The following is a 53835-nucleotide window of genomic DNA, read 5'->3' as shown; positions in this document are numbered from 1 at the left end:
ACGACCAGGCGCTGCTCGATCGGCCGGGTAACAAGGATATCCAGCTCGACCTGTTCTACGATTACCGTACCAACCTGCCGCTCTATCCGCAGTTCCGGGCCTTCTTCCGGGACCGGAAGCCGCCGACGTTGATCGTCTGGGGAAAGAACGACAAGATTTTCCCGGAAGAAGGTGCGCACCCTTATCTGCGTGATCTTCCCGAAGCAGAGTTCCATCTTCTTGATACAGGCCATTTTGCGCTTGAGGACAAGCTGGAGGAGATGGCTCCGCTGATCAGGAGGTTCCTGGATCGCAAGATTGCACAGTGAAAACAGAGAGAGGCTCCCGCACCGCCTGAAAACGGTTCAGGAAGCCTCCTCCACAAGCCTCTCTTCATGGGGCAGCCATTTGTTTCGATACGCCCGCCGCATCTCTCCTCCCGCGGCAGGTATTTTGGTTTGCCTTGAGATGGAAATATTGGTCATCATTACCGGCGGCTCTCGTTTGGCGATCGCAGGCACACGTCGGCGGTTCGAGTCCCTTCAACTGCAAAAAAGGCTGTGAGAGCTTTGCGCCGTCATTTCCGCCATTCGGTCACTGCGGTCAGATACCTGCAAGCAGCCGGTCCGCTTTTTGTTCTTGGACTTCTTACCGCAAGGCAAAACCGAGGGGCGGCGCCTCGATGATTTCCTCCGTGCCCAGCTCCCCCACATGGAACCAGACTTTCCTGTGGGATATTTATGCCGCGCTTCTACCGACCGACCCACCACCATCAACGAACAGGATTTGGCCAGTGATGAAGCCAGCATCCTCGGACAGAAGGAAGGCTATGGCGGCTGCGATTTCTTCCGGTCTGCCAAGGCGGCCCATTGGGATCATCGAGAGGAACCGTGCCTCGGCTGCGCTCCCGGCCGGGGTGTTGCGGCGGAACATTTCAGTTTCGGCCGGACCCGGCGCAACGGCATTAACGGTTATGCCGCTGCTGGCGAGCTCCATCGCCCATGTCCGTGTGAGGCTGTTTACCGCAGCCTTCGCTGCTGCATATCCGCTCCTGAGCGGTGTGCCGGTCGTCACCATGCTACTGACGTTCACGATCCGGCCCCAGCCTTTTGCCTTCATCACTGGTAAGAGAGCCTGGACGGTCTGGATCGTGGGGTGAAGGTTGACACGAAGCATGTCCTCCAGATCATGAAGATCGATTTCTCCGACTGCGTGGAGCCTTGCCAATCCGACATTGTTGACGACGCCGTCGAAGGAATAGAGTTGCGCCAATTCCCTGAGAGCTTCCTCCGAAGCCTGCGTATCGTTGAGATCGAGCGAGACCAAGGCGCCAGGGAACTCAGGATCCTTTCCACGGGCGATGCCGACCACCTGATGGCCTGCGGCGGCGAGGCGATGTGATAGTGCGCGACCGATGCCCTTGCTTGCACCAGTCACCAGGAAAGTTCGTTCAGTCATGTCCGTACCTGTCATTATAGAATCTCATGTTGTGGGCGAACCGCTCGAGGGACACGCCTGACGGTGCGCCTGTTGTATCGTCGCCGCAGATGGTTCATGCGGTGAGTGAGGAGGTTCCTGTCTGGCCGTTCTTCGAAGCGCCGGCGAGCGCCTGACGCGAGCCGCCCAGACGTCTGCCTCCCTCGGGATCCCGCAGATGTTCCGCGGGCGGGACGTCGCTGGTGCGCGCTGACGCTCTTGCCTGACACTCCGGGAAGATTTCAGTGTTCCCAGTGCGAGTGGCAGATGACCGAGCACATGTTCACCCGCTGGAACTGCGGATCCCTTGCGGCCAGGAAATCATCGTTGAAGGTTCCGAAGGTGGTTTCCGGTCTGTGCTTCATGCCTTGGTAGAACGCGTCGATGATCCCGTCCTTGAAATCGGCTTCACGAGGAAACGCAGCGACGACCGCGTTCCGGTCTGCCTCATCGTATTGCTCGAATCCTCGGCCGGCGACGTCCATCCCGGCTCCAGCCTGGAGCAGCGCAATTTCCGCACGCATGAACTCCGGTATGCCAGGCGTTGTGTGCAAGGCAACCGCGTTCCACACTGTTTCGAGGTCGCCTTCCGAGATGCCGCGCGCGCGCAGGAAGTCGCGCGCGGCATTTGCCCCATCCACTTCAAAGCGAAGGCGGCTGTCTGCGAACTGCGCCGTCAATCCGAGGTCATGGAACATGGAGGCGACGTAGAGCAGTTCGGGATCGTAGACGAGCCCCTTGTTTGTCCCGCCGATGGCTCCCCAGAAGTAGACGCGACACGAGTGGCGAAAGAGCAGCTCGCTTTCTGTGTCGCGTATGAGCTGGGTCACGTCCCTTGCGAGCTTGCTGTCGGGAATGCGTATGCCGGCTATCTCCAGCGGGATCATGGCATGCTCCATTGGTGTTGGTTGGGGTCGGCCTTAAGCCGATTTAGCGCACTGCCTGGGGCGTGTTGCGGAAGCTGATGGCCATGCGATTATAGCTGTTCATCAGGCTGATCGCGATAGTGAGGTCGACAAGCTGCTTCTCGTCGAAGACCTTCCGCGCCGCCTGATAGGCGCTGTCGGGCACGCCGGTCTGCGCAACCAGGGTCACGCTCTCCGCCCATGCCAGAGCCGCACGCTCGGTCTCGGAGAAGAGGTTGCCGCCTTCTTGCCAGGCCTGCAGGAGGGCCAGCTTCTCAGTTTTGACGCCCCGCTTGATAAGTTCGCGGGTGTGCATGTCGAGGCAGTAGGCGCAGTTGTTGATCTGCGATACGCGGAGATAGACGAGGTCGACGAGTTCTCCCGGCAGGCCGCTCTGGCTGACGTAGCCATACACCCCGCCAAGTGCCTTCGCGCCATTCGGAGCGACCTGGTTGTAATCAAGCCTCTGTGTCATGTCGGTTTTCCTTAGTTCTGCTTTACGGGGAAAGTGAGTTTCGTTTCGGAGGTATCGGTGACGAAGATAGCAAGCAGCCTGGCTGGCTCCGTCTGGCTCACGTTGCGGCTGATGGAATGGACAGCGCCAGGTGGCTCCGACCAGCCTTCTCCGGCCTTGTAGATACGAGCCGGGCCGTCGTTGACCTTCGATTCGACCCGGCCGGAAAGGACGTAGGCATAGATGAAGGCCGACTTGGCATGGGTATGCAGCTTGGAAGCCGCACCAGGCTCGTAGTCGACTTCGACTGCGACAAGCGACTTACCCGGTACGTTGGGGATGGCTTCCCGGAGCCTGGGGGTGACCGTCTCGGACCGCGGATCATGTGCCGATGCCTGCGACGCCATGATCCAGGAGATTGCCGCGACGGCGACGGGCAACAAGTTTTTTATCTTCATGAGTGTGCTCCTCTCGATGGCCTGAAGATGCCGCTGCCGTGGCATGAAAAAAAGAACCAAGAACATGCAGAAACAGTGTACCATGAACCCATGGGGACTAAGCTTAGCCTTTCCATCGACCGCTCCGCATCGACATCGCTCTCGGAACAGATTCACTCCGGAATCAGGAAGGCGATCGAGGACGGCGTCCTGGAACAGGGAGCGCGCTTGCCTTCCTGGCAGGATCTTTCGGCCGAGCTTGGGGTTGCGCGCGGAACCGTCCGGGCCGCCTATGACAGGCTTGCTGCAGCGCAGCTGATCGAGGCTTCAAGGGCGGCAGGCACCCGCGTGGCGCAGCGGCCAGGTGCCGTTGCGGATATGCAGACGCGGGTAGATCCAGGTGCGTTCATGCAAATGTATCTGGAAATGACGCAGGGACCCGCGTTCTTCCAAATGGGTGTCCCTGCGACCGACGTCTTTCCCGCAACATTGTTTGCCCGTCTGTATGGCCAGGCCGTGCGAGCCGGTGCGAGCGCGCCGCTGCTCTACCCGGATCCGCGTGGGGAGCTAGAGCTGAGACGCGAGATCGCCTCCTTTCTGGCCATAGCCCGTGGCATGAACTGTTCGCCGGACCAGGTGATAGTGACCAATGGATATGCTGCAGGTCTGGGGCTTGCACTCGGCGCCCTAAAGCTGGCCGGACATCCCGCTTGGCTGGAGGAGCCTAGCTTTCCCTGGTCGAGAAGAGGCGTCGAACTGGCCGGTCTCTCAGTCGCACCGATCCCGGTCGATGCGCAGGGCATCGACGTGGAACACGGTATGCGCTCATGCCCCGGCGCGAAGCTCGCGGTTGTCACGCCGGGACAGCAGGCACCTCTGGGCCATACCTTGTCCCTGGGACGCCGTCTGCTTCTGCTCGACTGGGCAGCGGCGAATGGTGCATGGATTGTGGAAGACGACTACCTGAGCGAACTGCAGCTGACAGGCAGGGCAGCCCCCGCTCTTGCCTCGCTGGATCGAGCAGGGCGTGTCATCCACATCGGCTCTTTCAGCAAGACCATTAGCCCGGCGCTCAGGCTCGGCTTCGTCATCGTACCCCATGCACTGGTGCCGTTGTTCGCGGAGACGGCCGCCTGTCTCATGCCGGCGCCTGGTCCCGCAGTGCAGATGGCTGTCGCAGAGTTCATCAGGGAGGGCCACTATCTGAGGCACATACGCCGCATGAAGCGTCTCTATGCCTCGCGACAGCAGGCCGTGCTTGCTGCCCTTCCAAGCTCCGATTGCGTCGTTGATGTTTCGACACCGGGTCTCGCGGTCCTGCTCAAGCTGCGGGACGACATTTCGGACGTCGCCGTGGTCAGCGAGGCTCTCCCATTCGGTCTGTTTCCAGCACCGCTTTCGACGTGGTTCGCGTCGTCAGCAAGCGCTCAGCCGGGGCTGCTTCTGGGCGTCGCGAGTGCTCCCCAGAGAAATCTCCGCGAGGCCTGCCGCCGGCTTCTGGAGCTGGCCGAACGGTCCCGGCTTTAGGTGTGGCCACCCAATCACCGCGTCTTCCGAAAGCTTGCGCGATACTGAGCTGGAGTGACCGCGAGCCGTTGCGTGAAGACGGCCCGCAGCCTGTCGGCCGTGCCAAATCCGCAGTCGTAGGCCACCGTCTTCAGCTGAAGATCGCTACCCTCGAGCAGGTTCCTCGCGGCATCTACTCTTGCCCGCTCCACGAACTCATGCGGGGTGCAGCCTGTGGCCTGCACGAAGTGTCGAGCAAGGCTGCGTGTGCTCATTCCGACAAGGTTTCCCAGAGACTCAAGCGTGTGGCGTTCGCGCAGATGACAATGCGGTGGCCGAGAGCTTCTTCAATCTTCTGAAGCGAGAGAGGATACGTCGCAGGGTCTACCGTTCACGCGATGAAGCTCGCCAGGATGTGTTCGACTACATCGAGATGTTCTACAACCCGAAACGCAAGCACGTCAGAAACGGAATGCTGTCGCCCGTCGAGTTCGAGAAGCAGTAGAAAATCTAACCCGAGGGTGTCTACGAAACTCGGGGCTATTCAGCCTGCGCTTGACGCAATGAAAACGGTCTACGTTAATTAAGCGCGCTTACCTAAGCTTGAGGCTTATTTAAATAAAGGGGCTCTTGCTTAAATAACGGACGGAATTCATATTAGGCTATGTCTGATTCCGAATCTAATTTGCGCCTGGGCCGTTTTGTCAAAACAACGGCAGCGAGCGAAACAGTGCGGGCGTTCGTGCCTCCGCCATTGCCGCCCGAGCCATCCATCGATGTCCTTTCGCTATTGGAGCGCCTCAGTCTGGCAGAGCGTGCGCTAGGTCGCCTGGATGGCATCACAATACTGCTCCCGCGCCAGGAGCTATTCCTCTATATGTATGTAAGAAAGGAGGCAGTTCTTTCCTCGCAGATTGAAGGCACACAGTCGACGCTTTCCGATCTTTTGCGGTTTGAGACCGAGGCTCAAGCGGGGCAACCGGTCGATGATATTCGTGAGGTTTCCAATTACGTTGATGCGATGATGTACGGTTTGGAGCGTTTGGAAACGCTGCCAATGTCATTGCGCCTGATCCGAGAGATGCACGCACGACTGCTGCAAAGCGGGCGGGGAGGCACTAAGGATCCAGGAGAGTTTCGGCGCTCGCAGAATTGGATTGGAGGCACGCGACCCGGCAACGCACTCTTCGTGCCACCACCCGTGACGGAATTGGGTGGCTGCCTAGACGCGTTCGAGCGCTTCATGCATGACGATCAATCACGGTTACCGGCTCTGATCAAAGCTGGCCTCCTGCATGTCCAGTTCGAAACGATCCATCCATTTCTCGATGGCAATGGCCGGATAGGTCGTCTGCTTGTCACTCTTTACCTGTGCGTGAACGGCGTTCTACGCAAACCATTGCTATACCTCAGTCTTTACCTCAAGGCCCATCGAAGCGAATATTATCGATTACTGCAAGAGGTCCGTGAACATGGAAACTGGGAAGCTTGGCTAGACTTCTTCCTGACAGGTGTAGCCGACACCGCCAACCAAGCATTTGAAGCTGCCACTCGGATTGTCGATCTTTTCAAGGAGGACAGGGAGAAAATCACAGTAGAGAGCGACCGAGCCGGATCGGCCCTTCGTATTCACGAACTCTTTCAGCAAAACCCCTTTCATACGGCAAATCAGGTCGTTCAAATGACAGGCCTTTCCGCGCCGACTGTCAATGCAGCGCTCGCTGACTTGGAGCGTTTGGGGATTGTCGACGAGGTGACAGGTCGCAAGCGTGGCCGTGTTTTCAGCTACCGTAGATATCTTGCAATCCTAAGCGAAGGCACTGATCCCCTGCCTGCTACGTGACTAAATCACGGATCGCAAGTTCGAATCGCATCAAGAGCCTGACCAATTCAACAAAGCAGCTTTCAATCCGAGGCGGACAATTGGCCGCTGGTCGGCTCGTGAGTCCAGCAGACAAAGCCCACGATGCGACGGTCGTTTGGTGATAACGCGGCAGCAAGGCGGGTGCTACTGCCTAATGTTGTCTGATCGCCCCAAGCCGGACTAACGCATATCCGACGCCACCAATCTGAATCAAAAGGTCTGCTCTCATTTCTCTATCAGTGACCACCTTAATTTTGGTCCATTTGTCTACCTTGGTATCGAGCGGGAGTGGCAATCCTTCTCGCAGCAGGAGGGTAAGCTCAGGTGCTCTTTCCGACTTATAGATACAAATCCTCATCGAACGGAACCCTAACTGCACAGGTTTGTGACAGCTATATTGCAGTGCGTTATTATTTATTGCAATGCCGCAAAGCCATTCTGTGCAGTGTGCCGAGGTTATGTTCCCGTACTCCTGTCCATCTACGTATCCATCCGGCGTAGGCCGCGGGGTTTATGATCTCGGCTCGTCTGCCATGATGCGTTCGATCCTTTCGGGATCACATTGCTCATCGACGAGGAATTGCCGGACACCCCCCTCCCAGGTGCGGATATCGGCGAGGAATTCCTTTAAGCTCTCGATGCCCCGGTCGGTGAAGGTCGTGATGCCCTCTTGGCTGCCGTCATGGGCATGGATCATCTCGCCGTAATCGATGTTGTCTGAGTTGCTGGCGATTTCCTGGAGGAGTTCGAGGTTCTCGCCGATCAGCGAAGCAACATAATCGATCGTGTAGACATGCGTCGGCCGCGCCATCAAGCTGCTCTCTGCCGGGCGCTGCCCACGGCGGACCAGTTCCAAGGCAACAGTTCCGGCAGCCGTGATACGGGCAGGTTGGGCATGCGGGCGAGGATATCGGCCAGCCAAGCCTGCGGATCGATATCACTCATTTTGGCTGTGACGATCAGGGAATACATGAAGGCAGCGCGCTCTCCGCCGCGCTGGGAACCGGCGAATAGCCAGGCCTTTCTTGCCAGAGCGATTCCGCGCAGGGCGCGCTCTGCCGCATTGTTCGAGATGCAAAGCTTGCCGTCATCGAGGAGCCGGATGAAGGCTTCCCAGCGGCCCTCTTTCTCGAACATGTAGTTGATCGCCTTGGCGACGGGATTGTGCTTCGACATCTGAGCGCGATGGGCCATGAGCCAGTCGTGCAGTTCTTCGACGAGCGGACGAGCATGCAACTGCCTCGCTGCCAGTCGCTCCTCGGCGGACGTCCCGTTTATACCGCGCTCAATGTCGAAGAGTGCGTCGATGCGGGCGACAGCCTCAAGCGCGACCGGCGATATCTCGTGAGCAGGTTTGCCCTTGCGCACGTTGCCGGCGATGTCAGCGAGTTCGAAGAACTTGCGCCGCGCATGGCTCCAGCAGAGCGCGCTGAGCACCGGCGCGGGGCTGCGGTCGGCACGATAGAGATCGTTGTAGCCGCCATAGGCATCGGCTTGCAGTGTGCCATGCCATCCGGCGAGATGTCGATTTGGATGGGTCTTCTCGCGATCGGGAGAGAAGTGGAAGAGTGCTGCGGGAGGCGCGCCACCTGCGAAGGGGCGGTCGTCGCGAACGTAGGTGCATAACCTGCCTGCTTTGTTGCGCCCCTGGCCAGGAGTGGAACGGTGGTGTCGTCGCCATGCAGCCGTTCGGCGGCCAGCACATGAGCACGGATCAGGTCATGGATCGGTTGCAACGCCGTCGCGCAGGCCCCGATCTGATCGGCCAGCGTGGAAAGACTGAGGTCGACACCTTCCCGGGCCCAGCGCTCGGCCTGGCGGTTCAACGGCTGATGCTGGCCGAACTTCTCGAACAGGATCGTCGCCAGCAGGTTCGGTCCTGCCCATCCGCGCGGTGTGGCATGGAAGGGAGCCGGCGGCTGGCTGATCCTCTCGCAGTCCCGGCAGGTGAACTTCTCCCGCACCGTCTGGATCACCTTCCACTGGCGCGGAACGATCTCCAGCGTCTCGGTGATGTCCTCGCCCATCTTCACAATCCGGGCCGAGCCGCAGCAGGGGCATTGCTCGGGAGCTTCAATGACCAGCCGCTCGCGCGGCAAGTGTTCGGGAAACGGCTTGCGGCCAGGCCGACGGCGTTCGAAGGCGGAAACATTCGTGATCTTGTCTGCCATGCGTTCCGCCGCGATCTCGTCCTCAGTGGCGTCGGCCTCGAGTTCTTCGAGCTGCAATTCCATCTGGTCGATCAGCCGGGCGCGCCGTTCTGAACTCTGGCCATACTGCTCGCGGCGCATCTTGGCGATCTCGAGCTTGAGGTGCCGGATCATCGCCTCGGAGGTTGTCACGACGGCGCGCACCTGCGCGAGATCGGCCTCGGCAGAGGCGGCACGCGCTTCCGATGCCGCAAGTGCGGCGCGCAGTCTGGCTATCTCCGAAGCAGCGTCATCCATGGCCGAAAGCTACCATGCCGCGTGCCGAAAGCCCAACAAAAACAGTATAATGAAAGCGATCAGCCTGCCTTCGAAGGCCGCTGCGTCCAGCGCGGGTTGCGCCAGTCGATCCCTTCCAGGAGATAGCCGAGCTGTGCTGCCGAAACCGCGACGGCCGACCCGCTCTGGCTGACCGGCCAGACGAACTTTCCAGCTTCCAGCCGCTTCAGGTAAAGCGACATGCCGATCCCGTCATGCCACAGGACCTTAATCAGATCACCTTTGCGCCCCCGGAAGCAGAAGACCTCACCGCCATGAGGATCGCGACCAAGGCCTTGTTGCACCTTCAGCGCCAGGCTGTTCATGCGACAGCGCATGTCCGTCACGCCGCCTGCAATCCATACCTTCACCCCAGCTGGAAAGGCGATCATGACGCATCCATAACCGGTAGCAGACGGGCGAGGATGGTGGGATCAAGCGAGGACGGGATCGTCAGGCGACGACCATTCGGCAGGCCGATCTCGATCATCTTGTCGCCGTCCGACCGGAGCGGAGCGGTCATCTCGGGGAACGCCGCCGGCGGCGGCGAAATCGAAAGCGGCACGAAGCTCGTCGATGCAGAAACGCTCAGAAGACCGCTTCGGTATTGACGACGCCAAGTCGTCAACAATGATCGAGACACTCCATAGCGCCGAGCCGTCGCCGAGCCCTGTCGAAACCCCTGCAGACTTTCCTCAACGATCCGGACCTTCTCTTCGTCCGACCAATCTCGCCGACGGCCAAGATCGTCGGCGGACAAGAGTTCAATCGGGGAAATCACCGTAGCGCATGACATAAGGCATGGACTTAAAGCCAATCAGCAAATCACGGCAGACGGCCTTTGCCGGAGGGATACCCGTCTACTACCGCTTCTTCCGGCTATGCGTATGAGAAAGCACTGCCTTGACATCCGCCGCGCTGCGCCTTGCGACCAGAAAAACGCGCCCTTAAGGTTGGTGCCGATGATCTTGTCCCAATTTGTTCATCGATCTCGAGCGAGGGAGATACCTGTTCGTACCCGGCATTATTGACAAGGATATCGACAGCGCCAGCGATGTTTTCGAACTTGCTTAGCGTTTCGTCGATGGACGAAATATTTGTCACATCCTGGGCGCCCGTGATACAGGTCCTGCCAAGGGCTTCGATACTCGCTTTGGTTTCGATTAGCGAATTTTGATCGCGCGCCATACGCAAATAACGGCACCCGCTTCGGCAAGCGCCAGCGCAATCTATTGGCCCATGCCGCGGCTCGCACCAGTCACAACTGCCACTCTTCCTGCCAGATCGAACATCGTATTGGCCATGATGATCCCCTTGTTTTTGCGGGATAGAACCACCGTTCAACAATAATGTCTATACATGTACTAACAAAAAAGGGACATTCCGATTAGTCGACATTATAATCAGAAATCCCGGTCGGCAGCATGTTCACGCCGTCTGGCCTAAGCATTGTCGTCACCTTTTGTTTGATAGCCTTGCTCCACGCAAGCAGGCCTAACGTTCTACGCCTAAAGCATCCTAACTGGACAGCGCTTGCCTGAAGGATTTATGATTGTGGCACCGATCAATGCGATGCTTCTAACATGAATATGGTCAAGCCGCCTTTGCCGTCCGAAAGCAACCGAGAGGACAAGGTCCAATCGAATCCGGTGCGGCTCGGTGCACGCCTCAAGCTTGCGCGGCAGACGCGCGGCTTGACGTTGAAGGCACTGGCGCTGGCTGCGGATTGTTCAGAAAGCCTGCTGTCCAAGATCGAAAACGGCAAAGCTTCGCCCTCGTTGCCCATGCTGCACCGGCTGGTGCAGGCACTGGATTCCAATATCGGCTGGATGTTCGAGGAGACGGATGCCGATGAGGGGGTGGTATTTCGCGCTGGCACGCGACCGCTGATCTCGCTCGATCCGCTGCGGCGCGGCGAGGGCATATCGCTGGAGCGCATCATTCCCTATTCACAGGGCCATCTGCTCCAGTGCAACATTCACCATATCGATGTGGGCGGCGAGAGCGCCGGGCCGATCCAGCATGTCGGGGAGGAAGTGGGCTACGTTCTTGTCGGCGAGATCGAACTGATGATCGGCGATAAGACCTTTCGCCTGGCCGCCGGAGACAGTTTCGTTTTCAATTCCGAACTGGCCCATTGGTATCGCAATGTCGGAAACCAGCGCGCCTCGATTTTCTGGGTAAATACCCCGGCAACATTCTGATTTAACTCAGGAAAAGTTGCGAGTTAACTTTTGTGATTGCTTGCATTCAAGTGACTTGACAATAATTCAAGTCACTTGAATAATGCCCCTGTAAATTCTGTTGCCGCCAGCGGCTTCTAACAAGGGGAACCTAAAATGGGTCGGACCAAATATCTTCTCGGCTGCGCTGCAGCTGCAGCCATGACGCTTTCCATGGGCGTTTCCAGCGCCTTTGCCGATACATTCGCGCTCGTCACCATCAACCAGCAGGCACTGTTCTTCAACCAGATCAATGACGGTGCCAACGCCGCAGCCAAGGCTGCAGGCGCCGATCTCGTGATCTTCAACGCCAACAATGTGCCCGCGGCGCAGAACGATGCGATCGAAACCTACATCACGCAGAAGGTCGACGGCATCATTCTGGTTGCCATCGATGTCAACGGCGTAAAGCCGGCCATCACTGCTGCTAAGAATGCCGGCATTCCGGTCATCGCCATCGATGCGCAGATTCCGGAAGGGGACAACATCGCCTTCGTCGGTGTCGACAACACCACAGCCGGCGCCGAGATCGGCAAGTTCTTCTCCGATTATGTGAAGAGCGACATGGGTGGTGCTGCAAAAGTCGGCGTCGTCGGCGCGCTCAACTCCTTCATCCAGAACCAGCGCCTTGATGGCTTCAAGGCAGCCGTGGGTAAGGGCGGCCAGAAGGTTGAGTTTTTGAATACCGTTGACGGCCAGAACGTGCAGGACGTTGCACTGTCTGCCGCTGAAAACCTGATGACCGCCAATCCCGACATGACGGCACTCTACGCGACCGGCGAGCCGGCGCTGCTCGGCGCGGTATCCGCCGTTGCCAGCCAGGGCCGCGGTGATAGCATCAAGGTCTTCGGCTGGGATCTGACGAAATCCGCCATCGATGGCATCGACCAGGGCTTCGTGACGGCTGTGATCCAACAGGATCCTGCCGGTGAGGGCAAGGCCGCGGTCGAGGCGCTCGTCAAGGTCAAGAAGGGTGAAAAGATCGAGCCGATCATCAACGTGCCGGTCACCATCGTCACCAAGGCGAACGTCGATCAGTATCGCGAAATGTTCAAGTAAGCCGAACTGCCGCCGCCGCCCGGCCTGACGATCAGGCTGGGCGGCCGGGTTTCCAGCAAGGGCGTTGAATATGACCGACACGCAAGTCAGCCGCGTCCGCATGACCGGCATTTCCAAGCGCTACGGCGCTCTACAATCGCTCGACAACGCCTCACTCGACCTGAAGCCCGGGGAAGTCCTCGGTCTGGTGGGTGACAACGGCGCGGGCAAGTCTACCATCAGCAAGGTTCTCTCCGGCGCGGTGATCCCCGATGCCGGCACCATCGAGATTGATGGCAGGGAGGTTGCCTTCACCTCGCCGGCGGATGCGCGCGCAGCTCGGATCGAGATGGTCTACCAGGACCTGGCGCTCTGCGACACGATCGATGTCGCCGGCAATCTCTTCCTTGGTCGCGAGCCGAAACGACGGATAGCCGGCGTGCCGATGCTCGACAAGAAACTGATGCACGAGCGGGCGCGCGACATGCTCTCCAACCTCGGTATCGTCATTCCCGATACGCGAATGAAGGTGGAAAACCTTTCGGGTGGCCAGCGCCAGTCCATCGCCATCGGCCGCGCCGCATCCTTCAATCCGTCCGTGCTCATCATGGACGAGCCGACCGCGGCACTCGCCGTCGCCGAGGTGGAGGCGGTGCTCGAACTCATCCGCACCGTCTCGCAACGCGGCGTGTCGGTCATCCTCATCACGCACCGCCTTCAGGACCTTTTCCTCGTCTGCGACCGCATTCAGGTGATGTACGAGGGGCGCAATGTCGCCGAGCGCCGGATCGAGGACACCAATATCGAGGACGTCGTCAATCTCATCGTCGGGCGAAAATTTGCCGCCCGGTCCGCAGGCCATAACCGGGAAAAGGGCGTCTCCGCATGAGTTCCGAACCCAACGCCTATGCCAGCCATCCGCCCCGCATGCGCGAGGCAACGATCCTCGACAAGGTCGTGGCCAATGGCGGCGTCATGTCGATCGCGCTGTTCTTCGTCGTCTGTTGCCTGTTCTTTGCGGTGACGACCGATGCGTTCCTGACCGCGCCAAACCTTCTCAACGTCATCCGGCAGTCCGCCCCGCTGCTCATCGTTGCAGCCGCCATGACCTTCGTGATCACGACGGGCGGCATCGATCTTTCGGTCGGCTCTGTTCTCGCCTTGACGGCCACGCTTTCGGCGGCAGCCCTTCAGGCTGGTGTTCCCTGGCCGCTGGCTATCCTGCTGATGCTGCTCCTCGGCGGCCTTGTGGGCGTTATTCAGGGCTACTTCATCGCCTATGAGCGTATCCCTGCCTTCATCGTCACGCTTTCCGGGCTTTCCGTGATCCGTGGTTTTGCGCTGCTCATCACCGGCGGTTATTCGATCCCGATCGAGCCGACCAGCCCCTTCGTGGCGCTTGGCCGCGCCTGGGTGTTCGGCATTCCCGCTCCGGCGCTGATCGCCATCGTCATCCTCGCCGTCGCCTACATCGCCTTCAACGAAACCCATTTCGGTCGTTACGTCACGGGAGTCGGCGCCAATGCCGAGGCGACACGGCGGGCAGGCGTCAACACGCGCTGTGTCATCCTCTGGGTCTATGTGCTCTCGGGTACGGCGGCGGCCGCCGCTGGCGTCATCCTCTCCGCCCGTCTCGGTTCTGGCTCGTCGAATGCGGGACAGGGCTTCGAGCTCGATGTCATCGCAGCCGTCGTGCTTGGCGGCACCAGCCTCTTCGGCGGACGCGGCTCTCTCGTGGGGACCGTGCTCGGTGCGCTCACGGTCGCAGTGCTCGCAAACGGCCTTATCCTCTCGCACCTTTCGCCCTTCTTCACACCGATCGTCACCGGCTTCATTATCCTCGTCGCGATCTGGCTGAATTTCCGCCTGTTCCGCGGCGGCGCAAAGGGGCGCTGAAAATGCTCGATGATCTCTTCAAGGACGCGCCGAAAGCGCGCCATCCCATCGGGGTGAATTCCGGCGCTGCCATGACCGTCACCGGCCCCGTGCCGGTTGAGGATCTCGGCGTGACGCTGATGCACGAGCACATCTTCCTTGATGGCGCGACCAGCTGGATCTGCCCCTGCCATCCGGACGAAAAGGCAATCGCCGAACAGAAGGTCTCTATCGAGATCATCGGCGAGTTGCGCATGAACCCCTATATGAACCGGGACAATGTCTCGCTCGACGACGGGGATCTGGCGCTTGGGGAGCTCAAGCGGTTCCAGGCGCTCGGCGGCTGTACCGTGGTCGAAACGACCAATTTCGGCATCGGCCGTGATGCGGCAGGACTTGCCCGCATCGCGCGCATGTCGGGGCTGCGGATCATCATGGGCACCGGCTTCTATCTGGAGCACACCCATCCCGACTGGCTGAAAGCCATGGACGTCGATGCGGTGACGCAGTTCATCGTCGATGATGTCGGTGGCGGCGAGACGCAGCCCGAGATCATGGCCGGCATTATCGGTGAGGTTGGCGTCAGCCGGAATTTCACCGCCGAGGAGGAGAAGTCGCTTCGTGCTTCGGCGCGGGCGTCGCGCATCACCGGCCTGCCGCTCTCCATCCATCTGCCGGGCTGGGAGCGCCTGGCGCATCGCGTGCTCGACATGGTGGAAGAAGAGGGCGCGGATCTGCGCCACACCGTCCTTTGTCACATGAACCCCAGCCATAATGATCTCGATTATCAGATGGCATTGGCCAAGCGCGGTGCTTTCCTGGAATATGACATGATCGGCATGGACTATTATTATGCCGATCAGGACGCCCAGTCGCCGTCCGACGAGGAGAATGCCCGTGCCATCGCCGCCCTCATCGACAAGGGTTTCGGCGACCGGCTGCTTCTGTCGCAGGATGTGTTCCTGAAGATCATGCTGACGCGCTACGGCGGCTTTGGCTACGGCTACATCCTCAAGCACTTCCTGCCGCGGCTGAAGCGCCATGGCGTCGATCAGGCGGCTATCGACCGCATGCTGATCGACAACCCGAAATCCGTCTTTTCCGCCGTCGCCTAAGCGCTGGCCCATCGTTCAAGGAGTTTCCATGACCAAGAAAAAAGTGCTGCTCGCCGGCGAATCCTGGGTGTCGACTGCCACCCACATCAAGGGTTTCGACCAGTTCCCGACCGTGACCTACCACACCGGCGCGGACGAATTGCTGAAGGCCCTGAAGGATAGCCCCTTCGACGTTACCTTCATGCCTGCGCACGAGGCGCAGAAGGAGTTTCCGAGCACGCTCGAAGGCCTTCAGGCCTATGACGCCATCGTGCTTTCGGATATCGGCGCCAACACGCTGCTTCTGCATCCCGATACCTGGATCCACTCGCGCCGGACGCCCAACCGCCTGAAATTGCTGCGCGACTACGTTGCCCAGGGCGGTGCGCTCCTGATGTTCGGTGGCTATTATTCGTTCCAGGGCATCAATGGCGGCGCGCGCTTCCGCAACACCGCGGTCGAAGAAGTGCTGCCGGTGGCCTGCCTTCCCGTCGATGATCGTGTCGAGGTGCCGGAGGGCTTTACGCCGGTTGTTTCGGGCGATGCTTCGCATCCGATCCTTTCGGGCATTTCCGGCGAGTTCCCTTATCTGCTTGGCTTCAACGAAGTGACGCTGAAGGAAGGGGCAAACCAGCTCATGACCGTTTCCTCGGAATATGGTTCGTTGCCGCTGCTCGTCACGGGAACCTACGGCGAAGGCCGTACGCTCGTCTGGACGTCGGACGTCGGCCCGCACTGGCTGCCGCCGGAATTCATTGCCTGGCCAGGCTACAAGACCCTGTTCGAGCAGATGCTCGCCTGGGCAACGGACTGAACGGAAGGTCTTGAGGCCATGACCATCCATGTCGTCGGCAATGTCTGCGTCGATGCGAGCTTTCGCCTGGAGCGGCTGCCGCAGCCGGGCGAAACGCTGAACGCAACGGCTGCCGGCGAAGGCCTCGGCGGCAAGGGGGCAAACCAGGCCGTCGCTGCCGCCCGGACAGGGGCGTCGGTCACGCTCTGGGCGCCTCTGGGACGGGACGCGGCCGGCGACGGGATGGAAAGCCTGCTTTCCGCGGAGATGTCCGACCTGCGCCTCTCGCGCCTGGACCTGCCCAGCGACCGCTCGGTGATCTTGATCGATCGCCACGGCGAGAACGTCATCGTCACCGCCGCCGCCTGCGCAGAGGGATTCGATCCGCTGACAATGACCCCGATCGTATCGACCTGGCGCGCCGGCGACATGCTGCTGATGCAAGGCAACCTCGGTGCCGATGTGACAGCGCAATGCCTGAAGGCGGCGCACGCAGCCGGACTGCTCACGGTTTTCAATCCGAGCCCGCTCTCTGCCGAAGCGCTGGATCTGGCGGCGGTATCGCTTCTGATCGTCAATCGCCCAGAGGCCGAGGCCTTGACCGGCGAGACCGCTCCCGAGCGCGCCGCCGACCGCTTGCGCGCGATGGGAGCCCCCACCGTCATCGTGACGCTCGGCTCAGAAGGTGCCTTCGTTCTGGATGCATCTTCCCGGCTCCAGATCCCGGCTAAAAAACGTCAGGCCGTGGATGCGAGCGGAGCCGGCGATTGTTTTGCCGGAACCTTGGCGGGGCTTCTCGCGCAGCGCGTCCCTGTTTCCGATGCCGCAAGACTTGCAACACGGGCGGCGGGTTTAGCTGTCGGCCGTGCCGGTACCCTCGCCTCTTTCCCCACCTCGGCAGAGCTAGCCGCCCTTACAAAGACATTGAAACTGGAAAACGTGTGATCGCCATGAGCAACCCTATCGGACGGCAGGACAAGGACACACTGAGGACGCTTTTCGGGCGCGACAAGCCGGTGATCGGTGTGGTGCATCTGATGCCATTGCCGGGGGCGCCACGCTATGACGACGAAGGCGTCGAGACGATCTACGAGCGCGGTCTTTCAGATGCACGGGCCTACCTTTCGGGCGGCTGCGACGCTGTCATCGTCGAGAACCACGGCGATGTTCCGTTTGCCAAGCCTGATGATATCGGCCCCGAGACATCAGCGTATATGGCCGTTGTCGCCGATCGGATCCGCCGCGAGCTCGGTCGCCCGATCGGCATCAATGTGCTCGCCAATGCGGCGATCCCGGCGCTTGCCATCGCGTCTGCCTCGTCAGCATCCTTCATTCGCGTCAACCAGTGGGCCAATGCCTATATTGCGAACGAGGGGTTTGTGGAGGGAGAATCGGCACGCGCCATGCGCTACCGTGCCCATCTTCGCGCCCGTGGCGTCCGCATCTTTGCCGATGCCCACGTCAAGCATGGGGCGCATGCCATCGTGGCGGATCGGCCGGTGGAAGAACAGGTCAAGGATCTCGTCTTCTTCGATGCCGATGTCGTCATCGCCACCGGCCAGCGCACCGGCCACGCCGCCGATCTCGGTCATATCAGCATGATCAAGGAGGCGGCGTCGCTACCTACACTGGTGGGCAGCGGCGTCACGCATGATAATGCCAACGATATTCTGTCCGTCGCGGACGGCGTGATCATTGCAAGCGCCCTTAAATACGATGGCGTCTGGTGGAATGCGGTTGAGCTCGAGCGGGTCAAGCGGTTCATTGCAGGCCTTGGCCGATGACCCGGAAGCCGGAGGTCAACGCCGCGCGCCTGCTCGCGTCTGTCGCCGATTTCGCAGCGATCGGCGCGACGCCTGCCGGTGGTGTCAACAGGCAGGCTTTGGGCATCGAAGACCGTGCGGCGCGCCGGCTGCTCGCGGAGCGAGCGCTTGCCCGCGGCTTCACCGTCTTCCAGGATGATATCGCCAATCTGTTCATTCGACGGGAGGGCCGGGATGCTTCCCTGCCACCGATCCTCATCGGCAGCCACCTCGACAGCCAGCCGACTGGTGGCCGTTTCGATGGCGCGCTCGGTACGCTCAGCGCTTTCGAGGTGCTCGAAGCGCTGAGCGACGCCGGCATCGAAACCGACCGTGCCGTCGAAGTCGTCGCCTTCACCAATGAGGAAGGTAGCCGCTATTCGCCGGGTTGCATGGGATCCATGGCCTTTGCGGGGGTAGGAACTATGGCGGACTGGGAGCCGATACATGCGACGGACGGCCCGCGGCTGGCCGATGAGCTGGCGGCAACGCTCGCAGCACTGCCTGAAGCTGCATTGCGACCAACAGGCCACGCTATTTCCGCCTTTGTCGAACTGCATATTGAACAGGGCCCGATCCTCGAGCAGGAGGACGTGCCCATCGGTGTCGTCACGGCGGTGCAGGGCACGAAATGGCTTGAAGTTGTCTTCTCCGGTGTGGCCGCGCATGCCGGCACGACGCCGCTTGAATTCCGCAAGGACCCCATGGGTGCGGCAGCCGCCGCAATCGCAAACCTTCAATCGGCGGTCATGCCTGCGGACCCCGAGGCACGGCTGACGGTCGGCCGCATTACTGCCGAGCCAGGTTCCATCAACGTCATCCCCGGTTCGGTTACCTTCACCGTCGATATCCGCCATCCGGACGCCGCTATCCTTGCTGCGATGGACCAGCATGTGCGAAAGGAATGCGAGGCCGCTGGCGCCCGCTGGGACTGTGACGTTAGCGTCAGCCAGCGCGTCAACATGGCGCCAGGCCGCTTTTCACCAGCTATTACAGGGGCAATTGAGAAGGCCTGCAAAGCTCTCGGTCTCAAGAGCCGCCAAATGGTTTCCGGTGCTTTTCACGATGCGCTGTTCATAAACCGCGTAGCTCCAACAGCCATGATCTTTGTTCCGTGTCGCCATGGCATCAGCCATAACGAGGCGGAGTTCGTAACTGACGCGCATATGATTTCAGGTGCCCGGGTGTTGCTCAACGTGGTCGAAGCGCTGGGCTAGCGCCTATCGTTGTTTCGTAGAGGGGGACCTTTGGATTGACTCGCCCAACGCTCCCCTAGAGTTAAGCTCAAACGCCTTTTGAGTGTGGAACGATTGGCAATGGGTCGGTGGACGTTTTAGTTCTTGCCCTCTTTGCGGGCGAGCACGCCGTCTCCCCTCGATGGCTCCGTGGCTGGCCGGAAACAGATTTTCGCGAACGGCCTGGAGATCGGAGGGCATCCCGTTTGCGCCGCCACGCTGTCAAGAAGAGGAGATGGTTTCTTCTGTAGGAAGCGGCTCGGCCATGCCGGCATGAGTAACGGGAGCGCGTTAGCTGACAATCGGTTTATCCACCAGCTTTTCGACCAATCGTCTGAGTTCCGATGGGGTCGTTTGCCCAGCCACCACCTCGTGGTACCCGACCCCGGCGCGTCGAAGCGCCTCCTTCTTGACCGCATCGCGCGCGGCCGCGGTGCCTCGATGGTGTCCTCCGCCCTGATATTCGATGACATGCCGCGGTTGGCAATTGCTGTCCACGAGCAGTAAGTCGACACGCTTGGAGTTGATGCAACTGTAGGCGTCCGCATCGGTGCTTCGCAGGATTTCGCCCAACGACACCTGCGCCATGACCTGCCAGGAGGAATTGCAACTGATTACGATGCTGTCGAGCTCGCGAAACACGCGGGCTTCGCTCTTGTTCAGCAATGGCTGAATGGTGAAATTCGAGCGCATGACGATACGCAGTTGATCCACGGGGTCGACGGGTTTCACTAACTCCGGAGCTGGCATCGGACGCCAGGGTCGCAACAGGATGCGCTCGTTGCTGCGCTTTTTCTCGGGGCGTGACCTGTTTCTCTCCTGCCGGGATTGTTTTCTCGTCGTTGGTAGGAGCTGCTCAACGGCCATGCCGATGACGAGGCCGACAAAAAGCGCGGCAATCAGCAGTTCTGGCTTGTCGAGATCCGCAACAGTTATACCGCCCGACGCGGCTACTGCGGCAATTCCGATGATCAGCCAAGGCGCCACGAACAGCACCGACCTTTGGCGATAGTGCATGCCCCTCTCCAGATTTCCCGCCAGCATAGTAGAGCGCATGCCTGACCCGCGAAAAGTTAGCCAAAAGCGTTAGGGTCGGAGGCGGTCGAGTCACACGCTATCGAATTCATGATATTAGGCGGGCGATAACCGTAGCGCCTTTGTTGACTCCTTCTTTCACCCAGTCGAAAAGTGACTTGGCTATAGAGGAGATGTCTGATGGCTGATGAGAATAATACGCGCCCCGCTGCCGGGGCCGCGGAAACGGATGCGCCGATAAAAGCGGACGTTAAGAAGAAGCGTTCGCCGCGTCGTCGAAAGCAAGCTGCCGAACCGGCTTCTGCGGCGACCGAGGCCGTGACCGAACCGGCGCCGGCGGCAGGTGAGGCAAAACCTGTTGGACGGGGCAGGGGAAGAAAGCCGAGGTCGAGCGAGGCCAAGCCTTCCGATACCAAGGGCACCCTCAAGGGCAGAGGAAGAAATAAGATCTCCAAGCCTGCCCCGCAAACGGCAAAGGCATCCGCACCGGTGATTGATGAGCTGGAAGATCTGATCCAGCTTGAAGAAGAGAACAAGCGCTTGCGCAAATTGCTGGCCGACAAGCTGCGCCAGGAAAATACCGATCTGCGCAAACGGCTCGGACTGGATTGATCAGCACGCTGACATTTAGGTCGGCCGCCATCGGCTTCAGCCACCGCATCTTCAGCAGAAAAATAGTCGCCGGGCGCCTCCATCGTGCCCGGCCGACCTGCGAGTGGGGGCAGGGCGCTACGCAGCATCGCAGCCCGGCTTGATCGAGGTGAAATCCAATGAAAACACCGTGGAAATTTCTAGTCGATTTGACGTCTCGGCGACGAGCGGCAAAAGGGCCGGAGAGTTCGACGGCGCACGACACCGATCCCGCGGCCCTTGCTCACGGCGCGGACCAGACTCCGGCACCTCCTTTAACCGAAGTCACTGCCTCTGCAGATCACAACGAGGCTGTTCCGGTCGAGAAAGTGGCATCAGATTCGAATGGGCCGGAAGGCGATCGCGATGCAGCGCAGGCATTGGCACCGCCAGTCGTTGGTGACGAGGCTTTGACACTCTCACCAAGCGAAGCGCGTCGTTCAGTTGAAAGCGCCGATGAGCCAAGCGAGACAAATTCGAAGTCTCGGACAAGGTCTCCGCACAGTCGCGGTGAGCGGAGGATGGGAGCCCAGGCTAACACTGGCGCGCGGGCCGGTGTCGTGACACGTGAAAGTCAAGGCGTGCCTCGGTCGTCTGCGCGCGACGCGTTCTTCGACGATGTGGCAAGCCTTGATGAGGACATCAAAAAACTGAAAAGAGAGCTCGCCCGGAAGCTCCAGCTGCAGAACGCCCAGCTCAAAAAGATGCTGAAACGGTTCGACGTTAATTGAGAGCTCGGCACGGAATCTAAAGGTCTAATGTAAATATGAAAATACCACAGCGAAACTTCGTCGTCGAATTCAAGTCGGGTCGCCGGCGATTGACAACCCAGGCAAATTCGATCTGGGGAAACACCGATATCAAGGCTTTCATCCGTCAGGCAGAGACGGAAGCGCCGCACTTGTTCGAACCCAAGCACAAACTGGACGCTGTCGGCGAACCCGGCGAAATTGCGCAGGACCAGCGGTCAGCAAATCAGCTCGATCAGAACCATGACGCCGGCAATGAGTCCCAGTTGCCCGCTTCTTTGGTCGGACCGGCGCCAATCGATCCACCGCAAAACCATCACGATCCCGTCGGACCGATCGCGCAATCGAACAAACGTTCAACCAAAAGGCCGGTCCGAAAAGCGGTGACGCGTATAGGCGAGAGCCGCTCAGGGAATCATGTCGACAGCGCAAGGAATCAACTCAGGCAGGATTTTTCCGCCGCTTACGTCGAAGCACCAGTCGATGAATTAGCGGCGCTTGATGCGGAAAACCGGCGCCTCAAGTCACTGCTGATAAAGCAGCTCCGCCAGGAGAACATGCAGCTGAGAACGATGCTCGAGCGATTTGGCGTTGTCTGAGAGTTTGCCCCATCTGCCAGCCTTCGAGTTCGCCAATTTGGTTTAGCGGCTTTGACGCCGAGATAGGTTACGAGCGTCGTTTCCGAACTTCCCTAGTTCTTGAGCGTCGTGGTGCGCGCCAATCTTCTCCCCCTTGGAAAGCCTGCGTCGTGTGGATATGTCACGGTAAGTCGATAGCCGAAATCGCTGCCTTGGGAGGCAGGACCGTCCCAGAGATCGAGCACTTCCTCTAGCGGGCTCGCATTTTGGAGTGGCTGGCTCGACGATGCCGCGATCAAATTTCGCCGTACGACTGCAACGTTCCGAGGCGCGTGACCTGGTTGCCGCTAGAGCAGTTGGGCAGCGACGTGAGCGATTGTAGCCTCGATCTCTACACTATTCCCGGGTTCTGTGCACAATAGGCGCGCTTGAGGGAGCGCGCATGGACACTCGGTTCAAATGGCTGGTCGATTTCGGCTTGGCGCTTGGGTGCGCCTTCGCGCTCATCGGAATTGCCGGCACTGTCGTCCTCCTCTCGATGGCTCAGCCTGTCGAATGGTGTTCGACGGATGGCTGCAGCATTCAGGGCTGGGTCGGGGTGATCAGCAGCAGCCTTGCGACCGTCTTCGCGCTTGTCACTGTCGTTGTTGCGATGCAAGCACTCCGGGTTCAGCGTAAAGGATCGGAGGCGCAATTGCGCGCCTATATGATCATTGAAAGGGCGGAGTTTGACATGTCCAGCGATAGTGTCGATGTCGCCTTCAAGAATTGTGGGGCGACCCCTGCCCTTGACCTCGAAATCGTCCTCGACCTCGATATGGTGACCGATCGGGACGCAGTTCTTTCCGTTCCTCTCACTAATATGTTCAAATTTGGCGTTATCGGCCCCGACAAGTTCCAGACCCTGGATTGGATCAAGGTGACCTCCACGTGCCGAGCCTACCTGCTGGACCTGCATGCCGGCACCAAGCACATCTGCATCGGGGGATGGATCGACTATAGCGACATATTCGGCGCACGCCATCGGCTGACCGTCTATATGGCGTTGACGAGCGACGGAACCACGTTCCGCAAAAAGCTCGACATCATCAGGCAAACCTACGAAAAACCCCATCGTTCCGTTAGCGCGTCGAGACGTTATCTGTCCACGATTGCGCGACAGCGTGGATTCTTTGCCGTTCAGGGTCGGACTCGCGGTGTTCTCCGCCGTGCTGACCTTCAGCCCATTTTTGAAGGTATGAAATACGCCGGCTGTGTGCGGTGCGCTCCATCAAAAGTTCGTCTGACCCCATCAACCCAAGCGTCGTGCTACGAAAATCATAACGCCGGGCGATTTGAAACCTCAGGTCTGCACGGTGGAATATTGAAATTCCGAGCACGCACATGGACCTCTCGAAGATCAAGACGCTGATCGACTTTGTCGGACGATCTAATATTACCGAGCTGACCGTGACGGAAAAGGACGTGACGGTTCGGATTTTCCGAACGGCAGCGAGCCAGGAGGATGTCGCCGAACCCGAGCGAAAGCCGAGACCGATCGCCGGTGCGCCCTCGGGCGGCGTCGAGCAAACCTCCCATGCGGTGAAGGCGCCTGTTTTCGGCGTTCTGCACCGGACCCCGGCGCCCGGGGAACCCCCATTCGTCACGATCGGCGACGCGGTCGAGGAGGGGCAGACCCTCTTCATCATCGAAGCGATGAAAGTCTTCAACAAGATCGCCGCGCCGCGATCCGGGCGCATCACTCGCCTGACCGAAATAGACGGCGGCGAGGTCGAGACCGGCGACCTGCTGGCGGAGATTGCCTGATGCCGGAAACATCTGAACAACCCGCTGCCAGCCGACGCTTCGAGACCGTGCTCATCGCCAATCGCGGCGAGATCGCCGTCCGGATAGAGCACGCGTGTCGTGATCTCGGCCTGAAGACGATCGCCATCTGCTCGGAGGCGGACAGGGATGCACCATATGTCAGGTCTGCCGACAGCTTTCTCTGTATCGGCCCCTCGAGTGCAGCCAAGAGCTATCTCAATCAGGATGCTATTCTTCTCGCCGCGCGCCTGACCGGCGCCGGCGCCATCCATCCTGGTTACGGGTTTCTGTCGGAAAATGCGGCATTCGCGGACGCCGTCGAAAGGGCCGGGCTGATCTTCATCGGCCCGCCGGCTTTATCGATCGCAACCATGGGCGACAAGATCGCGGCAAAACGGGCGATGATGGCAGCCGGCGTCCCCTGCGTTCCGGGCCCCGACACCGCGCTGCCCGACGATCCCGCATCGGTCGAGCGCGTTGCGCTTGACATCGGATATCCGGTCATCGTCAAGGCGGCCGGCGGCGGCGGGGGGCGCGGCATGCGCGTCGTTCCGATGGCCGACCAGCTGCATGAAGCGATCGCTCTGACCCGCGAAGAGGCCCGCAAGGCCTTTGGCTCGCCCTCGCTTTATATGGAGAAATTCCTCCAGCATCCTCGCCACATCGAAATCCAGATCATTTGCGACGGCCATGGCAATGCCGTATGGCTGGGGCATCGAGACTGCTCGATGCAGCGCCGCCATCAGAAGGTGGTGGAGGAGGCGCCAGCCCCGGGGATCGCGCCTGAGATCATCCATCCGGTCGGCATGGCCTGCGTGGAGGCCTGCCGTCAAATCGGTTACCGCGGCGTCGGAACCTTCGAATTCCTCTATCAGGACGGCGCTTTCTACTTCATCGAAATGAATACGCGCCTTCAGGTCGAGCACCCCGTTACCGAGATGACGAGCGGGGTCGATATCGTCCGAGCACAGATCAAGGCGGCCGAAGGTCACGTTCTGGACCTCACCCAGGACGGCGTGACATGCGACGGCCATTCCTTCGAATGCCGCATCAACGCCGAGGATCCCGACACCTTCCTGCCGTCGGCCGGCGTCATCACCCGCCTGGTTTTACCCCAGGGGTCAGGCATCCGCGTCGATACGCATATCCATGCCGGCTACAAGGTCTCACCCTATTACGACTCGCTGATTGCCAAGCTGATCGTGCATGCGCCGACGCGGGCGAAAGCGATGGCAAGAATGTGCGAGGCGCTCGCCGGCATAGAGATCGAGGGCATCGCCACCAGCATCCCCTTCCTGCGCGACCTGTTCGAGGACCATGCGTTCGCGCGCGGCGAGACCGACATTCACTATCTCGAGCAATGGCTGAAGCTGCGGAGGGCGGCATGAGCGCGATCGATTTCAGCGATCCGGCCACCGTCGCACTGCTGACTCAGGCGCTGACGGCCGCCGGAGTGGGCGGGCTGGAAATCTCCCGGCCGGGCGCCCAGCTTCGCATTGTCATTTCAGGGGAGGGGGAGGCGCAGAGCAGCTCAACGAAAGCGACGCCGAGTGCACCGGGTTCCGCACCGGCCGTCGTGAAGGCTCCGATGGCGGGCCGGTTCTGCGTCGATCACCCGGCTGCCTCCGGCGTGTCCCAAGATCTGCCGCGGTCCCTGTCGGCCGCCGCCAATATCCTCGGCTTCATCAGGATAGGGGATGTGCTGCTCCCCGTTCGCGCCGGCAGTGCCGGTGTTGTGACCAGGCTGCTCGCCGAGCCCGGCGCGCTGGTGGGCTACGGCGATCCTCTGTTCGAAATCGAGTTCCCATCATGATCGACACGACGAACAGACACGCATCGCGACGCCAGATCGTTGCCGCTACCAAAAGCCGGCCACGGGTTTCCTCGATCGGCGCCAAGGCCTTCCTGCTCGAGGCGCCTGGTGAATTCGATCTTGCAGCGCAGCGGCGGATCTGGGCTCTGTCCCGGAGCGTGAAAGGCTGGGCGGATCTTGCGGAAGACATCCCCGGCATGACCAATCTGCTGGTGATCTTCAAGGAGACGCCCGAAGATCCCGATGCGGTGGTAGCCCGGCTGCTACAGGCGTGGGAAAACGCGCAGAGCATCGATCTCAAGGGTAAGATCATCGAGATCCCGGTCCATTATGGCGGCGAACATGCGACCGATCTTCCGGCCCTTTGCGATCTCTCCGGCTTGAGCGACCGCGAGGTTGTCCGCATCCACCACCAGGCCATCTATCGTGTCTTCGCCGTGGGCAGCGCCCCCGGTTTCGGCTATCTGCATGGCCTCGATCCGCGCATCTACATGCCGCGAAAGACCGTGCCGTCGCTGAAGATGGCGAAGGGCTGCGTGACCATCGGCGGCATGCAGACCGGCGTTGCCATGCTCACGGGACCGAACGGCTGGAATTCCATCGGCTTTGCGACGCTCGAGATGTTCGACCCGAATTCGCCGACCCCCGCCATGATGGCGCCGGGCGATACGGTGCACTTCCTGCCGGCAAGGATCGAGCTATGATCGAAATCCTGGAAAGCGGCCCGTTCAATACGGTGCAGGACCTGGGACGCCCCGGCTATCGCGACATCGGCGTCACGGCGAGCGGCGCCATGGATCCGCTGGCGGTCAGAATCGGTAATATTCTCGTCGGCAATGACGAGAATGCCGCCGCAATCGAGGTGCAGACCTTTCCGTTCAGACTGCGTTTCGAGCAGCGCACCGTCTTTGCGGTGACCGGCGCCGACGGCAATCCTGATCTCGACGGATCGGAACTCCTTCCCTGGTGCGCCTATGCCGCCGAGGCCGGACAGGTTCTCGAACTGAAGCAGCCGCCGCGGCTCGCGCGTGCCTATATCGCGCTTGGAGGCGGGCTCGATATCCCCGTCGTCATGGGCTCGCGCAGCACGTCTCTCCGTGGCGGCTTCGGCGGCAATGCCGGCCGGCCGCTCGTGAAAGGCGATCGGATCGCGCTCGGCGAGGACGCGGAAATCACCATGCTACCGGCCGCTGGTCTTGCGGCCGTCGAACCGGCCGTGGCGCTGCGCGATATCTTCCCGGCGCCGGCCGACGGCGTACTGCCGATCCGAGCTCTGCCGGCCGGAGAGCATGATCTTTTCGCCGGAGACGGTGAGCCATTCTGGCGCCAGACCTGGAGGATCTCCTCACGAAGCGACCGCACGGGCTACCGCTTGTCGGGAGAACCGATCAGGCCGACGGCATCGATCGAGATGCGCTCGCACGGCGTCGTGCCCGGCGTCATCCAGGTGCCGCCCGGCGGCGAACCGATCGTGCAGATGAGCGATGCGAACACTGCCGGCGGATACCCGAAGATCGCCGGCGTGATCGAGTGCGACCTCTGGCGGCTCGGGCAAGCCCGCATCGGCGCCCGCCTGAAATTCGTCCGCTCGACGCATGCGGAAGCGCGCAGGGTCGAACAGGCTGTTGCTCGCTATGTCGATGACATCAGGCAGACATCCGGCATGATCAAACGCGCCCTGAAGGCGATGGCATAGGGCAATGCGGCGGGAAACGCGTGAAAACGGAGACGCCGTCAAAAGGAGGAACTCATGAAGATCGATCTGAATTCCGACATGGGCGAAGGATTTGGCCCCTACCGGCTGTGCGACGACGAAGCGATGATGAAAATCGTCTCCTCGGCCAACATCGCCTGCGGCTTCCACGGTGGCGACCCCGACACGATGGGGCGCATGGTCCGGCTCGCCAAACAGAACGGCGTCGGCATCGGCGCCCATCCCGGTCTGCCCGACCGGTTCGGCTTCGGCCGGCGCGAAATACCGTTTTCGGCGGACGAGCTCCGCCAGCAGATGCTCTACCAGCTCGGCGCCCTGATGGCCATCGCCAGGAGCGAGCGGGTCGCCGTGTCCCATCTCAGCTTCCATGCCGCCATGGGCAATATGGTCAACCGTGATCCTGTTATCGCCGACCTGATGATGGATGCGATCGCCACCGTCGACCGCGGTCTCGTGGTCTTCGTCACTTCGGGCAGCGAGATCGAATTGGCGGCCATACGTGCGCGCCTGAAGACGTTGGCACTTTTCCTCGCGGACCGTGCCTATGATGCCGATGGCAAACTCGTCCAGCGCGGGCTCCCGGGCGCCGTCGTCAAGGATGAAGCTTCAGTGCGTGCGCGCGTGCGGCAATTCCTGCTCGACGGAACTGTCCGAACGATCGACGGAGCCGTGATCGCCATGCCGGCGCGCTCCATTCTCGTTCACAGCGATACGCCCGGCGCCCTCGAACTTGCCGGCATCGTGCGCGGCGAGATCGAAACCACCGGCGCCACGCTTGCTTCCGCCGCCGAACTCGCCGAGTGACACATCCCGATCGCCTGCTGGCGGTCCATAACTCCCATCTCTCATCGAAGGGCCATTCCGATGTCCATCAAAGCCGACCGCCTGAAAAACGTCTCCATTTCAGCATCCGCCGCCATGACCCAGCGCGCGAGAGAGCTCGCCGCCAAAGGCATCCAAGTCGTCAGCCTCTCCTCCGGCGAACCGGATTTCCCCACTCCCGCGCACGCTATCGAAGCGGCGCATGCCGCAGCGCTGGCGGGGGATACGAAATATCCGCCGATGGACGGCACGCCGGCGCTCAAGGCCGCGATCATTAGAAAGTTCAAGCGCGACAACAATCTCGACTACGACGCCAGTCAGATCGTCGTCTCGGGCGGCGGCAAGCAGGTGATCTTCAATGCGATGTTAGCAACCTGCAATCCGGGCGACGAGGTCGTCATTCCCACGCCCTCCTGGGTGAGCTATGCCGACATCGTCAAATTCGCCGGCGGCGTCCCGGTCGCCGTTCCCTGCCACGAAGAGACCGGCTTCAAGCTGCGCCCGGAGGATCTGGAGGCGGCGATTACGCCGCGCACAAAGTGGCTCTTCCTGAATTTCCCGAACAATCCTACCGGGGCAGCCTGCTCCCGGGCCGAGATGGCCGCCATTGCCGAGGTCATGCTGCGTCATCCCCATGTCTGGATCATGACCGACGACATCTACGAGCACCTGGTCTATGACGACTTCCAGTTCTGCACGATCGCGGAAGTCGAGCCGAGGCTTTACGATCGCGTGCTGACGATGAACGGCGTCTCCAAGGCCTATGCGATGACCGGTTGGCGGCTCGGTTTCTGCGCCGGCTCGAAAGAGCTGATGGCAGCTATCAGCAACGTCAACGGACAGAACGGCGGCGGCATCGCGACGCTCACCCAGGCGGCCGCGATCGCAGCGCTCGATGGACCTCAGGATCTCCTTAAGCAGCGTGCGGCGATCTACAAGACACGACGCGACTTTGTCCTCGACAAATTGTCCAAGGTGGAAGGGCTGCGCTGCCACAGGCCCGAAGGCGCCTTCTACATCTATCCCAACATTTCAGGACTGATCGGCAAGACCAGCAAGGGCGGCCGAAAGATCGAAACGGATGTCGATTTCGTTATGGCGCTGGTTGAAGAGCATCATGTCGCGACCGTGCAGGGCGCGGCCTACGGCATGAGCCCCTTCTTCCGCATTTCCTACGCCACCAGCATGGAAAAACTCGACGAAGGCTGCGCGCGCATAGCAGAGTTTTGCAAGGACATGCGTTAAGCCGGCAAAGCGTTTTGCGTTTTCAACCGCGCCGTCAGACCGAGAAGGATGTCGCGGACGGCAAGGGCCGGCTCCGAAAGGGGGTTCTGGTCGGAAACGCAAAGCGACAGGGTTTCCTCGATGCGCGGCGAGACGAGCCGGCAGATCAGCGGCTCGCTCGATTCCGATACGATGCGATTGGCGATGGCTTTCGGCATGACAGTGGCGCCGAGACCATTGCCGACGGCGCGGCCGAGGGTACGCACGATTTCGACTTCCGCCACGACCTTCAGATTGGTGCGGGTGCGCGTGAAGGCGGTATCGACCGCCCGGCGGACGAAATTATAGGCCGGCGGCAACAGCATCGGCATCCCGTCGAGTGCGCTGACCGGAACAGGCTTTTCATCCGCTTCGATCGCAAAGTCGCGATGAGCGACCAGGAAAAACTCTTCGCTGAGAATCGGCTCGAACCGCACACCTTTGATCGGACCGGTTCCATGGAGCAACGCCATCTCCAGCCGGCCGTTCATGATCATCTGGCTGTAAGTCTGGCCGACGCTTTCGGTCAGATGCAGCAGGATCCCGGGATGCAGTTTCCGGGTCTCCGCCAGGAGATCGACCGAAAGTGTCGCGGCGCTGCTGAACGGCACGAGGCCGACCGATACGCGCCCGGCAAGCGAATTGCCGGCCGCTGAGGCATCGGCCTGCGCCTGCTCCATCTGCCGAAGGATGATCTGCGCATGACGATACACCGCATGCCCGGCGTCGGTCATGCTCACGCCCTGTTGGCTGCGGATCAAAAGCTTATGGCCGAAATGCTCCTCCAGCGCCGCGAGCTGCTGGCTCAGCGCCGGCTGGGCGATATGCAAAAGATCCGCTGCGCGCGTGATGCTGCCGCTGTCGACGATGACGATGAAAGATTTAAGGCGTCTGATGTCCATGGGGAGTGGAGTACCATTCTAATCTGCGCAGGTGGCAATGTTTACAGAGGCGCCTGGCTTTTGCAACGCGACGCGGTTTGCGGTCAGCCAAGATTTTGATGAAGCTGTGACGCCGCGAAAGAACGCCGGCAGCGGCCTCTTACACTTCTTCGGCACTGCCCGAGGCTCCATAACCGTTGCTTATTGCTCCAGAGATAATCGGTCTTAGGCAAGGGGTTAAAGCTTCGCTACTGTCTCAATCAACAACAAGGGAACGACAATGCCATTCTCCGACTACAAGACCGCACTGGTTACCGGCGCATCCTCCGGAATCGGCGCAGCCGTTGTCGAGCGGCTCTGCCGGGAGAACATCGAGGTCCACGCGGTTGCCCGCAGCACTGAGGCGCTGCAGCAGCTGGCCGCGCGGACGGGCTGCATCCCTCACGCCATCGATGTGACCGACCGAAGGGCATTGGCCGAGCTCGCGGCTCGGGTGGAATTCGACATTCTCGTCAACAATGCCGGCGTCGACCGGCCGAAGAAATTCCTCGAAGCCGACGACGGCGACATCGATCTCATCGTCGACGTCAATCTGCGGGCGGTGCTGCACCTCTGCCGCCTGGTGGTGCCGGGCATGGTGGCGCGCGACCGCGGCCACGTCATCAACATCTCGTCGATCGCCGGCGCCTATAATTTCGGCGGCAATTCATCCTATCACGCCACCAAGGCCGGCGTGAGCATGCTGTCCAACCAGCTGCGCATCGACGCTTTCGGCAAACGGGTGCGGGTCACGGAAATCTGCCCCGGCCGGGTCGCTACCGATATCTTCAATCACGTCCATGGCAATGACCCCAGCGTCCGGGAGCGGTTCATCGAAGGTTTCGAATTGCCGCAGGCGGCCGATATCGCCGATGCGATCGCCTTCGCCATCGCAGCCCCGGTCGCGGTCAACATCGGACATATGGAGATCACCCCGACGCTGCAGGTCATGGGCGGCCTGCAGACGGCCAAGCCGCAGCCTGAGGCGAAGACGGATCAATCCGGGGAACCAAAACCGTGAGCGGCTTCGACCTTTCGGCGATCCTCGGAAATCCGGAATATGCCGCCATGCTGCTGCATGGCATCGAGATGACCTTCGTCATCTATGCCGGTTCCTGGTTGCTGGCGATGACGCTGGCGCTTCTGCTGCTGAGTCTGCGCCTATCACCCTTTCGCTTCGGCGATCCGTTTGTCGCCGCTTACGTTTCCTATCACCGCAACGTCCCGACGCTGGTGCAGCTCATGCTCTGGTATTTCGGGATCTTCACGCTGATGCCGAGCGGCATCGCGACGTGGCTTGCCAGTCATAATGCGGAAGCGATCTTCGCGGTGATCGGGCTGGGGCTCTGCCAGGCGGCCTATTTCAGCGAAGATCTTCGTTCGGGCGTGCGTTCGGTCGGTGACGGCCAGATGCAGGCAGCCCGTGCACTGGGCCACGGTTACGTCTCGGCGATGCGTTTCGTGATCATGCCACAGGGCGTGCGCAATGCGCTGCCGCCGCTCATTAATCACAGCGTCTCACTGTTCAAGAACAGCAGTCTTGCCGTCGTCATCGGCGCGTCAGAGCTGACGCATGCCGTTAAGGAAATCGAGAACCTCAGTTTCCGCACCTTCGAGATCTACCTGATCGGCACCGTTCTCTACCTCTTCTTTTCCCTCGTGATCATGAGCATCGGCGCCTACCTGTCGATGCGCGCCGATCCTGCCCGGAGTGCCCGCGCATGATCCAGGACATGATCGCCATCATCAAAGACTATTGGCTGCTGCTCCTGATCGGCCAATATCCGAACGGACCGCTCGGCGGGCTTGCCAATACGCTGATCCTTTCGGCGCTCAGCATCGCACTCGCTTTTCCGGTGAGCATCCTGTTCGCAATGGCGCGGCTCTCCAAGTCGCCGCTGCTGCGCTGGCCGGTCACCGCGCTCGTCTATTTCACTCGCGGCGTGCCGCTGCTCATGCTCATCCTGTGGAGCTATTTCCTGGTGCCGCTGCTGACCGGCGCCGACGTGCCGAGTTTCGTCACTATGCTGACGACACTCGTGGTCTATCAGAGCGCGTTTCTCAGCGAAGTCGTCCGCGCCGGCATCGTCGCGCTCGGACCGGGCCAGATGGACGCAGCGCGTGCACTTGGCCACGGCTATATGGGCGCGATGCGCTACATCATCCTGCCGCAGGCGCTCTACAACATGATCCCGAGCATCATCTCCACCTTCGTCTCGACGATCAAGGACACGACGCTCGGCTATGTGATCAACGTGCCGGACCTGACCTTTTCCGCAAGCCAGGTCAACAACCAGCTGCTGACGCAGCCCTTCCAGGTCTTCCTCATCCTGGCGATCGTCTACTTCATCATCTGCTGGACGCTCACCTACTTCGCAAATCGCCTCGAGCGGCGCATCACGCGGCGGCGTGCGGGACTTCTCAACGTTCCCACGGCCTCCCTGGTCGCGCCATCGAAAATCGTATCGGAGCAGCTATGACCATGTCAGTTTCCGCAGAGGGATCGCAGACGATTCGGCTTTCGCAGGTCTGCAAGAGCTATGGCGACTATCCGGTCCTGAAGAACATCGATGCTGAGGTCGCGCGCGGCGAGGTGGTCGTTATCTGCGGTCCATCCGGCTCGGGAAAATCGACGCTGATCCGCACGATCAATCGCCTGGAAGAGATCAACAGCGGATCGATCACGCTCGAGGGGCAAAACATCCACGCGTCGATGCGGGCGAAGGAGCTCAACGCAATGCGCAGCCGGATCGGCTTCGTATTCCAGAACTTCAACCTCTTCCCGCATCTTTCCGTGGCTGAAAACGTCTCGATGTCGCCGGTCCGGGTAAAGGGTGTCGCGCCCGAGGTCGCACACGAAAAGGCGCTCAAGCTTCTCGACCGGGTCGGCCTCGCCGACAAGGCCCGGGCCTATCCCGGTCAGTTGTCCGGCGGCCAGCAGCAGCGGGTGGCGATCGCCCGTGCGCTTGCCATGGAGCCGCCGGTGATGCTGTTCGACGAGCCTACGAGCGCGCTCGATCCCGAAATGGTCGGCGAGGTTCTCGCCGTCATGAAGAGCCTGGCGTCCGAAGGAATGACCATGCTCTGCGTCACCCACGAAATGGGCTTTGCGCGCGAGGTCGCGGATCGGATCTGGTTCATCGACGCCGGCCAGATCATCGAAATGGCGACACCGGAGGCTTTCTTCACCAATCCGACCCATCCCCGGGCCCAGCGTTTCCTCGCTGATCTCAGGCACTGATACCAATCACCAAAAACAAAGGAGAACAGCAATGAACTGGAAATACCTGAGCCTCGCCGTCGCATTGGCCGGCATAACAGCCGCCGCACCCGCGAAAGCCGATCAGCTCGACAATATCATGTCGGCGAAGACCCTTCGCTGCGCGACTTTCGCCGACGTTCCTCCCTTCGCTTCGCCCGATCCGAAGACCCGCGAGATGGCCGGTTTCGACGTCGATCTCTGCGGCGCCATCGCCAAGGAGTTGGGCGTCAAGGCTGAAATCAAACCGGTGTCGGTCGAGGCCCGCGTACCAGAAGTCAAGCTCGGCCGCGTCGATATCACCGTTGCCAACCTTGCCTATACGCTGAGCCGCGCCGAGCAGATCCAGTTCAGCGACCCCTATTATCTCGCCAAGGAAATGCTGATCGTGCCGGCAGACGATGCCGGCAAGACGAAGGCGGATTTCGCCGGCCAGCGCATCGCCTCGACCAAGGGCTCGACCTCGGAAATGTCGATCAAGCTCAACAAATCCGACCCGCTGACCTTCCAGGACACGGCTTCTGCCTATCTCGCCGTTCAGCAGGGCAAGGCGCGCGGCATGGTGGCCAACACCATGACGACGACCAAGTTCGTCAATGAATCGAAGAGCAAGGGCAAGGAAATGCGGATGATCGAGGAGCCGATGCTGTACCAGCCGATCGGCATCGGCATGGCCAAGGATCAGCCGGCGCTGACCGCCAAGATCAACGAGATTCTGCACAAGCTGGACGAGTCCGGCGAGATCAACAAGATCTGGGACAAGTGGCTCGGCCCCAACACCGAATATAAGATGACCCGCACCGACAAAGTCGTGCCGCTTAGCGAACTGAAATTCGACCCGATCCCGTAGACCAACCGGTCTCGGACCTCCCGAAGATAATGCAACCGAGATAAGACGGCGGGATTTGCCCGCCGTCTACAAACGATGTGAGGCATCCATGATCCATATAAAAGATATCGCTGAACGGCCCAGCAAAGCCGACGTCGAGGCCGTTTCCAAATTTTCGCCCGCAACCATCCACGAAGCCCAGGGGCGCCGCGGCGCGCTTTCCTCCCGCCTCAAACCCGTCGACTACCGGATGAAACTGTGCGGTCCGGCCTTTACGGTCAAATGCGCGCCGCGCGACAACATCATGCTGCAGCTCGCCATCAACTATGCAAAGCCCGGCGACATCATCGTCGTCTCCGCCGGCGAATACGAAGAAGCCGGCTCGTTCGGCGACGTCCTTGCCAATGCATGCCTCGCCAAGGGCATCGGCGGCCTCGTGACCGACACCGGCGTGCGCGACACGCTTCAGTTGAGGGAGCTCGGCTTCCCGGTCTTCTCGCTCAGCGTCTGCATCAAGGGCACGGTGAAGGAAACCATTGCCGCTGTGAACGACCCGATCATCGTGGGCGGCGAAACCATCAATCCCGGCGACATCATCGTCGGCGATGCCGACGGCCTGGTGGTCGTGCGCAGGCAGGAAGCCCAGGAAGCCGCCCGGCTGTCGCAAGCGCGCGAAGATGCCGAAGCCGGCTATATCGCCGCCTACAAGGCGGGCAAATCGGTCATCGAGGTCAGCAATCTGGCGCCGGTGCTGAAGGCCAAGGGTCTCGTCGTCGACCTTTGAGACGGATCCCGCCGTCGCTTTGCAAGTCGGCCCGCCATTTCGGCCAGCTGATCACAGACGCCGGGGCGTAGTTTCACTCCGGTTCCAAAAATCACCGATATGCCGCTCGAGGGGAAATCGCCCAGTCGATGCTTTGAGTCCACTCGGATGGCGAACCCAGGGTTTCAGGTTCCTCGTCAACGCGCCTCATGTCGGCGATGACTACGACGTGATCCAATCCGCAAAGATCTTAGAGAGCCGGCGTTGGCTACCAGCTTTTGGGTAAGCCAAATAGTGCCCGATGTAGCGATTGTCCCTGCTATTGGTGAAGGGCCGCACGAGCCGACCACTTTTCAATTCCCGATTTGCGAGAGTATTGGATTCCAAAGCGATCCCTAGACCATTTGCCGCTGCATCGACCGCAAGGAAACTTCTGTCGAAGCTCATCGCAGGAAGAGGAGGGGGGCCGAGATTGTTGAGTTCGAACCAGTCGATCCATTGGATGCGCTTCAAGTCGCTTCTGATGAGCGGCAGGCGCTCAAGATCACGCGGCGTTTTCAGCCGCTCTGCCATTTTCGGACTGCATAAGGGCGATACGATTTCCTCTCCCAGTGGCACGACGATGAGATCTTCTCGGTTGGAAGGCTCGCCGTAGACAATATCGACGTCAAAGAGGCCGTCGACGAACCGTGCGTAATTCGTGCTTGCCGCCACTCTGACTTCGACCCCTCCATTCTTGCTGAGAAAGTCTGGAAGTCGTGCCGACAGCACCTGCGCTGCATAGCTGGGCGCGCAATGAACCCGCAAAAGATGCGCCTTGTTCGATGAAATCATCTCAACACCGCGCCGAAGTTCCTCGAATGCGTTGGAGGCATGGGAGAGGAGCGTCTGCCCCGCAAGCGTGAGGGTGACCTTGCGTGTGCTCCGTTCAAAAAGAGATGTACCCAGATCCCGTTCCAGCTTTGCAATGGCGTGGCTCACGGCGCTTGGCGACAGATGCAATTCTTCCGCTGCAGCCCGGAAAGAAGCAAGCCGGGCTGCAGCTTCAAATATGCGAACCGCGGAAAGGGAAGCCATCTGTAACATGCCATTAGTGAACCAGATTCACCTACCGTTGTAAACTTCGCGTTTGTCGAACGTCATCGACTGCGGCAGTTTCGGCCTTGCAAGCCGACTGACAGGTTCATGATTTGCCAGATGCTTGGGAAGCATCGGGAGGAGATTACATGCTACTGAATGGGAAGACCGCGGTCATTTCGGGCGCGGCGAGCAGGCGCGGCATTGGTCGTGCCACCGCACAGCTTTTCGCCGAGCACGGCGCTCGCATTGCGATCCTCGATATTGATGCAGAAGCCGCTGCTGAAGCGGCTGCGAGCTTGCCAACCATTGATGCCGGGGTCCACATTGGCCTGCGCTGCGACGTTGCCGACAAAGATTCATGCACCAGGGCTGCCTCCGAGGTCATTGCTTCCTTCGGTGCCGTCAACGCGTTGATCAACAACGCTGGTATTACTCAGCCCGTCAAGACGTTAGACATCACGGATGCTGATTGGCAACGGATTGTCGCCGTCAATATGACCGGCGTGTTGTTCCTGAGCCAGGCTTTCATACCCTATATGCGCGACAATGGCGGCGGATCGATCGCCTGCATGTCTTCAGTGTCGGCGCAGCGTGGGGGCGGGATCTTCGGCGGCCCTCATTATTCGGCCGCTAAGGCAGGCGTGCTTGGCCTCGCCAAGGCGATGGCTCGCGAGTTCGGGCCGGCTGGAATCCGCGTCAACTCGGTAACGCCTGGACTTATCCAGACGGACATTACCGGCGGCAAGCTCAGCGAGGAGATGCGTGCTGACATCATCAAGGGCATTCCGTTGAGCCGGCTCGGTGAAGCGACCGATGTCGCCAACATCTATCTGTTCCTCGCATCAGACCTCTCCGCTTATGTCACCGGTGCGGTGATCGACGTCAACGGCGGCATGCTCATCCACTGAGATCCGTCGCCAAACGACCAGGAACACCCACATGACCCAGATAGGACACAACATCAGCCTCACCGAGCGGGCCCGGCGCATCCGGCGTCATGCGCTGCGCATGGGTGAAGTTCAGGGGCAGGGCTATATCGCGCAGGCGCTCGGCGTCGCCGACGTGCTCGCCGTCTCATATTTCCATGCAACGAACTACCGGCCGGAGGACCCGGAATGGGAAGGACGCGACAGGTTCCTGCTGTCGATCGGTCACTATGCCATCGCGCTCTATGCAGCGTTGATCGAGGCCAAGATCGTTCCTGAGGACGAGCTGGAAACCTATGGCACCGACAACAGCCGTCTACCCATGTCCGGAATGGCCGCCTATACGCCCGGCATGGAGATCACGGGTGGGTCGCTCGGCCATGGGCTTGGCATCGCGGTCGGGATGGCTCTCGCGCTGAAGCGGAAGAAGTCATCATCCTTTGTCTACAACCTGTTTTCCGACGGCGAACTCGATGAAGGCTCGACATGGGAGGCAGCGATGTCGGCCGGATCTTACAAGCTCGACAACCTGATCGGAATCGTTGACGTCAACCAGATGCAGGCCGACGGTCCGTCGATCGGTGTCCTGAATTTTGAGCCGCTCGCTCCCAAATTTGAGGCGTTTGGCTGGTTCGTTCAACGGGTGGACGGAAACGACATCAATGCGCTTGTGGAGGCATTCGACGCTGCTCGCACCCACCCGGAAGCAAGACCTCGCATCATCATATGCGACACGAAGATGGCAAAGGGCGTGCCATTCCTTGAGGCGCGCGATCGAAACCACTTCCTCCGCGTGGAGCCTCACGAATGGGCTGAAGCCCTCAGAATCATCGATGCGGGAGCGGAAGCATGAGGCGTTCGAAATATATCCGGCCAGCGCATCTCGAGAACGGCGGCGACAAGCCTCGCCTGACGACTTCGGCGATGATCGCATCCATTGCCGGCCCGGATCAGCTGACCAAGGCTGCACCCTTCGGCAATGCATTGGCAGCATTGGCCCGTCGTAACGACCGTATCGTCGGCATGTCAGCAGACCTCGCGAAATATACGGACCTGCACGTGTTCCGCGCGGCGCATCCCGACCGCTTCTACCAGATGGGTATGGCCGAACAGCTATTGATGATGTCGGCCGCTGGAATGGCGCGCGAAGGCTTTCAGCCCTGGGTGACGACTTACGCCGTCTTCGCGTCTCGACGAGCCTACGACTTCATCTGTTTGGCGATCGCCGAGGAGATGCTCGACGTGAAGATCGTCTGCGCTCTTCCTGGCCTGACCACGGGCTATGGCCCTAGCCACCAGGCGACGGAAGATCTAGCGATGTTCCGAGGAATGCCGAACCTGACGATCCTGGATCCCTGCGACGCAAGCGAAATCGAGCAAGCGGTTCCGGCGATCGCCGCCCATAAGGGGCCGGTCTACATGCGTCTTCTGCGCGGCAACGTGCCGGTGGTTCTGGAGGAGTACGGCTACAAGTTCGAGCTCGGCAAGGCGAAGCTCATCCGAGACGGCAAGGATACTCTGATCATCTCGTCTGGCCTGATGACGATGCGGGCGCTCGATGCCGCCAAGCAGCTTGAGAAGGACGGCGTTGACGCAGCCGTCCTGCACGTTCCGACAATCAAGCCTCTCGACGAGGCGACAATCATCGCCGAATGCCGGAAAGGCGGGCGCCTCGTAGTCGTGGCGGAGAACCACACCGTTATCGGCGGTCTCGGCGAGGCTGTCGCAGCAGCCCTGATGCGCGCCGGCGTAGCGCCCCACGCCTTCCGCCAGATTGGCTTGCCGGACCAGTTTCTGGAAGCAGGGGCCTTGCCCACGCTTCACGACCAATACGGTCTCTCGACACTCAAGGTCACGGAGGCGGTGAAAGCCTGGCTTTCGACGTGATGCACATGGCCGGTTGAGGAGAGCCGGCCGACAAAAGAAAAGCTTATGACGGAGGATGATATGAGCTTTCAAGTAAAGAGACGCACTTTCTTGGCGACTGCCGCGGTGGTCCTTGCGGCCCCCGCAGTTGTGCTATCCGCCCGATTCGCCAGTGCCGCCGCTACGACACTCACGCTTGGTCATGGAGCAGCGCCGGGTAATCCCAGAACCGTCGCGGCCGACAAATTCGCGCAGCTCGTCAAGGAAAAGACTGAAGGGCGCGTCCAGATTAACGTCGCGGGTGCGGAGACGCTCGGCAGCGATTCCGCCATGCTGACCAGCCTGCGGACTGGCGCGCTCGACTTTACCGCCAACAGCCAGGGCGCCACTTCGGCGATCGTGCCGGAGCTGAACGCGCTCGGACTGCCGTTCCTCTTCGAAAATACAGGCAAGGCGATGGCCGTCCTCAATGGACCGGTAGGGGCAGAACTTGGCAAGCGTTTCGAAGCCGTCGGCGTCGTTCCGCTCGACTGGTGGGACAATGGCATCCGCCATCTTACAAATTCGAAGCGGAAGGTGACCACTCCGGCGGATCTGTCGGGCATGAAGATCCGAACACCTGCTGATCCCATGACGATCGACATCTTCCAGACCTTGGGTGCAGGGACCGAACAGATCGCCTTCGGCGAACTCTATATCGCCTTGCAGCAGGGCGTCGTGGACGGGCAGGAGAACCCGCTCGCCAATATCGAAAGTTCGAAGCTTCATGAAGTCAACAAGTACATCAGCCTGACCGCCCATAAGTGGGAATCGACGCCTTTCCTGATGTCGAAAATAGCTCAGGCCCGGCTTGGAGCCGACCTAGAAGCCGTGAAGGCGGCTGCCAAGGAGGCCGGGGACCTTCAGCGCAAGCTCTCGAGCGATAAGGCAGCCGAGGTGCTCCAGAACTTCAGGAGGAATACCGCTGTCGAGGTGGTGGAGGTCGACCACGATGCCTTTGTGAAGGCCACCGCGCCTGTCGCGGATATCTGGAAGAAGAAGCCGTTCGGCGACTTCGTCGCACAGGTGGTAGCTGCAGCGAAGGGCTGACGCCCACTTACGACAGGGAGGCATCATGAGCAGGTTCTACTCGGCCATCGAATTGGTCGCCGGAATGATCGTCGTATTTGCGCGCCTGGTGATCATCATCAGCGGTATCGGCCTGACAGTGGTCACTTCGGCCAATGTCGTTATTCGATACCTATCGACAAGCGGAGGCCTCTCATTCGCCCAGGAGCTGCCGATGCTGATGTTCCCCTGGTTCATCATCGCGGGCATCGTCATGGCCGCCCACGCCGGCGGGCATATGGCCGTGGAGTGGCTGTACGGAAAGCTGGACGGCGCTGTCCGGACGGCGGCCTTGATCGTGGCGAACGGCATCAGCGTCGCGGCATTTCTGGTACTGGCTTACCAAGCGACCGTCGTGGCCGAAATCGCAGGCGCGGAACACAGCGCCGTTCTGCAGCTACCGAACAGCATCGGATACTACTCGCTTTCCACCGGCGCGGTTCTCGTCTCCATCGTAACGATCGCTGCGACCGCCCGCGTTCTGAGATCGGGCTGGGAACACCGACTTGCAATCAGCCCCGAGGAGCTCGCGCTATGACCATCGTCATGATCATCGCCTTCTGCGTCCTCATGGTGCTTGCTGTTCCCGTTGGATATGGGCTCATCATCGCGGCGGGCCTCGGAGTGCTCTTCAACGGCTACGTGCCTCTCTCGGTCGTTGCCCAGCAGGTCTACGATCAAACCCAGTCATTCCCGATGCTGGCGCTTCCATTCTTCATGCTGGCAGGGACATTGATGCTGGGCGGCGAACTCGGCCGTCAGCTATTGGAGCTCGCATCTCGTGCGATGCAGCGCTGGAGGGGCGGACCGCTCTCGACCACGGTCGTTTCTTCAGTCGTGTTTGGCGGCGTCTCGGGTTCTGCCGTCGCGAATGCGAGCGCGCTGGGATCCGTGCTTATCCCGTGGCAGAAGAAGCAAGGCTTTCCTCCCGCGCTTTGTGCCGCTAACAATGCGACCTCGGCCGTCATCGACGTGCTGATACCGCCGTCAATTCCGATGATCCTCTATGCGCTGATCAGTGGCGTCAGCGTGGGCGACCTCTTTATCTCAGGCATCATTCCGGGTCTGATCATGGCCACGAGCTTCGTGTTCGTATGCTGGTACATCTCCGTCAGGCGGGGTTATGCCGCGGCGGCTGTGAATGTCCGCAAGCGCGAGCTGGCGCGATTGGCTCTCCAGAGCCTTCCGGCGATCCTTCTGCCGATCCTGATCATCATCTTCCTTCGTTTCGGCCTTGCGACGCCGACGGAGGTCTCGGTCCTGTCGGTGGTCTATTCGCTCGTGCTCAGCATTCTTTTTTACCGAGACCTGAGCTGGAAGCGTTTCTGCGACAACATGGTCGAGGCGGGCGTCGCGACGGGCGTGGTCATGCTTGTGATCATGGGGAGCGCCGCGGTCGGCTGGGTGCTCACGTTCGACCAGGCGCCTCAGCAGATGGCGGAATGGGTTTCCACTCACATCTCCAGCCCGATCGTGATCATTCTCATGATGAACGTCATCATGCTCGTCGTCGGCATGCCGCTCGACATGCCACCGGCTATCTTGTTGCTGGGACCGATCTTCGTCCCTCTCGCCGACTCCATCGGTCTGGATCGCGTCCAGCTCGGCCTGATGATGGTGATCAATCTGGGGATCGGGCTCTATACGCCGCCGATTGGCACCACGCTGTTCATCTCGTCGTCGATCGCAAAGGCGCCGTTGGGAACGACGACCAACGAGCTCTGGCCGTATTTCGGCATGGCCATGCTTCTCCTGCTGGTGGTCAGCTTCGTGCCGGCGCTGACGATCTACTGAGGAGCGTTCAATGAGCGAAACTTCAACGAACGTTATCACCGTGCGGGGACTGACGAAGTCCTATGGCGCAACATCGGTGCTCAAAGGCGTCGACTTCTCGGTAGCACGTGGTGAAGTTCATGCGCTGCTTGGGGGGAACGGCGCCGGGAAGTCGACGATGATCAAGATCATCACCGGCGCTGTTTCCAGGAACGATGGCGATATCCGCTTCTTCGACGATGACGGCAGGGAGCGGAGCGAGACTGAGGGCAGGGCGAGGGTTGCTGTCGTGCACCAGGAGCTGGCGCTTCTGTCCCATCTCACCGTGGCGGAAAACATTGCCTTGCCGCATCACCGGAAAGGCATGGGTCTGTTCAGACGCACGGCGGCCGCAAGACAGGCCTTCGAGTCCCTGCGCATGATCGACCAGGGCTTCGCAGCCACCTGCTTGCACCGGCCTGTCGGGAGCCTGAGCCTTCACGAGGGCCAGATGGTCGAAATTGCCAGGGCTCTCTCATCGGGCGCGGAGTTGATCCTCCTGGATGAGCCAACGGCCAATCTCACCGCCCTCGAAACGGAGAGGCTGTTTACGGTATTGCGGAAGCTGACCCGCGAAAATGGGCTGTCGGTCGTGTTCGTCTCCCATCGCATGAAGGAGATCAGGCAAATCGCGAACGTCTGCACAATCATTCGTGACGGACGGACGGTCGTGGATCGGCAGGCGATAAATGAACTGTCCGACGTCGCAATCATCGAAAAGATGGGCCAGGTGACGGCCTCCCACGCGGTCGAGCGGACGCGCCTGTCGGCGGTCACGTTCGACGCTTCTTCCGCGACGGACAGGCTCACGATCCAAGAGCAAGGATTCAAACTGGAACTGCGTCCTGGCACGATTCTCGGGGTCGCCGGAGCGCCAGCCGGACCTGCGATGCTGATTGACGGGCTGACCGGGGCGGCCCGGAGGAAAAGATGGACTGTCGCGCGCGCCGGATGGCCGGATCGCCTCCAGTCTCCCCGTCAAGCCGCTCGTCTTGGCGCCGGATATATCACCGGCGACCGGGCCCACAAGGGCGTGCTCCACAGCCTGCCCATCATCGACAACGTCATGGCGTCGCGACGGGTTGTCCGCGGTGCCGCGATCGCAGGCGGATCGGAAGGTGCCGAGTGCCTCGACCTCTTGAAAGCCCTCAAGGTGAAGGCGGCATCGGTCTGGGATCTGCCGAACACGCTGAGCGGCGGGACGCAGCAGAAGCTCCTGATCGCTCGCTGGCTCGGCGTCCCGTCGCGGCTCCTTGTGCTGGAGGAGCCCACGCGCGGCGTCGACATCGGAACGAAGCGTGAGATCTACCAGCTCATCAGGCAGATGGCCGCCAGCGGCACCATCATCGTCTGGTGGTCGACAGAGAACGTCGAACTGTTGGAAGTATGCAACCGGGTCGTCGCCTTCGATACCGAAGGTAGATGTGCCGGCGTCCTGGAGCAGGACGACTTTAGCGAAGAGAAACTCGTTACATTGACCGGAATGGCAGCATGACCAGGACACAGGCACAAGTCGCTCGGACGGAAACGCCGACAGCAGACATCAAACAAAGGGAGAGCCTCTTCAGCGCCTATCGAACGGAGATCGCGATTGCGGCCGCCATCGTCCTTCTTGCACTGGCGGTCGGCTCCCAGGTTCCCCAGGCGTTGACATGGGGCAACTTCGCGAACATCACACAGGCAGGCGCGCCACTCATCATCATGTCGCTCGGTGTCCTTCTGGTCGTTATAACCGGCGGCATCGATCTATCGGTCGGGTCGGTCTTCTCGCTCACTGGTATGGTAACAGCGCAGGCGATGGCTGGCGGTTTCGGCGGTTTCTCGGCAGGTCTCATCGGGCTTTGCGTCGGGCTCTTGTTTGGATCCATCAACGGCTTCTTGGTGACGATCGCAGGCTTGGCGCCTTTTGTCGTCACGTTGATCACGTTCGCAGTCGCCGGGTCCCTGGCGTTCATTGTTACGAACGGACGGTCGATGCCGATCGGCGATCCTGATTTCTGGCTACTCAACAGCGGCAGCATGATACCTGGCGTTCCGAATTACATCCTGTTCTGCGTCGTTCTTTTGATCCTGATCGAGCTCTTCCTAAAGAAGATGGTTGCGGGCCGCTGGTTTTATGCGGTCGGAAGCAGTTCCATGGCGGCGTACCTGCTAGGCATTCCCGTCAAGCGCACGAAGTTCATGGCTTATGTCGCGTCTTCGCTTCTGGCGTCATTTTCGGGGCTTCTGACGATCTCGTACATCCTGAACGCCGAATCCACGGCGGGATCGAGCCTTATGCTGCAGGCTATCGCCGCGGTCGTGATCGGCGGAGCAAGCCTCTTGGGTGGCACCGGAACCGCTGTCGGCGCCGTGCTGGGAGCGCTCATGATCACGGTTATTCAGAACGGCGTCAATCTCATTGGTATCAACAGCTTCTGGCAGGGCTCCGTCACCGGTGTCGCCATTCTCATCGCGGTTCTCATCGACCGCTTCAGCAAATCACGACGGGGAGCCGTTTGATCTTAACCCGGCATGTCGCCGGACAAGTGGAGGAGGAACGTAAATGAAAAATCTCAAACAAAGGCTCAGGCTCGTCGCCTGCGCAGCCATTGCTACCATGGTATTTTCTGCGGCGGCGCAGGCGCAGGACAAGAAAACGGTTGCCTATCTCGCCCCATCGCTCGACATCTCGTACTGGCAGTGGGTTGGGTACGGCGTGAAGGAAAAGGCAAAGGAACTTGGCATGGACTATGTCGAGTACACGTCTGAAAATTCACCGGCCAAACAGATGGATAACGCCCGCACCGCCGTGACCAAGGGCGTAGACGCCATCGTGATCGGCCCGGTGAGCTCCACGAGCACGCCACCGCTTCTCGCATATTTGAAATCGCAGAACATCCCGATCGCCTTCGCCGGTATCGGCCCGCAGCCCGGCCAAACCGACTACACCTCGTCAGTTACGGCGAACAATTACGAGACCGGCAAGGCGCAGGGAGAATTCGTCTGCAAGCTTGCCAAGGACCGCGGCGGCAATCAGGTCGGCATGTTGTCGCTGCCCCAGGATCGAGAGAATGCCCAGAAGTATCTGAAGGGAGCGGAAGAGGCATTCAAGGCAAGCGGATGCGATCTGGCGCAGATGTTGGAGACGAGGGGGCTTACCGTGAACGAAGCCGTCACCCAGGCCAACGACATGCTCACCGCACATCCTGATATCAAGGCGATCTACGGAATGTACGACGAAGCCGGAACGGGTGCGGCGAAGGTTCTACAAACGCGGGGACTGACTGGCAAGGTCGGCATCGCCGTTGCGGACGGCAGCCCGACGACCATTGGGCTTTTGAAATCGAACGCCATTCAAGGCATCTTCTTCCAGGAAGCAGTCGGGCAGGGAATAGACGGGACACAGCAGGTCTACAACGCGATCTCAGGCGCACCGGTCAAGAAGGATCTCGCACTTGTCATGCCGCTCGTCACGGCCGACAAGGTCGATACCCCCGAAGCGAAGGCCGTCATAGCGCGCGTGTTTCCGCCGGCGAACTAATCGGAATCGGACGCCGGCGACCATCTCCGGCGTCCTCCCAAGCGTGGCAATATTCAGGGGCAGCAGTCATGGATGACCTACCGATCATCGATCCGCATTTCCATCTTTGGGATCTCGATAACAACTATTACCCGTGGCTGTCCGATGGCGTGAAGCCATCCGCCTTCGGAGACTATGCTGCGATCAACAAGACATACCTTATCGAGGACTTCCTCGCCGATGCGAAGAACCAGAACCTTGTGAAGGCGGTCCATCTCGACGTCGGCTATGATCCGAAGGATCCGGCCGGTGAGACGCGTTGGCTGCAAAGTGTGGCCGACAAGCACGGCTTCCCTCACGGGATCGTCGGATACGCCGACCTGCGCAGACCCGACGTCGGCGATCTTCTGGACGAGCACATGTCCTGTGCGAACTTCCGCGGCATCCGCCAGTCGATGAACTTTCACGACGATCCCGCGAAAACCTATCTGACCGAACCGGAAGTCAGTCGGACGCCGGACTGGCGCCGAGGCTTCAAGGAACTGGCGCGGCGCGATCTCAGCTTCGACCTTCAGCTCTACTATTGGCAAATGGAAGAATTCCTCGAACTCGGCCGGGACTTTCCCGACGTGCAGATCATTCTCAATCACACCGGCATGCAGGTCGATGGCCCTGGCCATTTCGAGGGCTGGCGAAAGGGAATGCGAATGCTGGCCCAGGCGCCCAACATTGCATGCAAAATCTCCGGCCTCGGTATGGGAGATTGGACGTGGACGGTGGATAGCATCAGGCCCTACGTCGAGGAGACGATAGCAGCTTTTGGCGTTGAACGGTGCATGTTCGCTTCGAACTTCCCGGTCGATAAGTTGTTCGGCAGCTACGACAAGATAATGGATGGTTTCAAGGCTCTGGTGGTCAACTACTCGCGAGATGAGCAACTGGCGCTTTTCCATGACAACTCGGCGCGCTTTTACAGAATCTAAGATGGAGATCGTTCACAACTGATCTCCATGTCATACACGCTGCGCCGCCAATACCATGCCTGTTAAGGTCGTTGTTCGGAGGAACGGTGATGATGCAAGCCGCAAGTGATCACGAGGCCTTGGAGCGCTTCCTCAACAGCGAGGAATGGATAAGAAGATCTTCCACGGTCCTTACCGCAATGGCCAATGGCAAGAGGCTGAAGATGCTATCGCTACTGACCTGCAACAAGTTCAGCGTGAGCGACATTGCCAGACTGGTTGAACTCGACCAATCCGCCGCATCTCAGCATCTTGCGAAACTTCGTAAAGTCAGTTTGGTCGAGACGCGCCGCCATGGACAGCAGATTTTCTATGAGTGCCGCGCACCGGAGGTTTCGCGGGTTCTGTCGGCACTCATAACTAACGATATAGGTCAACGCTATCCTACAAATCTGTGATATCGCGCGTCTGCCCCATAGCCGCATGAGAAATCCGTCTGGGACGGCTGCACCAAGTCCTGTTAAAGTCTACATTATGGTCAACAACGCTGGAATCCTCTCCACTTGCGCGGGTTTCCACAAGGTGGACCCTGCCGAAATCGGCGCAGTGATCAATGTGAACCTCAAGGCACACTGAGGCATCTGACCCGTGCAGTATTGCCGGGCATGATGAAGCGGAAACGTGCCCACATGATTGGATCGATTGGCGGTCAGGCGCCTGATCCGTAAGCGGTGGAGCCACCACGCATGGCCACGAGTAAAGGGCCGCCTTGAAGAGCGGCCTTCAAACCACAGTGGCTCTGGGCGTCGGGGTGACCGAAGTCGTTCCCGTCCAATCCAGCCCGCACGCGTTTCATCAAACAGCGCGAACGCCGTTGACTTTCGGGCTTTCGCCGACACCGCTCGGGTTGAAGTGTTCCGGACTGATCAGGCTACTGGCGGCGGTACGAAGGTGAAATTCCATTCGAAAAGCCTCTTCCGTCTATTCAAGCTCTGTCTTTGATGATCGCCGCGCTGTTTGTTGGCCTCGTCACCGGTATGGGCGTTGAGCAGCTCCTTCCTTTGGCGATAATGCATGCCCCTCTCCGGATTTCCCGCCAAGATAGTTACAACGCCTGTCCGATGCGCGAAAAGTTATCCAAAAGACTGAGGTCGCTACTCGAACTCCTTCAATGATCGATTTCCTGAGTCCGAGGAGTAGTTGTAGCGGTCGTTCGACATCCGCTTCGGCCGGGAAGTCCTTAGTCGCTGGCACGGCGAGCGCTTCGAGACCAGCGACTGGCTTGTTGCCATAGCGTTCACGTTTTATGCCAGGAAAATCGCATAATGGATCGACTGGAAGTTGCCGTGGGCCGACGAACGGGAAAATCACCGATCGCCAAACACAAAGCTATTTCCGGCGAGGGATCTCCGGTTCTCCTTTCGAGTTCAACCAGGCCTCGAATGACAGGGTTGAGGTTCGACGCCCATCAAGGCAGCTGCGCATCGAATGACGGGTCTGGAGTTCCGCGCCCCGCGTAAATGGTGTAGCCGCATCCGGCCCAGCATAGGGCGGCCCGCGTTCGGCGAGCCTTCCCTTGAGGTAAGTTGAAGCCCCATGGGCCTGCTTTCTGATTCGCGATTGACATCGACGGCCTCTGATTCCCCCAGGCGATCCTCGCCGATGCGTGCGATGAGCTGAAGATTTCTCCAGACAATCAGGCCTTCGTGGCGCGGGTTGTAGGCCTGCGCTCTTAAGGTCACTCTCGGGAGGAAATCCTTCGAAGCCTTAGGGTGCCGTTCGCGAGTCTTCCTGACTGTGGGCAGAAACAAACTGCCATTGATCCATGAGGATCGTGGGTAGCCGCAGCATCTTCGGCTGGCCACGTCACGACACTGATAAGGAGGGTTCTTCCTGGGTTGACGTGGTATCTGTCATTTCATCGGCGTCTCGCATCCGGTCATTCACGTTTTTTCAGGTCCGGCTATCGACGCGGCGATAGCAGTCGCTTTCTCCCGATCAACGTAACCCGCCACATAGCCTTCCAGCAGAACGTTTCTCCCGACCATGCTCACAGAAATCGATGAGCTTTCGAGTTCCGGTTCCGCGGACATGGCCGCCTGCACGCTCGCAAGCTTATCGTGGGCGAGGGTTTCCGGCTCGAATGTCATGGCAGTCCTCCTTCTTGCTGCGAAGGAAACAGCGGGAAGACGATTTGGTTCGATGCCGGGACTTAGGTCCTATGTGCGTTCCAACGAGACTTCTGCGATGCAGACCATCAGGGCTTCGTGGTCCGGGTCGTAGCCCAGCACTTCCAAGATCGCTCCCGTGAGGAAATCCTTCGAAGCGCTAAGGTGGAGGTTGGGAGTCTCCCTGATCGCAGAAACATGCCGCCGCTCATCCATGAGGACCGTTACGGTGACGGACTAAATCTCTCACTACATGCCGCTACCGTGCGCATGAATTCGGCGATTCCATGCTGCTCAATCGGCAACCGTTGCCCGGCCCCGCCATTGCGGCGGGCAGCCATCTATCTTGATCGCCCCTGCCCGAGACAGTCAAGCAGCCCGCGTAGCGTTTTGTTCACCCAAAGGTGGATTTATCCTTCGATTTAGACGCAAAAATTGTAAATGTCCGGCAAGCCGTGCGCTGTGTTCGTCACTGCAAGCTAAGCTCACGAGCTCCCAACCGCACGACCGGCTTCGACATTAGTTGTTGCTGGGCCAGAAACTCAGGATGTCTTCGAATTGCATTCTTCGTTCCTGGCCGCATACCTCGGCTCGGATCCAGCGGTGGCGAACTCTCTGTCGCGCATAGCAAGTTCGCTGCGGCAAGTCGACGTGATCGATTACCGACGGTTACAACCGGGACGCTCTGCACAAATCCTCATCGTCGATTGCCGACAGCAGCACAGAGACGAGCACTCGTCTGCAAAACTCTCTCCCGAACTGCTTCAGCTGGCACTCGTTTCCGAAAACAACGTGCACCGTGCCGTGATTTTCGCCAGCGGGTTTTACGACTATCTGATGTGGCCGCTGCTTGAGCGGGAAGTCCTCAGCCGGCTCGCCGGTTGCGTCGCCGAGATCGAAGGGCGATCCGGCGCGCGGTTCTTCTCTGCCGACCCCCTCGTGCAGAAGTCATGCGATTTGCTGGCGCAGCGCGTCAATCAGCGGACCGCTCTCAGCGAACTGGCGCGCACGGTCGGCAGCAACAGGACCACGCTAGTCGATCGGTTTGAAGTCTCCTTCGGTTGCGGGCCGATGACTTGGCTGCGCCATTACCGCATGGCCGAGGCAGCCCGGCGCTTGCGCAGCGGACGCGAAAGCGTCGCTAACATCGCTGAATCGTTAGGTTACGAAAACAGCAACAACTTCTCGACAGCGTTCAAGGCTATCCACGGCATCTCGCCACTGCACTACCGAAAAATGGCATTGCGCAGAGAAAAGCCTGTCTGAACCAAAGGTCGAGATCGGAATGGCCTGTTATACATCCATTGAGAGAAAAGTATCGGATATACCCTCACTGGTTACCGCCGCCGCCCTCTCGGCTCTAAGCAACGTTCAGATCTCACAGCAGGAGAGACAAGCATGCCAAGCACATCCGCAGTGAATATCAAGGATCACGAACAGGCCTATTCAAACAAAGGCTACGACGCAGCACGCGCTTTCTTTCATGCCAAGCCGCTGGTTCTGGCCCAAGCTAATGCCGCTCCCCCGAGCGATGACAAAATCGCAAACGACCAGGGCACGGTACAGTTCCACCTTATAGGCCAAAAAACAGACGATCCGAAGTACAGCGGGATCATGAACGAGAACCAGGACAATCTCCTCGCGATTGGTGGCCTAATTCACGACTATATGCACACGAACTATCCCAACATCGACTCCAAAAAACTCGATATAAACACCTGGACAAACGTCGTTGGCAACGTCCCCGATCTTGCAGTCGGAGCGCAGAAGCAGAAAACCTACTCGAACAAGTTTGTTGGCACATCCGTTTCAGGCACCTTTCTGTCGCTGATTGCCAAGGCCATCGTCACCGACGGGGCATCTCTGCTAACGGACTTCCAGTCCTTTCTGACCGAGATGGGCAACCTGACCTTCAGCGCTAGCAGCAAGGCCCAGCAATATAAGGCGCTGACGTGCACCTATCAGAGCTACCTGCTCGACAACGGAGCGGGCGGATATTTCGACTATGGCGCCATCGTTTTAAGACAGATCGAGTTCAAGGAATACTTCCTTGAGCTGAAGTCTTCCTGCTCCTCGACGCAGTACGTCAACGTCGACATGGACTATACGGAAGTCACCAACATCATTCAGACGCGTCGCATCCGAAAGGGAGGCCCCGATTACCAGAACTTTCAGGACATGGTGAACAAGAACTCCACGGAGCAGTTCCAGAAGGCCAAGAACTTCTTCAACGGCGGCTCAACTCCGCAGAACGACATCAAGCCTCAGGTCTGAGTGTTTCAGACCTCGATCTCAAGCAATGCAGCTAACCAGACAACGGTGCGGTTTGGGGTAAAACTCACCTGCTCCACGCAACGCGACAGGCTAATCCGGATCACGCCGCTGCACCGGGGTCTCTGTCGCGCTGCCCTAGGCCGGCGGTGCCCGTTGCCGTTCCGGAAGGAACCGACATGAACCCATTTGCGAAAACAGTTGCGGGTCTTTTCACAGTCGTCGGACCCAAGAGCAACACTCCCCTCGAAGCAGAGAGAATTTGCTCTGCCCTGATCCAGAAACTGTTGCAAGATCCGTCACGCAACCTGGATCCGCGTACCTGGCAGAATGCGGTGCAGATGATCCCGACTCAGGTGGGAAGTGCGATAACATCGCAGACGTTGAGCCGCACAATGCCACTTAGCGATTTGCCGGGCGCACTTGCGTCGATCTGCCTCGACGGCGCGAGCGGAGGTCGCTCCCTTGCCGACCTGGCAAAGCCGATCGCATACTACCTGAGCACATACGGGGAGCCGACCGCATTCAATTTCCTGCTCCTGGATCAGACCAACGCTTCTAATATCCACCTAAGTCTGACATGCCTGAATGTGACCGACGGTCCCGATTTAGGGAATTTTAGCATCACGTCGACCTTGGTTGCGGCGTCGCTGAACCTGTCGAACAAACTAACGCAGTCAATCATCACGAAGGTTTTCGGCTCTTTCGGCCCGCCGGACGAGCAGCCCTTCTATCTGCGCATCTTCGTCTGATCGAAAGCCCACCAACGTCCAACTCTATGGAGATACCGATGATTATCGCAGCCTGCACCGACGATACAATGGTCGAAGACATAGCCCGCAATGCCGCCAAGGGCAATCACCACGTCTTTGGCGAATGGTACAAAGTATTCGACAAGGGCATTCCTGACCTCCACGCGACGGAAGATCTTTTCATCGTGGCCCATGGCGCGGCCTTCGGCGATGAAGGCCAGCCCGTCATCGGTAGCAAGGGAGATGACTTTTACCTGACTGCCCGTGATCTGAACACCAACCTGACGGTCTTCCCTGACGGCTATTCTGGCCGCGTCTACGTGTATGCCTGCCTTTCGGCAGCTCCTGGCGCCGGCGGGTTGAGTTTTGTCGAGTCCTACAAAGCACTCATTGGCCGAAGCTTTCCAAAGCTGACTGCCTGGGGCCAAACAGGAAAGCCCTCGGGTCCCTTGCCCCCGCCGACGGATAAGTCCTGGGTCGAAGCGCGCAACGGAAAATAGCTCTCCGCCGGGCCGGCCCGGCGGAGCCAGGAAGTAGCATTCACGCAGTAGATAACCACAAATGGAGGTAAGAACCATGTCTGATTGGAAAGACGTCTCTGTTAAGCCCGCTCACGAAAGTGTTAATTTGCTCGAGGGTGGAACCGGAAGTGGCGGTGAGAAGGAGTTTGCCTGCGGCAAATTCCCTTCCGATAAGCACCCGAAGGAAGGCAAGAAGTACGATATCAGCGCAACGCCTAAGGGCGGAATCTTCGCAATGGATTGGACCGCGACCTGCACGTTCGCAGGAGAGACGTCTGAGTTCAAAGTCGAGTAGAATACATCATCCGAGGCGCCCTTCTCCAGGGCGCCTCCCGCCATGGAACTAAGGGAGACCGCCGTTCAAGCCGCGCCATTGCCCCCGGGTGGGATAGGGACCAGCACTCACGCCTGCAGCACCTGTGTGATCACCGTCCATGCAGCTTGACCAAGCCGTGCATCAACTTCATCGCGGAACGACAGTCGGAGCAGCGATGCCGGCTTCATCGCCCGAGCGGAGGAACGCGTCCCGAGATTGCTTCGGAGTGATCTGACCGCCGATCGCATCGACGCGAGCCTTCACCGCAGCAGGTCGAGGCGACCAACTGTTGTGCCCCGTCCGGCTGCCCGGCAATGACAAGCCGTCGGCTATTCGGCTGGAGAATCGGAAGAACTGCTGAGAAAATTTCACAAACGCGTGGAGCAAGCTTGGGAGAGCGACAACCACTTCCATAATAGCAGCTTACAACGCAATAAGACCGGCTGAACGGTAGCATAGCAAATCGCGCCAGGGGTGTAGCGGTTCGATTCCTTTCAAGAGCTCCGCCTAAAGGTGGGGCGCTTGAAGGGTGACGAAAATTAAAGCGCCGGAATAGCTTCCGTCACTCTGTCGCGATAGATTTCACAGCGGACGCGACGACGGCGAGAGCATTCTCATCAAGACCAATTACACCATCCTGCTTTTCACCGATCAGTTTGGGCTTTGCACCGCTGTTGTCCCAAATCCAGGCTCTGTCAGCACGTTCAAGAAACCAAGGGAGTTGATCGAGAGATCTTGCGTAGCGAGCACGTACCTTATCGGCGGGAACGTCATGTCCACCCTTCGCGACGCGTAGCTTGATGCGCTCGATCGATCGTTCCGGACTGTCCAAAACGGTGTAGAAAAGCCATACAGCAAATCCCAAGGCCTCAGCGGCTTCCACAAGACGTCGATATTTATCTGTAGATAACACGGTCTCGACGCCAATTGTTTTATGGACGGCTATGGATGAATGGATCCAGGCCTCGATGCGTTGAACTGCAATCAAATTGGCTTCGGAGAGTGGTTTCTTTTCTACTTCACTGATCCGGGCTGCTAGAAGATCAGGATTGACAATCCATACGGACCGCCCTTCCAACTCAAGATCTGCATTTGCATAGACGCTACTCTTACCGGATCCGTTGGGTCCTGCAACGATCAGAAAGACAGGCTGCTCAAGCTTTTGCAGGAGCACGGTCGACGACGCCTGTCACAGCTTTGTTATCACGGCGAGCCTTGGCCACATT

The 53835-nt window shown here is 59.7% G+C and carries 60 protein-coding genes and 5 pseudogenes (2 of these 65 running past the window's edge); 46 read left to right on the top strand and 19 right to left on the bottom strand.

The genetic code is table 11. The features are described from left to right. Positions 1–308 carry the 3' end of an alpha/beta hydrolase gene (locus CO660_RS20260; protein WP_097600242.1) on the top strand. The gene continues 664 nt to the left of window position 1, outside the view, so the window shows 308 of its 972 coding nt (coding positions 665–972); its start codon lies beyond the left edge, outside the window; its stop codon occupies positions 306–308. Positions 309–717: 409 nt separating this feature from the next. On the opposite strand, the gene CO660_RS20255 is transcribed toward CO660_RS20260, so the two are convergent. The 4 genes from CO660_RS20255 to CO660_RS20240 all read right to left on the bottom strand — a co-directional run bounded on the left by CO660_RS20255 (position 718) and on the right by CO660_RS20240 (position 3272). After that, positions 718–1437 carry an SDR family oxidoreductase gene (locus CO660_RS20255; RefSeq protein ID WP_097600264.1) on the bottom strand — a complete coding sequence of 240 codons (720 nt, stop codon included), beginning with the start codon at positions 1435–1437 and terminating at the stop codon, positions 718–720. 260 nt (positions 1438–1697) lie between these two features. Continuing rightward, positions 1698–2342 carry an HD domain-containing protein gene (locus tag CO660_RS20250; RefSeq protein ID WP_097600241.1) on the bottom strand — a complete coding sequence of 215 codons (645 nt, stop codon included), beginning with the start codon at positions 2340–2342 and terminating at the stop codon, positions 1698–1700. Between the two features lie 43 nt (positions 2343–2385). Then, positions 2386–2835, bottom strand: a complete 450-nt coding sequence (locus CO660_RS20245; RefSeq protein WP_097600240.1) for a carboxymuconolactone decarboxylase family protein — start codon at positions 2833–2835, stop codon at positions 2386–2388. 11 nt (positions 2836–2846) lie between these two features. Continuing rightward, positions 2847–3272 carry a cupin domain-containing protein gene (locus CO660_RS20240; protein ID WP_097600239.1) on the bottom strand — a complete coding sequence of 142 codons (426 nt, stop codon included), beginning with the start codon at positions 3270–3272 and terminating at the stop codon, positions 2847–2849. 90 nt (positions 3273–3362) lie between these two features. On the opposite strand from CO660_RS20240, the gene CO660_RS20235 reads away from it, so the two are divergent. After that, the gene (locus CO660_RS20235) at positions 3363–4778 is read left to right on the top strand and encodes a PLP-dependent aminotransferase family protein (protein ID WP_097600238.1); all 1416 of its coding nucleotides are present in this window, start codon (positions 3363–3365) and stop codon (positions 4776–4778) included. A gap of 14 nt (positions 4779–4792) precedes the next feature. On the opposite strand, the pseudogene CO660_RS20230 reads toward CO660_RS20235, so the two are convergent. After that, a pseudogene (locus CO660_RS20230) lies at positions 4793–5080 on the bottom strand (helix-turn-helix domain-containing protein); the annotation flags it as partial. On the opposite strand from CO660_RS20230, the pseudogene CO660_RS20225 reads away from it, so the two are divergent. Together CO660_RS20225 and CO660_RS20220 are read left to right on the top strand one after the other, a co-directional pair. Next, positions 5080–5262, top strand: a pseudogene (locus tag CO660_RS20225) (IS3 family transposase); the annotation flags it as partial. The pseudogenes CO660_RS20230 and CO660_RS20225 overlap by 1 nt on opposite strands. 159 nt (positions 5263–5421) lie before the next feature. Next, positions 5422–6600 (top strand): Fic family protein, encoded by a 1179-nt coding sequence (locus CO660_RS20220; protein ID WP_097600237.1) that lies wholly within the window; start codon positions 5422–5424, stop codon positions 6598–6600. 532 nt (positions 6601–7132) lie between these two features. On the opposite strand, the gene CO660_RS20215 is transcribed toward CO660_RS20220, so the two are convergent. The 7 genes and pseudogenes from CO660_RS20215 to CO660_RS20195 all read right to left on the bottom strand — a co-directional run bounded on the left by CO660_RS20215 (position 7133) and on the right by CO660_RS20195 (position 10274). Beyond that, positions 7133–7432 (bottom strand): hypothetical protein, encoded by a 300-nt coding sequence (locus CO660_RS20215; protein ID WP_097600236.1) that lies wholly within the window; start codon positions 7430–7432, stop codon positions 7133–7135. Continuing rightward, positions 7432–7566 (bottom strand): transposase domain-containing protein, encoded by a 135-nt coding sequence (locus tag CO660_RS33900; RefSeq protein WP_245421353.1) that lies wholly within the window; start codon positions 7564–7566, stop codon positions 7432–7434. The genes CO660_RS20215 and CO660_RS33900 overlap by 1 nt, the downstream gene beginning before the upstream one ends. A gap of 12 nt (positions 7567–7578) precedes the next feature. After that, positions 7579–8912, bottom strand: a pseudogene (locus tag CO660_RS20210) (IS66 family transposase); the annotation flags it as partial. Positions 8913–9127: 215 nt separating this feature from the next. Then, a complete protein-coding gene (gene tnpB / locus CO660_RS20205) occupies positions 9128–9478 on the bottom strand; it encodes an IS66 family insertion sequence element accessory protein TnpB (RefSeq protein ID WP_097600234.1) in 351 nt (116 codons plus the stop codon). Beyond that, positions 9475–9609: a hypothetical protein gene (locus tag CO660_RS34335; protein ID WP_280952998.1), complete on the bottom strand. Its 135-nt coding sequence runs from the start codon at positions 9607–9609 to the stop codon at positions 9475–9477. The genes tnpB and CO660_RS34335 overlap by 4 nt, the downstream gene beginning before the upstream one ends. A 108-nt stretch (positions 9610–9717) precedes the next feature. Beyond that, positions 9718–9882: pseudogene (locus CO660_RS33895) on the bottom strand (transposase); the annotation flags it as partial. A gap of 83 nt (positions 9883–9965) precedes the next feature. After that, entirely contained in the window at positions 9966–10274 is a 309-nt protein-coding gene (locus CO660_RS20195) for an SDR family NAD(P)-dependent oxidoreductase (RefSeq protein ID WP_245421352.1), read from the bottom strand. A gap of 395 nt (positions 10275–10669) precedes the next feature. On the opposite strand from CO660_RS20195, the gene CO660_RS20190 reads away from it, so the two are divergent. From CO660_RS20190 to CO660_RS20150, 9 genes are all read left to right on the top strand, one after another. Next, a complete protein-coding gene (locus tag CO660_RS20190; RefSeq protein ID WP_245421348.1) occupies positions 10670–11290 on the top strand; it encodes a cupin domain-containing protein in 621 nt (206 codons plus the stop codon). A gap of 135 nt (positions 11291–11425) precedes the next feature. Next, positions 11426–12367 (top strand): substrate-binding domain-containing protein, encoded by a 942-nt coding sequence (locus CO660_RS20185; protein WP_097600232.1) that lies wholly within the window; start codon positions 11426–11428, stop codon positions 12365–12367. A 70-nt stretch (positions 12368–12437) separates the two neighbouring features. Beyond that, positions 12438–13235, top strand: a complete 798-nt coding sequence (locus CO660_RS20180; RefSeq protein ID WP_097600231.1) for an ATP-binding cassette domain-containing protein — start codon at positions 12438–12440, stop codon at positions 13233–13235. Positions 13236–13273: 38 nt separating this feature from the next. Next, on the top strand, positions 13274–14242 hold the full coding sequence (locus CO660_RS20175) for an ABC transporter permease (RefSeq protein WP_245421351.1): 969 nt from the start codon (positions 13274–13276) through the stop codon (positions 14240–14242). A 2-nt stretch (positions 14243–14244) separates the two neighbouring features. Continuing rightward, positions 14245–15336 (top strand): phosphotriesterase, encoded by a 1092-nt coding sequence (locus CO660_RS20170; protein WP_097600229.1) that lies wholly within the window; start codon positions 14245–14247, stop codon positions 15334–15336. 28 nt (positions 15337–15364) lie between these two features. Beyond that, positions 15365–16129 (top strand): glutamine amidotransferase, encoded by a 765-nt coding sequence (locus CO660_RS20165; protein ID WP_097600228.1) that lies wholly within the window; start codon positions 15365–15367, stop codon positions 16127–16129. Between the two features lie 18 nt (positions 16130–16147). Further along, on the top strand, positions 16148–17053 hold the full coding sequence (locus CO660_RS20160) for a ribokinase (RefSeq protein WP_097600227.1): 906 nt from the start codon (positions 16148–16150) through the stop codon (positions 17051–17053). A 5-nt stretch (positions 17054–17058) separates the two neighbouring features. Next, on the top strand, positions 17059–17892 hold the full coding sequence (locus tag CO660_RS20155; RefSeq protein WP_097600262.1) for a BtpA/SgcQ family protein: 834 nt from the start codon (positions 17059–17061) through the stop codon (positions 17890–17892). Then, positions 17889–19127, top strand: a complete 1239-nt coding sequence (locus tag CO660_RS20150; RefSeq protein WP_097600226.1) for a Zn-dependent hydrolase — start codon at positions 17889–17891, stop codon at positions 19125–19127. The genes CO660_RS20155 and CO660_RS20150 overlap by 4 nt, the downstream gene beginning before the upstream one ends. Before the next feature lie 309 nt (positions 19128–19436). On the opposite strand, the gene CO660_RS20145 is transcribed toward CO660_RS20150, so the two are convergent. Beyond that, positions 19437–20162: a DUF2726 domain-containing protein gene (locus tag CO660_RS20145; RefSeq protein WP_097600225.1), complete on the bottom strand. Its 726-nt coding sequence runs from the start codon at positions 20160–20162 to the stop codon at positions 19437–19439. A 198-nt stretch (positions 20163–20360) separates the two neighbouring features. Between CO660_RS20145 and CO660_RS20140 the strand changes: the two genes are divergently transcribed. The 11 genes from CO660_RS20140 (at position 20361) to CO660_RS20090 (ending at position 29537) form a co-directional block, all read left to right on the top strand. After that, positions 20361–20792 carry a SyrB2 regulator gene (locus CO660_RS20140; protein WP_097600224.1) on the top strand — a complete coding sequence of 144 codons (432 nt, stop codon included), beginning with the start codon at positions 20361–20363 and terminating at the stop codon, positions 20790–20792. A gap of 158 nt (positions 20793–20950) precedes the next feature. Then, the gene (locus tag CO660_RS32860; RefSeq protein ID WP_141504886.1) at positions 20951–21541 is read left to right on the top strand and encodes a hypothetical protein; all 591 of its coding nucleotides are present in this window, start codon (positions 20951–20953) and stop codon (positions 21539–21541) included. Positions 21542–21576: 35 nt separating this feature from the next. Beyond that, positions 21577–22158 (top strand): hypothetical protein, encoded by a 582-nt coding sequence (locus tag CO660_RS20130; protein WP_097600222.1) that lies wholly within the window; start codon positions 21577–21579, stop codon positions 22156–22158. A gap of 421 nt (positions 22159–22579) precedes the next feature. Then, positions 22580–23548 carry a hypothetical protein gene (locus CO660_RS20125; protein WP_097600221.1) on the top strand — a complete coding sequence of 323 codons (969 nt, stop codon included), beginning with the start codon at positions 22580–22582 and terminating at the stop codon, positions 23546–23548. Continuing rightward, on the top strand, positions 23521–23943 hold the full coding sequence (locus tag CO660_RS20120) for a biotin/lipoyl-containing protein (RefSeq protein ID WP_097600220.1): 423 nt from the start codon (positions 23521–23523) through the stop codon (positions 23941–23943). The genes CO660_RS20125 and CO660_RS20120 overlap by 28 nt, the downstream gene beginning before the upstream one ends. After that, positions 23943–25331: an acetyl-CoA carboxylase biotin carboxylase subunit gene (locus CO660_RS20115; RefSeq protein WP_097600219.1), complete on the top strand. Its 1389-nt coding sequence runs from the start codon at positions 23943–23945 to the stop codon at positions 25329–25331. Before CO660_RS20120 ends, CO660_RS20115 begins: the two co-directional genes overlap by 1 nt. Further along, on the top strand, positions 25328–25756 hold the full coding sequence (locus CO660_RS20110) for an acetyl-CoA carboxylase (RefSeq protein ID WP_097600218.1): 429 nt from the start codon (positions 25328–25330) through the stop codon (positions 25754–25756). Before CO660_RS20115 ends, CO660_RS20110 begins: the two co-directional genes overlap by 4 nt. Then, positions 25753–26460, top strand: a complete 708-nt coding sequence (gene pxpB, locus CO660_RS20105) for a 5-oxoprolinase subunit PxpB (RefSeq protein WP_097600217.1) — start codon at positions 25753–25755, stop codon at positions 26458–26460. Before CO660_RS20110 ends, pxpB begins: the two co-directional genes overlap by 4 nt. After that, entirely contained in the window at positions 26457–27452 is a 996-nt protein-coding gene (locus tag CO660_RS20100) for a biotin-dependent carboxyltransferase family protein (RefSeq protein ID WP_097600216.1), read from the top strand. The genes pxpB and CO660_RS20100 overlap by 4 nt, the downstream gene beginning before the upstream one ends. 54 nt (positions 27453–27506) lie before the next feature. After that, positions 27507–28274, top strand: coding sequence for a 5-oxoprolinase subunit PxpA (locus CO660_RS20095; RefSeq protein ID WP_097600215.1), 768 nt, complete (start codon positions 27507–27509; stop codon positions 28272–28274). A 60-nt stretch (positions 28275–28334) separates the two neighbouring features. Then, on the top strand, positions 28335–29537 hold the full coding sequence (locus CO660_RS20090) for a pyridoxal phosphate-dependent aminotransferase (protein ID WP_097600214.1): 1203 nt from the start codon (positions 28335–28337) through the stop codon (positions 29535–29537). On the opposite strand, the gene nac is transcribed toward CO660_RS20090, so the two are convergent. Further along, positions 29534–30457 (bottom strand): nitrogen assimilation transcriptional regulator NAC, encoded by a 924-nt coding sequence (gene nac / locus CO660_RS20085; RefSeq protein WP_097600213.1) that lies wholly within the window; start codon positions 30455–30457, stop codon positions 29534–29536. The two genes, CO660_RS20090 and nac, sit on opposite strands and share 4 nt — an antisense overlap. A 259-nt stretch (positions 30458–30716) precedes the next feature. On the opposite strand from nac, the gene CO660_RS20080 reads away from it, so the two are divergent. The 6 genes from CO660_RS20080 (at position 30717) to CO660_RS20055 (ending at position 35347) form a co-directional block, all read left to right on the top strand. Next, positions 30717–31496 (top strand): SDR family oxidoreductase, encoded by a 780-nt coding sequence (locus CO660_RS20080; RefSeq protein ID WP_097600212.1) that lies wholly within the window; start codon positions 30717–30719, stop codon positions 31494–31496. After that, entirely contained in the window at positions 31493–32200 is a 708-nt protein-coding gene (locus tag CO660_RS20075) for an amino acid ABC transporter permease (protein ID WP_097600211.1), read from the top strand. The genes CO660_RS20080 and CO660_RS20075 overlap by 4 nt, the downstream gene beginning before the upstream one ends. Continuing rightward, positions 32197–32955 carry an amino acid ABC transporter permease gene (locus tag CO660_RS20070; protein ID WP_097600210.1) on the top strand — a complete coding sequence of 253 codons (759 nt, stop codon included), beginning with the start codon at positions 32197–32199 and terminating at the stop codon, positions 32953–32955. Before CO660_RS20075 ends, CO660_RS20070 begins: the two co-directional genes overlap by 4 nt. Beyond that, positions 32952–33716: an amino acid ABC transporter ATP-binding protein gene (locus tag CO660_RS20065; protein WP_097600209.1), complete on the top strand. Its 765-nt coding sequence runs from the start codon at positions 32952–32954 to the stop codon at positions 33714–33716. Before CO660_RS20070 ends, CO660_RS20065 begins: the two co-directional genes overlap by 4 nt. A gap of 31 nt (positions 33717–33747) precedes the next feature. Next, on the top strand, positions 33748–34584 hold the full coding sequence (locus CO660_RS20060; RefSeq protein WP_097600208.1) for an ABC transporter substrate-binding protein: 837 nt from the start codon (positions 33748–33750) through the stop codon (positions 34582–34584). 88 nt (positions 34585–34672) lie between these two features. Then, on the top strand, positions 34673–35347 hold the full coding sequence (locus CO660_RS20055; protein WP_097600207.1) for a 4-carboxy-4-hydroxy-2-oxoadipate aldolase/oxaloacetate decarboxylase: 675 nt from the start codon (positions 34673–34675) through the stop codon (positions 35345–35347). A gap of 201 nt (positions 35348–35548) precedes the next feature. Here CO660_RS20055 and CO660_RS20050 read toward each other — a convergent pair whose 3' ends face one another. Beyond that, complete coding sequence (locus CO660_RS20050; protein ID WP_097600206.1) at positions 35549–36412, bottom strand: LysR substrate-binding domain-containing protein; 864 nt, start codon at positions 36410–36412, stop codon at positions 35549–35551. 140 nt (positions 36413–36552) lie between these two features. Here CO660_RS20050 and CO660_RS20045 point away from each other — a divergent pair, with 140 nt between their 5' ends. The 11 genes from CO660_RS20045 (at position 36553) to CO660_RS19995 (ending at position 47039) form a co-directional block, all read left to right on the top strand. Further along, positions 36553–37314, top strand: a complete 762-nt coding sequence (locus CO660_RS20045; RefSeq protein WP_097600205.1) for an SDR family NAD(P)-dependent oxidoreductase — start codon at positions 36553–36555, stop codon at positions 37312–37314. A 31-nt stretch (positions 37315–37345) separates the two neighbouring features. Then, the gene (locus tag CO660_RS20040; protein ID WP_097600204.1) at positions 37346–38185 is read left to right on the top strand and encodes a transketolase; all 840 of its coding nucleotides are present in this window, start codon (positions 37346–37348) and stop codon (positions 38183–38185) included. Then, the gene (locus CO660_RS20035) at positions 38182–39219 is read left to right on the top strand and encodes a transketolase family protein (RefSeq protein WP_097600203.1); all 1038 of its coding nucleotides are present in this window, start codon (positions 38182–38184) and stop codon (positions 39217–39219) included. The genes CO660_RS20040 and CO660_RS20035 overlap by 4 nt, the downstream gene beginning before the upstream one ends. 60 nt (positions 39220–39279) lie before the next feature. Next, positions 39280–40287 carry a TRAP transporter substrate-binding protein gene (locus CO660_RS20030; RefSeq protein ID WP_097600261.1) on the top strand — a complete coding sequence of 336 codons (1008 nt, stop codon included), beginning with the start codon at positions 39280–39282 and terminating at the stop codon, positions 40285–40287. A 25-nt stretch (positions 40288–40312) separates the two neighbouring features. Then, entirely contained in the window at positions 40313–40843 is a 531-nt protein-coding gene (locus tag CO660_RS20025; protein WP_097600202.1) for a TRAP transporter small permease subunit, read from the top strand. Next, positions 40840–42099, top strand: a complete 1260-nt coding sequence (locus CO660_RS20020) for a TRAP transporter large permease subunit (protein ID WP_097600201.1) — start codon at positions 40840–40842, stop codon at positions 42097–42099. Before CO660_RS20025 ends, CO660_RS20020 begins: the two co-directional genes overlap by 4 nt. A 10-nt stretch (positions 42100–42109) precedes the next feature. Next, positions 42110–43612, top strand: coding sequence for a sugar ABC transporter ATP-binding protein (locus tag CO660_RS20015; RefSeq protein WP_097600200.1), 1503 nt, complete (start codon positions 42110–42112; stop codon positions 43610–43612). After that, a complete protein-coding gene (locus tag CO660_RS20010) occupies positions 43609–44619 on the top strand; it encodes an ABC transporter permease (protein ID WP_097600199.1) in 1011 nt (336 codons plus the stop codon). Before CO660_RS20015 ends, CO660_RS20010 begins: the two co-directional genes overlap by 4 nt. A gap of 43 nt (positions 44620–44662) precedes the next feature. Further along, positions 44663–45640 (top strand): substrate-binding domain-containing protein, encoded by a 978-nt coding sequence (locus tag CO660_RS20005; RefSeq protein WP_097600198.1) that lies wholly within the window; start codon positions 44663–44665, stop codon positions 45638–45640. A 68-nt stretch (positions 45641–45708) separates the two neighbouring features. Beyond that, positions 45709–46602 carry an amidohydrolase gene (locus CO660_RS20000; RefSeq protein ID WP_097600197.1) on the top strand — a complete coding sequence of 298 codons (894 nt, stop codon included), beginning with the start codon at positions 45709–45711 and terminating at the stop codon, positions 46600–46602. Between the two features lie 89 nt (positions 46603–46691). Beyond that, positions 46692–47039, top strand: coding sequence for a metalloregulator ArsR/SmtB family transcription factor (locus CO660_RS19995; protein WP_097600196.1), 348 nt, complete (start codon positions 46692–46694; stop codon positions 47037–47039). 1485 nt (positions 47040–48524) lie between these two features. Here CO660_RS19995 and CO660_RS19990 read toward each other — a convergent pair. Next, positions 48525–48731 carry a BON domain-containing protein gene (locus tag CO660_RS19990; protein ID WP_245421347.1) on the bottom strand — a complete coding sequence of 69 codons (207 nt, stop codon included), beginning with the start codon at positions 48729–48731 and terminating at the stop codon, positions 48525–48527. Between the two features lie 576 nt (positions 48732–49307). Here CO660_RS19990 and CO660_RS19985 point away from each other — a divergent pair. The 5 genes from CO660_RS19985 to CO660_RS19965 all read left to right on the top strand — a co-directional run bounded on the left by CO660_RS19985 (position 49308) and on the right by CO660_RS19965 (position 52588). Continuing rightward, positions 49308–50015, top strand: coding sequence for an AraC family transcriptional regulator (locus CO660_RS19985; RefSeq protein WP_097600195.1), 708 nt, complete (start codon positions 49308–49310; stop codon positions 50013–50015). 132 nt (positions 50016–50147) lie between these two features. Continuing rightward, a complete protein-coding gene (locus CO660_RS19980; protein ID WP_097600194.1) occupies positions 50148–51023 on the top strand; it encodes a hypothetical protein in 876 nt (291 codons plus the stop codon). 176 nt (positions 51024–51199) lie between these two features. After that, the gene (locus CO660_RS19975; protein WP_097600193.1) at positions 51200–51772 is read left to right on the top strand and encodes a glutamate acetyltransferase; all 573 of its coding nucleotides are present in this window, start codon (positions 51200–51202) and stop codon (positions 51770–51772) included. Between the two features lie 38 nt (positions 51773–51810). Next, a complete protein-coding gene (locus tag CO660_RS19970; protein WP_097600192.1) occupies positions 51811–52272 on the top strand; it encodes a hypothetical protein in 462 nt (153 codons plus the stop codon). A gap of 76 nt (positions 52273–52348) precedes the next feature. Continuing rightward, positions 52349–52588, top strand: a complete 240-nt coding sequence (locus CO660_RS19965) for a hypothetical protein (protein WP_176536330.1) — start codon at positions 52349–52351, stop codon at positions 52586–52588. Positions 52589–52756: 168 nt separating this feature from the next. Here CO660_RS19965 and CO660_RS33890 read toward each other — a convergent pair. The 3 genes and pseudogenes from CO660_RS33890 to CO660_RS19950 form a co-directional block, all read right to left on the bottom strand. Beyond that, positions 52757–52879: pseudogene (locus CO660_RS33890) on the bottom strand (DUF982 domain-containing protein); the annotation flags it as partial. A 292-nt stretch (positions 52880–53171) separates the two neighbouring features. Further along, complete coding sequence (locus tag CO660_RS19955; RefSeq protein WP_176536329.1) at positions 53172–53783, bottom strand: zeta toxin family protein; 612 nt, start codon at positions 53781–53783, stop codon at positions 53172–53174. After that, positions 53764–53835, bottom strand: partial view of a hypothetical protein gene (locus tag CO660_RS19950; RefSeq protein WP_097600190.1) — the 3' portion only. Its footprint extends 171 nt past the window's final position; 72 of the gene's 243 nt are visible here — the last part of the coding sequence; its start codon lies beyond the right edge, outside the window — the gene reads right to left on this strand; the stop codon is at positions 53764–53766. The genes CO660_RS19955 and CO660_RS19950 overlap by 20 nt, the downstream gene beginning before the upstream one ends.

Origin of the sequence: Rhizobium sp. L9, from assembly GCF_002531885.1 — a bacterium.
GTDB lineage: Bacteria > Pseudomonadota > Alphaproteobacteria > Rhizobiales > Rhizobiaceae > Rhizobium.
This window is presented reverse-complemented; position numbering and strand designations above follow the sequence as displayed.

What these genes read in the sequence shown, in the direction of transcription:
- CO660_RS20255 (WP_097600264.1), bottom strand. Translation starts at nt 1,437, where the DNA reads ATGACTGAACGAACTTTCCTGGTGACTGGTGCAAGCAAGGGCATCGGT.
- CO660_RS20250 (WP_097600241.1), bottom strand. Translation starts at nt 2,342, where the DNA reads ATGATCCCGCTGGAGATAGCCGGCATACGCATTCCCGACAGCAAGCTC.
- CO660_RS20245 (WP_097600240.1), bottom strand. Translation starts at nt 2,835, where the DNA reads ATGACACAGAGGCTTGATTACAACCAGGTCGCTCCGAATGGCGCGAAG.
- CO660_RS20240 (WP_097600239.1), bottom strand. Translation starts at nt 3,272, where the DNA reads ATGAAGATAAAAAACTTGTTGCCCGTCGCCGTCGCGGCAATCTCCTGG.
- CO660_RS20235 (WP_097600238.1), top strand. Translation starts at nt 3,363, where the DNA reads ATGGGGACTAAGCTTAGCCTTTCCATCGACCGCTCCGCATCGACATCG.
- CO660_RS20220 (WP_097600237.1), top strand. Translation starts at nt 5,422, where the DNA reads ATGTCTGATTCCGAATCTAATTTGCGCCTGGGCCGTTTTGTCAAAACA.
- CO660_RS20215 (WP_097600236.1), bottom strand. Translation starts at nt 7,432, where the DNA reads ATGGCGCGGCCGACGCATGTCTACACGATCGATTATGTTGCTTCGCTG.
- CO660_RS33900 (WP_245421353.1), bottom strand. Translation starts at nt 7,566, where the DNA reads ATGAGTGATATCGATCCGCAGGCTTGGCTGGCCGATATCCTCGCCCGC.
- tnpB (WP_097600234.1), bottom strand. Translation starts at nt 9,478, where the DNA reads ATGATCGCCTTTCCAGCTGGGGTGAAGGTATGGATTGCAGGCGGCGTG.
- CO660_RS34335 (WP_280952998.1), bottom strand. Translation starts at nt 9,609, where the DNA reads ATGACCGCTCCGCTCCGGTCGGACGGCGACAAGATGATCGAGATCGGC.
- CO660_RS20195 (WP_245421352.1), bottom strand. Translation starts at nt 10,274, where the DNA reads ATGGCGCGCGATCAAAATTCGCTAATCGAAACCAAAGCGAGTATCGAA.
- CO660_RS20190 (WP_245421348.1), top strand. Translation starts at nt 10,670, where the DNA reads ATGAATATGGTCAAGCCGCCTTTGCCGTCCGAAAGCAACCGAGAGGAC.
- CO660_RS20185 (WP_097600232.1), top strand. Translation starts at nt 11,426, where the DNA reads ATGGGTCGGACCAAATATCTTCTCGGCTGCGCTGCAGCTGCAGCCATG.
- CO660_RS20180 (WP_097600231.1), top strand. Translation starts at nt 12,438, where the DNA reads ATGACCGACACGCAAGTCAGCCGCGTCCGCATGACCGGCATTTCCAAG.
- CO660_RS20175 (WP_245421351.1), top strand. Translation starts at nt 13,274, where the DNA reads ATGCGCGAGGCAACGATCCTCGACAAGGTCGTGGCCAATGGCGGCGTC.
- CO660_RS20170 (WP_097600229.1), top strand. Translation starts at nt 14,245, where the DNA reads ATGCTCGATGATCTCTTCAAGGACGCGCCGAAAGCGCGCCATCCCATC.
- CO660_RS20165 (WP_097600228.1), top strand. Translation starts at nt 15,365, where the DNA reads ATGACCAAGAAAAAAGTGCTGCTCGCCGGCGAATCCTGGGTGTCGACT.
- CO660_RS20160 (WP_097600227.1), top strand. Translation starts at nt 16,148, where the DNA reads ATGACCATCCATGTCGTCGGCAATGTCTGCGTCGATGCGAGCTTTCGC.
- CO660_RS20155 (WP_097600262.1), top strand. Translation starts at nt 17,059, where the DNA reads ATGAGCAACCCTATCGGACGGCAGGACAAGGACACACTGAGGACGCTT.
- CO660_RS20150 (WP_097600226.1), top strand. Translation starts at nt 17,889, where the DNA reads ATGACCCGGAAGCCGGAGGTCAACGCCGCGCGCCTGCTCGCGTCTGTC.
- CO660_RS20145 (WP_097600225.1), bottom strand. Translation starts at nt 20,162, where the DNA reads ATGCACTATCGCCAAAGGTCGGTGCTGTTCGTGGCGCCTTGGCTGATC.
- CO660_RS20140 (WP_097600224.1), top strand. Translation starts at nt 20,361, where the DNA reads ATGGCTGATGAGAATAATACGCGCCCCGCTGCCGGGGCCGCGGAAACG.
- CO660_RS32860 (WP_141504886.1), top strand. Translation starts at nt 20,951, where the DNA reads ATGAAAACACCGTGGAAATTTCTAGTCGATTTGACGTCTCGGCGACGA.
- CO660_RS20130 (WP_097600222.1), top strand. Translation starts at nt 21,577, where the DNA reads ATGAAAATACCACAGCGAAACTTCGTCGTCGAATTCAAGTCGGGTCGC.
- CO660_RS20125 (WP_097600221.1), top strand. Translation starts at nt 22,580, where the DNA reads ATGGACACTCGGTTCAAATGGCTGGTCGATTTCGGCTTGGCGCTTGGG.
- CO660_RS20120 (WP_097600220.1), top strand. Translation starts at nt 23,521, where the DNA reads ATGGACCTCTCGAAGATCAAGACGCTGATCGACTTTGTCGGACGATCT.
- CO660_RS20115 (WP_097600219.1), top strand. Translation starts at nt 23,943, where the DNA reads ATGCCGGAAACATCTGAACAACCCGCTGCCAGCCGACGCTTCGAGACC.
- CO660_RS20110 (WP_097600218.1), top strand. Translation starts at nt 25,328, where the DNA reads ATGAGCGCGATCGATTTCAGCGATCCGGCCACCGTCGCACTGCTGACT.
- pxpB (WP_097600217.1), top strand. Translation starts at nt 25,753, where the DNA reads ATGATCGACACGACGAACAGACACGCATCGCGACGCCAGATCGTTGCC.
- CO660_RS20100 (WP_097600216.1), top strand. Translation starts at nt 26,457, where the DNA reads ATGATCGAAATCCTGGAAAGCGGCCCGTTCAATACGGTGCAGGACCTG.
- CO660_RS20095 (WP_097600215.1), top strand. Translation starts at nt 27,507, where the DNA reads ATGAAGATCGATCTGAATTCCGACATGGGCGAAGGATTTGGCCCCTAC.
- CO660_RS20090 (WP_097600214.1), top strand. Translation starts at nt 28,335, where the DNA reads ATGTCCATCAAAGCCGACCGCCTGAAAAACGTCTCCATTTCAGCATCC.
- nac (WP_097600213.1), bottom strand. Translation starts at nt 30,457, where the DNA reads ATGGACATCAGACGCCTTAAATCTTTCATCGTCATCGTCGACAGCGGC.
- CO660_RS20080 (WP_097600212.1), top strand. Translation starts at nt 30,717, where the DNA reads ATGCCATTCTCCGACTACAAGACCGCACTGGTTACCGGCGCATCCTCC.
- CO660_RS20070 (WP_097600210.1), top strand. Translation starts at nt 32,197, where the DNA reads ATGATCCAGGACATGATCGCCATCATCAAAGACTATTGGCTGCTGCTC.
- CO660_RS20065 (WP_097600209.1), top strand. Translation starts at nt 32,952, where the DNA reads ATGACCATGTCAGTTTCCGCAGAGGGATCGCAGACGATTCGGCTTTCG.
- CO660_RS20060 (WP_097600208.1), top strand. Translation starts at nt 33,748, where the DNA reads ATGAACTGGAAATACCTGAGCCTCGCCGTCGCATTGGCCGGCATAACA.
- CO660_RS20055 (WP_097600207.1), top strand. Translation starts at nt 34,673, where the DNA reads ATGATCCATATAAAAGATATCGCTGAACGGCCCAGCAAAGCCGACGTC.
- CO660_RS20050 (WP_097600206.1), bottom strand. Translation starts at nt 36,412, where the DNA reads ATGTTACAGATGGCTTCCCTTTCCGCGGTTCGCATATTTGAAGCTGCA.
- CO660_RS20045 (WP_097600205.1), top strand. Translation starts at nt 36,553, where the DNA reads ATGCTACTGAATGGGAAGACCGCGGTCATTTCGGGCGCGGCGAGCAGG.
- CO660_RS20040 (WP_097600204.1), top strand. Translation starts at nt 37,346, where the DNA reads ATGACCCAGATAGGACACAACATCAGCCTCACCGAGCGGGCCCGGCGC.
- CO660_RS20035 (WP_097600203.1), top strand. Translation starts at nt 38,182, where the DNA reads ATGAGGCGTTCGAAATATATCCGGCCAGCGCATCTCGAGAACGGCGGC.
- CO660_RS20030 (WP_097600261.1), top strand. Translation starts at nt 39,280, where the DNA reads ATGAGCTTTCAAGTAAAGAGACGCACTTTCTTGGCGACTGCCGCGGTG.
- CO660_RS20025 (WP_097600202.1), top strand. Translation starts at nt 40,313, where the DNA reads ATGAGCAGGTTCTACTCGGCCATCGAATTGGTCGCCGGAATGATCGTC.
- CO660_RS20020 (WP_097600201.1), top strand. Translation starts at nt 40,840, where the DNA reads ATGACCATCGTCATGATCATCGCCTTCTGCGTCCTCATGGTGCTTGCT.
- CO660_RS20015 (WP_097600200.1), top strand. Translation starts at nt 42,110, where the DNA reads ATGAGCGAAACTTCAACGAACGTTATCACCGTGCGGGGACTGACGAAG.
- CO660_RS20010 (WP_097600199.1), top strand. Translation starts at nt 43,609, where the DNA reads ATGACCAGGACACAGGCACAAGTCGCTCGGACGGAAACGCCGACAGCA.
- CO660_RS20005 (WP_097600198.1), top strand. Translation starts at nt 44,663, where the DNA reads ATGAAAAATCTCAAACAAAGGCTCAGGCTCGTCGCCTGCGCAGCCATT.
- CO660_RS20000 (WP_097600197.1), top strand. Translation starts at nt 45,709, where the DNA reads ATGGATGACCTACCGATCATCGATCCGCATTTCCATCTTTGGGATCTC.
- CO660_RS19995 (WP_097600196.1), top strand. Translation starts at nt 46,692, where the DNA reads ATGATGCAAGCCGCAAGTGATCACGAGGCCTTGGAGCGCTTCCTCAAC.
- CO660_RS19990 (WP_245421347.1), bottom strand. Translation starts at nt 48,731, where the DNA reads ATGACATTCGAGCCGGAAACCCTCGCCCACGATAAGCTTGCGAGCGTG.
- CO660_RS19980 (WP_097600194.1), top strand. Translation starts at nt 50,148, where the DNA reads ATGCCAAGCACATCCGCAGTGAATATCAAGGATCACGAACAGGCCTAT.
- CO660_RS19975 (WP_097600193.1), top strand. Translation starts at nt 51,200, where the DNA reads ATGAACCCATTTGCGAAAACAGTTGCGGGTCTTTTCACAGTCGTCGGA.
- CO660_RS19970 (WP_097600192.1), top strand. Translation starts at nt 51,811, where the DNA reads ATGATTATCGCAGCCTGCACCGACGATACAATGGTCGAAGACATAGCC.
- CO660_RS19965 (WP_176536330.1), top strand. Translation starts at nt 52,349, where the DNA reads ATGTCTGATTGGAAAGACGTCTCTGTTAAGCCCGCTCACGAAAGTGTT.